51 protein-coding genes (1 of these 51 cut by a window edge) are annotated in these 57,091 nt (G+C 40.1%); 22 read left to right on the top strand and 29 right to left on the bottom strand.

Annotation, left to right across the window (positions count from 1 at the left end; translation table 11 throughout):
* Positions 1 to 296 precede the first annotated feature (296 nt).
* From MMU07_RS01255 to MMU07_RS01245, 3 genes are all read left to right on the top strand, one after another.
* On the top strand, positions 297 to 554 hold the full coding sequence (locus MMU07_RS01255; protein WP_241124007.1) for a hypothetical protein: 258 nt from the start codon (positions 297 to 299) through the stop codon (positions 552 to 554).
* 82 nt (positions 555 to 636) lie between these two features.
* Entirely contained in the window at positions 637 to 1,791 is a 1,155-nt protein-coding gene (locus tag MMU07_RS01250) for a 6-bladed beta-propeller (RefSeq protein ID WP_241124006.1), read from the top strand.
* Positions 1,781 to 2,302 (top strand): hypothetical protein, encoded by a 522-nt coding sequence (locus MMU07_RS01245; protein WP_241124005.1) that lies wholly within the window; start codon positions 1,781 to 1,783, stop codon positions 2,300 to 2,302. The genes MMU07_RS01250 and MMU07_RS01245 overlap by 11 nt, the downstream gene beginning before the upstream one ends.
* 268 nt (positions 2,303 to 2,570) lie before the next feature.
* Here the strand turns inward: MMU07_RS01245 and MMU07_RS01240 are convergent, their stop codons facing one another.
* The 3 genes from MMU07_RS01240 to MMU07_RS01230 form a co-directional block, all read right to left on the bottom strand.
* Entirely contained in the window at positions 2,571 to 3,653 is a 1,083-nt protein-coding gene (locus MMU07_RS01240) for a M42 family metallopeptidase (RefSeq protein WP_241124004.1), read from the bottom strand.
* Positions 3,654 to 3,723: 70 nt separating this feature from the next.
* Positions 3,724 to 4,080 carry a four helix bundle protein gene (locus tag MMU07_RS01235; RefSeq protein ID WP_241124003.1) on the bottom strand — a complete coding sequence of 119 codons (357 nt, stop codon included), beginning with the start codon at positions 4,078 to 4,080 and terminating at the stop codon, positions 3,724 to 3,726.
* 69 nt (positions 4,081 to 4,149) lie between these two features.
* A complete protein-coding gene (locus tag MMU07_RS01230; protein WP_241124002.1) occupies positions 4,150 to 5,733 on the bottom strand; it encodes an acyl-CoA carboxylase subunit beta in 1,584 nt (527 codons plus the stop codon).
* 165 nt (positions 5,734 to 5,898) lie between these two features.
* Here MMU07_RS01230 and MMU07_RS01225 point away from each other — a divergent pair, with 165 nt between their 5' ends.
* From MMU07_RS01225 to MMU07_RS01200, 6 genes are all read left to right on the top strand, one after another.
* Positions 5,899 to 6,858: a Ppx/GppA phosphatase family protein gene (locus MMU07_RS01225; RefSeq protein ID WP_241124001.1), complete on the top strand. Its 960-nt coding sequence runs from the start codon at positions 5,899 to 5,901 to the stop codon at positions 6,856 to 6,858.
* A gap of 27 nt (positions 6,859 to 6,885) precedes the next feature.
* Complete coding sequence (locus tag MMU07_RS01220) at positions 6,886 to 7,956, top strand: Ldh family oxidoreductase (RefSeq protein WP_241124000.1); 1,071 nt, start codon at positions 6,886 to 6,888, stop codon at positions 7,954 to 7,956.
* A gap of 86 nt (positions 7,957 to 8,042) precedes the next feature.
* The gene (locus tag MMU07_RS01215; RefSeq protein WP_241123999.1) at positions 8,043 to 8,240 is read left to right on the top strand and encodes a hypothetical protein; all 198 of its coding nucleotides are present in this window, start codon (positions 8,043 to 8,045) and stop codon (positions 8,238 to 8,240) included.
* Position 8,241: 1 nt separating this feature from the next.
* On the top strand, positions 8,242 to 8,691 hold the full coding sequence (locus tag MMU07_RS01210; protein ID WP_241123998.1) for a nucleotidyltransferase family protein: 450 nt from the start codon (positions 8,242 to 8,244) through the stop codon (positions 8,689 to 8,691).
* A gap of 116 nt (positions 8,692 to 8,807) precedes the next feature.
* Complete coding sequence (locus MMU07_RS01205) at positions 8,808 to 10,178, top strand: Gfo/Idh/MocA family protein (protein ID WP_241123997.1); 1,371 nt, start codon at positions 8,808 to 8,810, stop codon at positions 10,176 to 10,178.
* Positions 10,179 to 10,287: 109 nt separating this feature from the next.
* Positions 10,288 to 10,995, top strand: a complete 708-nt coding sequence (locus tag MMU07_RS01200) for a DUF4397 domain-containing protein (protein WP_241123996.1) — start codon at positions 10,288 to 10,290, stop codon at positions 10,993 to 10,995.
* A 49-nt stretch (positions 10,996 to 11,044) separates the two neighbouring features.
* On the opposite strand, the gene cysM is transcribed toward MMU07_RS01200, so the two are convergent.
* From cysM to MMU07_RS01180, 4 genes are read right to left on the bottom strand one after another with little or no spacing between them, the layout of a single operon-like run.
* On the bottom strand, positions 11,045 to 11,923 hold the full coding sequence (gene cysM, locus MMU07_RS01195; protein WP_241123995.1) for a cysteine synthase CysM: 879 nt from the start codon (positions 11,921 to 11,923) through the stop codon (positions 11,045 to 11,047).
* Positions 11,920 to 12,753 carry a serine O-acetyltransferase EpsC gene (gene epsC / locus MMU07_RS01190; protein ID WP_241123994.1) on the bottom strand — a complete coding sequence of 278 codons (834 nt, stop codon included), beginning with the start codon at positions 12,751 to 12,753 and terminating at the stop codon, positions 11,920 to 11,922. Before epsC ends, cysM begins: the two co-directional genes overlap by 4 nt.
* Before the next feature lie 18 nt (positions 12,754 to 12,771).
* The gene (locus tag MMU07_RS01185) at positions 12,772 to 13,326 is read right to left on the bottom strand and encodes a hypothetical protein (RefSeq protein ID WP_241123993.1); all 555 of its coding nucleotides are present in this window, start codon (positions 13,324 to 13,326) and stop codon (positions 12,772 to 12,774) included.
* Positions 13,307 to 13,594, bottom strand: a complete 288-nt coding sequence (locus MMU07_RS01180; protein ID WP_241123992.1) for an FtsB family cell division protein — start codon at positions 13,592 to 13,594, stop codon at positions 13,307 to 13,309. Before MMU07_RS01180 ends, MMU07_RS01185 begins: the two co-directional genes overlap by 20 nt.
* 189 nt (positions 13,595 to 13,783) lie before the next feature.
* On the opposite strand from MMU07_RS01180, the gene MMU07_RS01175 reads away from it, so the two are divergent.
* Entirely contained in the window at positions 13,784 to 16,570 is a 2,787-nt protein-coding gene (locus tag MMU07_RS01175; protein WP_241123991.1) for a WD40/YVTN/BNR-like repeat-containing protein, read from the top strand.
* Between the two features lie 36 nt (positions 16,571 to 16,606).
* On the opposite strand, the gene MMU07_RS01170 is transcribed toward MMU07_RS01175, so the two are convergent.
* The 17 genes from MMU07_RS01170 to MMU07_RS01090 all read right to left on the bottom strand — a co-directional run bounded on the left by MMU07_RS01170 (position 16,607) and on the right by MMU07_RS01090 (position 34,773).
* A complete protein-coding gene (locus MMU07_RS01170; protein WP_241123990.1) occupies positions 16,607 to 17,197 on the bottom strand; it encodes an outer membrane beta-barrel protein in 591 nt (196 codons plus the stop codon).
* A 270-nt stretch (positions 17,198 to 17,467) separates the two neighbouring features.
* Complete coding sequence (locus MMU07_RS01165; RefSeq protein WP_241123989.1) at positions 17,468 to 17,839, bottom strand: response regulator; 372 nt, start codon at positions 17,837 to 17,839, stop codon at positions 17,468 to 17,470.
* 146 nt (positions 17,840 to 17,985) lie between these two features.
* On the bottom strand, positions 17,986 to 19,374 hold the full coding sequence (locus tag MMU07_RS01160) for a sodium-dependent transporter (RefSeq protein ID WP_241123988.1): 1,389 nt from the start codon (positions 19,372 to 19,374) through the stop codon (positions 17,986 to 17,988).
* A gap of 40 nt (positions 19,375 to 19,414) precedes the next feature.
* Complete coding sequence (locus MMU07_RS01155; protein WP_241123987.1) at positions 19,415 to 20,353, bottom strand: SDR family oxidoreductase; 939 nt, start codon at positions 20,351 to 20,353, stop codon at positions 19,415 to 19,417.
* Complete coding sequence (locus MMU07_RS01150; protein ID WP_241123986.1) at positions 20,343 to 21,176, bottom strand: peptidylprolyl isomerase; 834 nt, start codon at positions 21,174 to 21,176, stop codon at positions 20,343 to 20,345. The genes MMU07_RS01155 and MMU07_RS01150 overlap by 11 nt, the downstream gene beginning before the upstream one ends.
* Complete coding sequence (hemC, locus tag MMU07_RS01145; RefSeq protein WP_241123985.1) at positions 21,173 to 22,111, bottom strand: hydroxymethylbilane synthase; 939 nt, start codon at positions 22,109 to 22,111, stop codon at positions 21,173 to 21,175. The genes MMU07_RS01150 and hemC overlap by 4 nt, the downstream gene beginning before the upstream one ends.
* Positions 22,083 to 23,015 (bottom strand): 30S ribosomal protein S6--L-glutamate ligase, encoded by a 933-nt coding sequence (gene rimK, locus MMU07_RS01140; RefSeq protein ID WP_241123984.1) that lies wholly within the window; start codon positions 23,013 to 23,015, stop codon positions 22,083 to 22,085. Before rimK ends, hemC begins: the two co-directional genes overlap by 29 nt.
* Positions 23,012 to 23,443, bottom strand: a complete 432-nt coding sequence (locus tag MMU07_RS01135) for an ATP-dependent zinc protease family protein (RefSeq protein ID WP_241123983.1) — start codon at positions 23,441 to 23,443, stop codon at positions 23,012 to 23,014. The genes rimK and MMU07_RS01135 overlap by 4 nt, the downstream gene beginning before the upstream one ends.
* 2 nt (positions 23,444 to 23,445) lie before the next feature.
* The gene (locus tag MMU07_RS01130; RefSeq protein WP_241123982.1) at positions 23,446 to 24,594 is read right to left on the bottom strand and encodes a DNA polymerase III subunit; all 1,149 of its coding nucleotides are present in this window, start codon (positions 24,592 to 24,594) and stop codon (positions 23,446 to 23,448) included.
* Positions 24,595 to 24,601: 7 nt separating this feature from the next.
* Positions 24,602 to 25,801, bottom strand: a complete 1,200-nt coding sequence (locus MMU07_RS01125) for a GlmU family protein (protein ID WP_241123981.1) — start codon at positions 25,799 to 25,801, stop codon at positions 24,602 to 24,604.
* Between the two features lie 71 nt (positions 25,802 to 25,872).
* Complete coding sequence (locus MMU07_RS01120; RefSeq protein WP_113924979.1) at positions 25,873 to 26,118, bottom strand: type B 50S ribosomal protein L31; 246 nt, start codon at positions 26,116 to 26,118, stop codon at positions 25,873 to 25,875.
* 909 nt (positions 26,119 to 27,027) lie between these two features.
* Positions 27,028 to 27,756: a hypothetical protein gene (locus tag MMU07_RS01115; protein WP_241123980.1), complete on the bottom strand. Its 729-nt coding sequence runs from the start codon at positions 27,754 to 27,756 to the stop codon at positions 27,028 to 27,030.
* A gap of 4 nt (positions 27,757 to 27,760) precedes the next feature.
* Entirely contained in the window at positions 27,761 to 28,501 is a 741-nt protein-coding gene (locus tag MMU07_RS01110; protein ID WP_241123979.1) for a hypothetical protein, read from the bottom strand.
* Positions 28,502 to 28,878: 377 nt separating this feature from the next.
* A complete protein-coding gene (locus MMU07_RS01105) occupies positions 28,879 to 31,053 on the bottom strand; it encodes a peptidase domain-containing ABC transporter (protein ID WP_241123978.1) in 2,175 nt (724 codons plus the stop codon).
* Between the two features lie 85 nt (positions 31,054 to 31,138).
* Positions 31,139 to 31,789: a hypothetical protein gene (locus MMU07_RS01100; protein WP_241123977.1), complete on the bottom strand. Its 651-nt coding sequence runs from the start codon at positions 31,787 to 31,789 to the stop codon at positions 31,139 to 31,141.
* Positions 31,782 to 33,086 carry a carboxypeptidase-like regulatory domain-containing protein gene (locus tag MMU07_RS01095; RefSeq protein ID WP_241123976.1) on the bottom strand — a complete coding sequence of 435 codons (1,305 nt, stop codon included), beginning with the start codon at positions 33,084 to 33,086 and terminating at the stop codon, positions 31,782 to 31,784. Before MMU07_RS01095 ends, MMU07_RS01100 begins: the two co-directional genes overlap by 8 nt.
* A gap of 508 nt (positions 33,087 to 33,594) precedes the next feature.
* Positions 33,595 to 34,773 carry an ATP-binding protein gene (locus tag MMU07_RS01090; protein WP_241123975.1) on the bottom strand — a complete coding sequence of 393 codons (1,179 nt, stop codon included), beginning with the start codon at positions 34,771 to 34,773 and terminating at the stop codon, positions 33,595 to 33,597.
* Positions 34,774 to 35,176: 403 nt separating this feature from the next.
* Between MMU07_RS01090 and MMU07_RS01085 the strand changes: the two genes are divergently transcribed.
* The 4 genes from MMU07_RS01085 to MMU07_RS01070 all read left to right on the top strand — a co-directional run bounded on the left by MMU07_RS01085 (position 35,177) and on the right by MMU07_RS01070 (position 41,031).
* Positions 35,177 to 36,868 carry a hypothetical protein gene (locus MMU07_RS01085; protein WP_241123974.1) on the top strand — a complete coding sequence of 564 codons (1,692 nt, stop codon included), beginning with the start codon at positions 35,177 to 35,179 and terminating at the stop codon, positions 36,866 to 36,868.
* Positions 36,869 to 37,183: 315 nt separating this feature from the next.
* Positions 37,184 to 39,016, top strand: a complete 1,833-nt coding sequence (locus MMU07_RS01080) for an ABC transporter ATP-binding protein (protein WP_241123973.1) — start codon at positions 37,184 to 37,186, stop codon at positions 39,014 to 39,016.
* Positions 39,017 to 39,049: 33 nt separating this feature from the next.
* A complete protein-coding gene (locus MMU07_RS01075; protein ID WP_241123972.1) occupies positions 39,050 to 39,415 on the top strand; it encodes a hypothetical protein in 366 nt (121 codons plus the stop codon).
* A 77-nt stretch (positions 39,416 to 39,492) separates the two neighbouring features.
* On the top strand, positions 39,493 to 41,031 hold the full coding sequence (locus MMU07_RS01070; RefSeq protein WP_241123971.1) for a YifB family Mg chelatase-like AAA ATPase: 1,539 nt from the start codon (positions 39,493 to 39,495) through the stop codon (positions 41,029 to 41,031).
* Between the two features lie 172 nt (positions 41,032 to 41,203).
* Here MMU07_RS01070 and MMU07_RS01065 read toward each other — a convergent pair whose 3' ends face one another.
* Together MMU07_RS01065 and MMU07_RS01060 are read right to left on the bottom strand one after the other, a co-directional pair.
* Positions 41,204 to 42,307 (bottom strand): trans-sulfuration enzyme family protein, encoded by a 1,104-nt coding sequence (locus MMU07_RS01065; RefSeq protein WP_241123970.1) that lies wholly within the window; start codon positions 42,305 to 42,307, stop codon positions 41,204 to 41,206.
* A gap of 88 nt (positions 42,308 to 42,395) precedes the next feature.
* Complete coding sequence (locus MMU07_RS01060; protein ID WP_241123969.1) at positions 42,396 to 42,875, bottom strand: DUF4293 domain-containing protein; 480 nt, start codon at positions 42,873 to 42,875, stop codon at positions 42,396 to 42,398.
* A 106-nt stretch (positions 42,876 to 42,981) separates the two neighbouring features.
* On the opposite strand from MMU07_RS01060, the gene truA reads away from it, so the two are divergent.
* The 6 genes from truA to hemE all read left to right on the top strand — a co-directional run bounded on the left by truA (position 42,982) and on the right by hemE (position 48,882).
* The gene (gene truA, locus MMU07_RS01055) at positions 42,982 to 43,734 is read left to right on the top strand and encodes a tRNA pseudouridine(38-40) synthase TruA (protein ID WP_241123968.1); all 753 of its coding nucleotides are present in this window, start codon (positions 42,982 to 42,984) and stop codon (positions 43,732 to 43,734) included.
* 13 nt (positions 43,735 to 43,747) lie between these two features.
* Positions 43,748 to 45,523, top strand: a complete 1,776-nt coding sequence (locus MMU07_RS01050; RefSeq protein WP_241123967.1) for an ABC transporter ATP-binding protein — start codon at positions 43,748 to 43,750, stop codon at positions 45,521 to 45,523.
* 234 nt (positions 45,524 to 45,757) lie between these two features.
* A complete protein-coding gene (locus MMU07_RS01045; protein ID WP_241123966.1) occupies positions 45,758 to 46,339 on the top strand; it encodes a hypothetical protein in 582 nt (193 codons plus the stop codon).
* 155 nt (positions 46,340 to 46,494) lie between these two features.
* The gene (locus MMU07_RS01040; RefSeq protein ID WP_241123965.1) at positions 46,495 to 47,016 is read left to right on the top strand and encodes a hypothetical protein; all 522 of its coding nucleotides are present in this window, start codon (positions 46,495 to 46,497) and stop codon (positions 47,014 to 47,016) included.
* A gap of 92 nt (positions 47,017 to 47,108) precedes the next feature.
* Positions 47,109 to 47,642 carry a hypothetical protein gene (locus MMU07_RS01035; protein ID WP_241123964.1) on the top strand — a complete coding sequence of 178 codons (534 nt, stop codon included), beginning with the start codon at positions 47,109 to 47,111 and terminating at the stop codon, positions 47,640 to 47,642.
* 214 nt (positions 47,643 to 47,856) lie between these two features.
* Entirely contained in the window at positions 47,857 to 48,882 is a 1,026-nt protein-coding gene (gene hemE, locus MMU07_RS01030) for a uroporphyrinogen decarboxylase (RefSeq protein WP_241123963.1), read from the top strand.
* A 723-nt stretch (positions 48,883 to 49,605) separates the two neighbouring features.
* Here the strand turns inward: hemE and budA are convergent.
* The 3 genes from budA to MMU07_RS01015 form a co-directional block, all read right to left on the bottom strand.
* Entirely contained in the window at positions 49,606 to 50,331 is a 726-nt protein-coding gene (budA, locus tag MMU07_RS01025) for an acetolactate decarboxylase (RefSeq protein ID WP_241123962.1), read from the bottom strand.
* A gap of 583 nt (positions 50,332 to 50,914) precedes the next feature.
* Positions 50,915 to 51,715, bottom strand: coding sequence for an MOSC domain-containing protein (locus tag MMU07_RS01020; protein WP_241124015.1), 801 nt, complete (start codon positions 51,713 to 51,715; stop codon positions 50,915 to 50,917).
* Positions 51,716 to 51,833: 118 nt separating this feature from the next.
* Entirely contained in the window at positions 51,834 to 52,070 is a 237-nt protein-coding gene (locus tag MMU07_RS01015; RefSeq protein WP_241123961.1) for a hypothetical protein, read from the bottom strand.
* A gap of 665 nt (positions 52,071 to 52,735) precedes the next feature.
* On the opposite strand from MMU07_RS01015, the gene MMU07_RS01010 reads away from it, so the two are divergent.
* Positions 52,736 to 55,756: a SusC/RagA family TonB-linked outer membrane protein gene (locus tag MMU07_RS01010; RefSeq protein ID WP_241123960.1), complete on the top strand. Its 3,021-nt coding sequence runs from the start codon at positions 52,736 to 52,738 to the stop codon at positions 55,754 to 55,756.
* An 18-nt stretch (positions 55,757 to 55,774) separates the two neighbouring features.
* A protein-coding gene (locus tag MMU07_RS01005; RefSeq protein WP_241123959.1) for a RagB/SusD family nutrient uptake outer membrane protein crosses the window boundary here: on the top strand, positions 55,775 to 57,091 show its 5' portion. The gene runs 201 nt beyond the window's last position; 1,317 of the gene's 1,518 nt are visible here — the first part of the coding sequence; its start codon is at positions 55,775 to 55,777; its stop codon lies off the right edge, out of view.

The following is a 57,091-nucleotide window of genomic DNA, read 5'->3' as shown; positions in this document are numbered from 1 at the left end:
ACACAGGCTAAACCCAAAAGCAGTTACCAATTAAAAAACTTGAATTCCGGTTAATTAAATAGAACCTGAGTAGTTACAAATTAATAGAAAAAAAAATTTATATTTTATTTGTCTATTAATTTTATAAATATAATTTTGAATTCAAAAAAAAAAACACTTTTTTAGAATTATAATTTGTTTAATTTATTTTTACAGGTATTAATTTTTAGTATTTATGTTTTTTGATATACCTATGATTTTGTTTTTTATCTTTTTTACTTTAATGTTATGTATGTTTAATTCTAAAAAAAATTTTTATGAAAAAAAGATTAATGAAATTGACAGGATTATTAGGTTTGTTCTATCTTGGTTTGTTCGCCATGGAACTATCTAGCAAAAGTAGTGAGAAAGAATTTTTCTTTAGTAACGCATTTACCAGAGGTTTCTCTCAACAGTCACTTCCCGATGTGTTTGGACCACTAATGGGAAATTCTTCAGGAACAAGGTATTGCTGTGCTAATCAGAATGCTACTGCATGTTTTGCAGCAACTTGCGGCGGAGGACCACAAATGTAATTTATTCAAAAAGTGAAATGGGGAGTTTGATTATTTCAATCAAATTCTCCCCATTATTTTTTATCAAATTAAACTTTATACAATGAAACGATTTATAGCACCATATTTATACCTATGCTTGATTTTGGGTTGTTCCAATCCTCCAGATCAAAAAGTTGAATTCGATCTAAAGACAATTTACCAAGAAACTCCGGGTGAAGAGTCCATTTTAAATCTTTCCGAAAAATATAATCTTCGCGAAATCATTAAACTTGAATCCTCTGATACTTCTTTGGTGGATTATATAAATAAGATAGTTATAGATCGTAAAAGGGATATACTTTTTATTAAAGGGGGAAATACAGTTTTTAAATTTGATATGAGTGGAAATTTTATAGAGAAGTTATCAAAGGGAAAGGGTGGGCCTGATGAATTTGTGAATTTAACAGACATTATTTTATTACCTGATCAAGAAAGGATCTGGATTTATGATTCTAATAAATCTAGGATATTTCAGTTTACTTATGATTTCAATCTAGAAATTTCTTATCCAATCAACTATCAACTACTTGGGATAGAGCGTTTAAAAGAAGGAATTATAGGAACTTCAGGTTATATGGAAATCTTAGATAATTTTTCACTGTATTATTTCTCTGGAGAAAATTTTGCTACCGGATATAAATTTTCAAGTAAAAAATTAGAGTTTAATCCAGAGAAAGCCAGATATCTACACGTACTAAGACATGACTTTTTCTCAAAATCACCAGAAGGTTATAATTTTGTGAATTCATTTAATGATACAATATATAATGTTAATGAAAAATTTTATGTAACCCCGAAATTTCACATCGATTTTGGAGATAAAAAGATTTTGGAAGATGACCTTGTAGGTAAGGGATATTCATCAATAGTAGAAGTTTTCCAACATATAAATTCAACTGAAAAATCATTTAATATTGGGAATATAGTTGAAATGGAAAACAATCTTTTATATAGGTTTTTTAATCAAGGGCGTTCTTTTGTCTCAGTTTATGATAAGTCAAAGAAGGAGTTAAAGTCAGGAAGGAAAATCTCATTTGAATATCAGAATCAAAAAGTAACCTTAGATTTAGATGAAGAAATTTCATTTGGTTCCTTAGACAATAGTTATGCTTATATGATTATCCCAGCTGAATCAAGCGTTTTAGGAGAGTACCAGACCCTTTTTCAGGTGAAAGACGGTGATAACCCCATAATTTTTCTTTTTGATGAAAAATAGAACTGTATTCCTTTTGGCATTATTAACCGGATGTACTTCTTCTTTAAGAGATGTGGATATTAATGTTGATTCAGAGGTTAAAACTTTGCGTGAACTAGTGAATCAGGATTTGAATAAGAATCGTTTTTATGAAGTGTTGGAACTCCCAGAATCAATAATTATGAAAGATGGATTGATTTTGGTTCTACCTTCCAGTTCCTGTTTCAATTGTTTTGAAGAATTGAATGAATATCTTAAGGAATATTTTTCATCAAGACCTAAAAAAGGAATGTTAGTAATTAGAAACCAAAAAATCAAAGAGAGGGAAATAAGATTTTCCATACAGAGTATTCTTTCTTTTGATCGGGTTGAAATCCTTGAAACTGATCAAGCCCCCTTTTTGAACCAGCATGAATTTTTCCCAAAGCTGGGATTTTTCAGAGATGGGAAAATTTGTTGTTTGGAAGTATTTGACCAAGGGAATAGGGAAAAACTCGATGAATATTTTCAATTCTTAAATTTCACAGATTGATTTCTTCGAATTTCTAGTTTTTTTTCTTTCCTATTACATATCTCAACATATTTTAAATTTGTCATAAAACATTCCTAATACAAGCAACTTATGTTTTATGTTCAAGTCGATTAAGATAAAAGTATTCTAATTCCTAAGGATTCAACAGTGAATGTAGAATAAATGATTAGAGATAGTTTAAAAATTATGTTTTATAAATTGTTTAAAATAACCCATACTTAATCAAAATCAAATAGTAATTTTTTTTCCATTCACTTAAACATAACCACTATTTTATATATCTAAAATCATAGCCCGGATCTAATTCAGCCAAGAATTGATACATCAGAAGAATGACATTTTCGATGTCTTCTTTGCTAGCTGTCTCCACGGTCGTGTGCATGTATTTCAAAGGAAGGGAAATCAAGGCAGAAGGGACGCCTTCATTGGAATAAGCAAAAGCATCTGTATCTGTTCCGGTACTTCTCGAAGCTGCTGCCCTTTGGAAGGGAATGCTGTTTTTCTTGGCAGATTCGATGACCAAATCCAATAATTTTTTGTGGACTGCAGCTCCATAAGTCAAGACAGGTCCTTTTCCGGCTACCTGCTCGCCACTTGTTATCTTGGAATACATCGGTGCAGTGGTATCGTGGCACACATCGGTGATGATCGCTACATTCGGCTTGATGCGGGCAGCAATCATTTCTGCGCCTCGGAGACCGATTTCTTCCTGCACGGCATTCACTATATATAAGCCGAAAGGAAGCTTGAGTCCTGACTCCTTGATTTTCCTTGCGACCTGCGCAATCATATATCCCCCGATCCTGTTGTCCAAAGCCCTGCCTGAATAAAATTTTCCATTCAATTCCTGAAGCTCATCTTTGAAGGTAATCACGCAACCGACATGGATGCCCAATGCCTCCACTTCTTCTTTGTTTCTTGCCCCGACATCGATAAAAATATTATCCAAAGTCGGCCCTTCTTCTTTTCCTTCTTTCCTGACATGGATCGCCGGCCAACCAAAAACTCCTGGAATGACGGCATTGTCCGTATGGATATTTACCCGCATGGATGGAGCAATCATGTGGTCAGACCCGCCGTTTCTACGGACATAGATATAGCCGTCGGCATTGATATAATTGACAAACCAACTGATCTCGTCGGCATGGGCTTCTATGACGACCTTGTATTCAGCTTCGGGATTGATCACCCCGACGACTGTTCCATAGCTGTCAGTAAAGTAGCTGTCCACATAAGGTTTGATGTAATCCAACCAAATCTGTTGGCCAGAAGCCTCAAATCCCGTGGGAGAGGCGTTATTGAGGTATTTGTAGAGGAAGGTTCGAGAAGCTTCTGTGTTAAAATTTTGCATATTTTTTTGTTTGTCCATAGACCATAGTCCATAGCTTTGGCTCAATTGTTTTTCAATGCATGATGATAATTCAATCTTTTAGTTTGGCTTTGAGTCCTTGCAGCATTTTCACCAATTCATCTGTAAAATTATATAAATAGATGAATTCTTCATTTTCTAAATAGTCCCTGCGTTTTGCTATAAATAAAGCACAAGCCACTTCTACGACAGAACGTATTGAATACCCTAAGAACCTTGAAAACTCAGCATGACTTTGACTTGTACTTCCTTCAGCAATATTCAACACTATTGAATCTGCGGCTCGACGGATCTGAGAAATTAGATTAAATCTTTCATCTACCGGGAATTTTTTTGATCTCCTAAAAATCTCATCATTCAACTCCATTGCTCTTTGCCATACTTTCAGATTCTCAAATTTATAAGGCATACGTTCAAGTTATTTTTAAAAAACAATTGATTTGGTAAATTCTATTGACTATTGACTATCGACCATTGACTACAAGGGTATATTCCCATGCTTCTTCCTTGGCAGCTTATCCACTTTGTTTTCGAGCATTTTGAAACCCCTGATCAGTTTTTCTCTTGTTTCGGAAGGGGTAATCACCTCATCGATAAAACCTCTGTGAGCAGCACGGTATGGATTGGCGAATTTGGAAGTATAGTCATCAATTTTCTCTTGAAGCTTGGCTGCCGGATCTTCTGCTTCAGCGATTTCTCTTTTGAAAATAATCTCCGCCGCACCTTTAGCGCCCATCACAGCAATCTCAGCAGTAGGCCAGGCAAAATTCAGATCAGCTCCGATATGTTTGGAATTCATCACATCATAAGCACCTCCATAGGCTTTTCGGGTGATGACGGTAATCCTTGGAACTGTCGCTTCCGAAAACGCATAAAGCAACTTGGCCCCATTGGTAATGATTCCGTTCCATTCTTGATCTGTTCCAGGTAAAAATCCCGGCACATCCACCAAAACCAATAGCGGTACATTGAAAGAGTCACATGTCCTCACAAATCTTGCTGCCTTCATTGATGCGTGGTTATCCAAAACTCCGGCGAGTGATTGGGGTTGATTTCCGACAATCCCGATACTTCTTCCTGCAAGTCTTGCAAATCCCACGACAATATTGTCTGCGTAATTTTTGTGCACTTCCAAAAACGAGCCTTCATCACAGATCCCATCCACTACATCGCGGATATCGTAAGGATGGTTAGGATTATCGGGAATGATGGTATCCAAAACTTTCCTGGACTCATCTTCTTTTAATTCATACCCATAAACAGGAGCGGTATCCTCACAATTTTGAGGCATATAGCTGAGCAATTTTTTGATATGGTTGATACATTCCAATTCATTGGCACAGGCAAAATGAGTTACCCCACTTTTGGTAGAATGTGTGCTAGCCCCGCCCAATTCTTCTGCAGTGACATTTTCGGCAGTGACGGTTTTTACGACATTGGGTCCCGTCACAAACATGTAGGAGGTGTTTTCGACCATCAGGATAAAATCCGTGATTGCAGGAGAATACACCGCTCCACCTGCACAAGGTCCCATGATAGCTGAAATCTGGGGCACTACACCCGAGGCCAAAGTATTTCTATAAAAAATATCCGCATATCCACCCAATGAGACAACGCCTTCTTGGATCCTTGCGCCTCCCGAATCATTCAAGCCAATCACGGGAGCACCGTTTTTCATGGCCATGTCCATGATTTTGCAAATTTTCTCTGCATGAGTTTCGGAAAGTGAACCTCCAAAAATCGTAAAATCCTGAGAATACACATAGACCAAACGGCCATTGATTTCTCCATATCCTGTAACTACGCCATCCCCTAAGTAATGCTCTTTGTCAAGACCAAAGTCTTTGGCACGGTGCATTACAAATTTGTCAATTTCCTGAAAACTGCCTTCATCAAGTAAAAAATGTAACCTTTCTCTTGCAGTAAGTTTGCCTTTATTATGTTGGGCAGCAATTCTTGCTTCTCCTCCACCGAGCAAAGCTTCCTCATTTTTCTTATTCAGTAATTCAAATTTGTCCTTATTGGAGGGAAGGGAATATACACCTTTGATTTTGCTGTCCATGTCTCTAAAGTTATTTGGTTTGGTCAAATATAATGCGGGACAATCTAGGGAGGAAATTTAAATTGAGGAACCTCAAGTAAATTCAAATTCAAGATCATAATAAATTCTTGTAAAGGGTTTTAGAATAAACTTTTTATATTCGCGCAATCAAAAAATCAAGGTGGTATGATTCCGACCAAAGCTGCAATCATCGACATGGGTACCAATACGTTTCACCTTCTTTTGGTGGAATTGTATGCAGACAGGTTCGAGACTATATACAAAGAGAAAATTCCTGTCAAGATCGGTCAAGGTGGCATCAGCCGAAATACCATCCATCCGGATGCTGAAAAAAGGGCTTTTCATACTTTGCACCATTTCAGAAACCTTATAGACGGTGAAGGGATTACAAATATTTTTGCATTTGCCACGAGTGGCGTCCGAAATGCCGACAATGGGAAAGAATTTGTGTCCAAAATCAAAGAACAATTCCAGATTGATGTTCTTGTCATCGATGGGGAACAGGAAGCCCAAATGATCTATGAAGGCATCAGATTTAGCTGTTCACTTACAGATGAAACCTGTCTGATGATGGATATTGGAGGTGGTTCAGTAGAATTTATCATCGGTAATTCCCAAGAAGCATTTTGGAGAAAAAGTTTTGAAATTGGTGGACAAAGAATGCTCGACTTGTTTCATTACCATGATCCGATTTTGCCTGGTGAGGTGGAGAACCTGACTGTTTATCTTGAGGAAAAACTAGGAGACCTTGTCAACGCCATCAAAAAATATAATCCAACAGGAATTGTTGGTTCTTCTGGGACATTTGATACGCTGACAGACATTTATTTTGCTTCGCTGCATGAGACCAAGTTGAAGACCCAACAGGTATTTCAATTGCCAAGAGAGGAATTTGAATTGATTGCTCAAAAGCTTTTGACGCTCAGTAGAGAGGAAAGGCTTTTGATCCCCGGCATGATCGAAATGAGGGTGGATATGATCGTCGTGGCCGCTTGCCTGATCGAATATATCTTGAAGCTTGTCCCTGTTTCTACTTTGATTTGTTCCAATTTTGCACTGAAAGAAGGAGCTATAGCGGAATTGATGGGAAAACATTCCCAAGCCAACACCCTTATCAGCAGGTAATCCAATCCTTAAATCCGGATCCCAACCATGATATTTTCATACGCTGACTTATTCAACTTTACCAAATCCATACTTTTAAAAATCGGCTGTCCTGAAAAAGATGCAGCGCTTGCTGCTGATGTTTTATTATCAGCAGACCTCAGAGGTGTGGATTCCCATGGGGTAGCAAGACTTTCCGGGTATGTGAGGCTGTGGGAAAAAGGAAGAATCAACGCAACCCCAAATATCAAAATAGTCCACGAAACCCCGAGTACGGCTGTGGTGGATGGTGACGGTGGTTTGGGTTTGGTTGTCGCACCTTTTGCGATGCAGGTGGCGATAGACAAAGCAAAAATCGCAGGTACGGGATGGGTTTCGGTAAAGCATTCCAACCATTACGGCATTGCGGGATATCATGCTATGATGGCACTCGACCATGATATGATCGGGATCTCGCTGACCAATGCCAGTCCTTTGGTAAGTCCAACTTTTTCCAAAGAGAGATTGCTTGGAACCAATCCGATTGCCGTGGCTATTCCGGCTAAAAACCAACCTCCTTTTGTCGCCGATATGGCCACCACAACTGCAGCAAATGGGAAATTGGAAATCCTGCAGAGAAAAGAAATGGATGCACCACTCGGTTGGGTGCAGGACAAAGACGGCAATCAGACGACTGATTCCAATGGAGTGAAAAAGGGAGGTGCTTTGCTTCCTCTCGGAGGAGACCGAGAGCATGGTTCGCACAAAGGATATGCATTGGGGGCGATAATAGATATATTTTCCGCAGTACTTTCGGGAGCAAATTACGGCCCTTGGGTCCCACCATTTGTGGCATTCCTTGAGCCGGACCCTAATCCTGTCGGTGAGGGTTTGGGCCATTTTTTTGGTGCTATGCGCGTGGATGCTTTCCGTCCTGCGGATGACTTCAAATCCCACATGGACAATTGGATCGTCAGGTTCCGTCAGGCAAAACCTACAGAAGGAAATGAAAAAGTTTTGATTCCCGGTGATCCTGAACGCGAACTTGAAGCCGAAAGAAGGGTCAGTGGAATCCCTTTGCTTACGCCTGTGGAAGAGGATCTGAGGAGTTTGGGAGAAAGATTTGGAGTAAAATTATAAACAGAAGTCTACCCAAAACTTACTCCATCTTCAATTATTTTTTGAATAAATTCTCAATCCAAGTTCATTTTGGTAAATTGACCTTCATGGAATTTAAATTAGACAGAACAGCATTCAAAGCATCGAAGGCAGATGAACAAGTGAACTACGGCGAGGAATACCGCGGAAAAAGTCCCTGGGAATTGCTGGAGATTGCATTTTATCTTAATAGCTTGGCATATGGTTTTTCTCTAGATAATCCACCTAAGATGGATAAGACTGCATTTAGTGTAAGGAAAAGATAATATGGAAAACATATTCCCTTCTGATTTCAAAGACTTTATCCGTTGTTTTAATAACCACCAGGTTGATTATATTTTGGTTGGTGGCTTTTCTGTAATCTTACATGGATATCCTAGAAACACGGGTGATATGGATATTTGGGTAAAAAGAAGTTTTGAAAACTTCAAGAAAATCGAACAAGCATTTTTGGATTTTGGGATGCCATTATTTGATATGACCTCAGAAAACTTTTTACATAATAAAAATTGGGATGTTTTCACTTTTGGAAGATCTCCTGTGGCAATAGATTTGATGGTAGAGGTGAAAGGTCTCAACTTTGAAAAGGCTTTTGAATCTTCCATTATTTTTTCTGATACAGACTTTTATGTCCGAACTATCTCAAAAGAGGACCTTATCAAAGCCAAAAAGTCGGTAATGAGACCAAAAGATATGGACGATTTACAGAATTTATAAAAACCATTGAAATGGATTGAATTGTTGACCATCCATCAAATCCCATTTGTTTGGTTTTTACCTTTTTGTAAATTGTATTTCTTTCAAATCATTTACCTATATCCCAAAAACAACCTATGAACACATCCACCTACAACAGAAGACAATTCCTAAAAACCGGCGGTTTTGCCACCTTGGCACTGGCAAGCATGGGCATGATGGGAATGAACCCCATCCAAAATGAAACTCCTCTCAAAGTGGCTTTGATCGGGTCGGGATGGTATGGGAAAAGCGACCTTTTCAGATTGATACAGGTTGCCAATGTGGAAGTGGTGGCGCTCTGTGATGTGGACAAAAACATGCTGAAGGAGGCGGGCGATCTGGTATCCAAAAGACAGAAATCAGGCAAAATACCAAAGTTGTATACTGACTACCGGGAATTGCTGAAAGAAAACAAACTTGATATCACAGTGATTGGTTCTCCCGACCATTGGCATGCCTTACAGGCCATTGCAGCCATCAAATCGGGTTCGCATGTTTACCTCCAAAAACCCATCTCTGTCGATGTCATCGAAGGGGAAGCTGTGGTAGCTGCGGCAAGGAAATATAACAAAATGGTGCAGGTGGGCACCCAGCGAAGAAGCACTCCACACCTTTGGGATGCCAAAAAACAGGTTTTGGATGGTGGCATGTTGGGTAAGATTTCGCATGTAGAGATCTGTTGCTACTATCACATGAGGGCTAATGGGAACCCTCCTTTGGAGCCGATACCCGAATTTTTGGATTATGACATGTGGACAGGCCCTGCCCCACTCCGTCCATATGATGGAATTCCCCATACAAGATGGTGGAGAACATTTATGGAATATGGCAATGGAATCCCTGGAGATATGTGTGTCCACATGTTGGATACAGTGCGTTGGCTTTTGGGTCTTGGATGGCCAAGTAAAATAACTGCGACCGGTGGAATCTATGTCCAAAAAGAAGGGAAATCGAATATTGCAGATACACAAACTGCTATCTATGAATTTGATGGGCTGAATGTCGTGTGGCAGCACCGGACCTGGGGCAATCCTGTGGATCCTGAATATCCTTGGGCTTTCAAGATTTTTGGTGAGAACGGGACTTTGGCAGGAAGTACGATGAAAGCTGAATTTATCCCCTTTGGAAAAGGAGATAAATTACTTTTCGACGTATTGTATGAAAAAGAACAATATCCTGAAGACTTAACTGAAAATAGGATCGAGCTCAATGCCGCACCGGCAACAAGGAGGCAGATGCAAAATCTTTTGAATTCGATGAAAACAGGAGAGCTTCCTGTTGCGGATATTGAGGAGGGACACATCTCCACAGCAAGCTGTATTTTGGCAAATATGTCAATGGAACTCGGAAGACCACTTGTCTATGATCCAAAAAAGAGAATCATCGTGGATGACCCCGAAGCGACCAAAAAACTCAGAAGACCCTACAGAGGCCCTTGGGTGCACCCCGAACCTGACAATGTTTAAACTTGATCCCCGGAAAATTTTCGGGGATTTTTTTGTGCCCTTGTAGCGTTGGCTGTCATTAATCCGTATTGACAATATGCAAACTATACCAACTATAAAGGCTACAAGTATGAAAAACAAAATCTCTGGTTTCCTGAAATTGTTTTCAATTTTCCTTTCCGCAACATTTCTCACAACAGGCTGTGTTGATAATCTCGAGAATACCCCTCAGCCTCCTGCTGCATTTGTCGCCATTTATCATGGTTCGCCAGATGGGCCTGATCTGGACATTTATGCTGAATCAAGGAAAATCAATAACCAAGCCCTGCTATTTGGTCAGACATTTCCTTATAGTGGTTTTTTTGCTGGAGAAAGAAGACTACGTTTCAACCCCTTTAATGCCCAAAATACCCTGTTGGAGAAAAATATTTCCTTAGATCAAGATAAAATCTACACTGTTTTTCTGGTGAACAAAGCAACAGATTTGGATGCCATCCAGGTTGAGGATATCTGGGAAGAACCGGATGGGTTAAAGTCCCAAGTCAGGCTTGTGCATTTGTCTCCTGATGCCGGTGATCTTGAAGTCAGCATTGCAAGCCAGACTCTTTTCGGAGCAAATACCCCTTACCTTTCAGTTTCTGATTTTCTTGAATTGGAAAAAGGAAAAGTAAAAGTAGTCGTCAAATCAAAAACCACAGGAGAAGTGCTCGTAACAGTCAATGAAATTGAATTGCTTGGAAACAGGGTCTATTCCTTGGTGATCAGAGGATTTGCAAATCCTGTTAACGGCAACAATCTGATCAGCGTACAGCTACTGACCAACTACATTAAATTCTAGAAATTTGTTTTTTTGTGGAAAACCCGGCGGCTGTGCTTCCGGGATTTTTTTATCCAAAAAGATCAGAACTCAAGTACCGGTCTCCCCTGTCACAGGTAATACAGACGATGACACCTGAGTCCAATTCGGATGAAAGTTGGATCGCAGCGTGTAAAGCTCCTCCACTGCTCATTCCGGCCAAAATCCCCTCTTCTTTTGCCATTCTTCTGGTCATCATGGTAGCTGCATCCTGGCTGACATCAATAACCCGATCTACACGGCTTGCATCAAAAATCTTTGGCAAAAACTCCGGAGTCCATCTTCTGATCCCCGGAATCTGGGAACCGTCAGTAGGTTGAGTACCTACAATCTGAATCGATGGATTTTTTTCTTTGAGGTATTTCGATACCCCCATAATAGTACCTGTCGTTCCCATGGCTGATACAAAATGGGTGACATTTCCTTCGGTATCTCTCCATATCTCCGGACCGGTACTATGATAATGAGCCATATAATTGTCTGGATTGGAAAATTGGTCCAACATAAAATAACCTTCCTCCGCAGCCATTTTATCTGCTAATTCCCTCGAATATTCTATGGTCCTTTCTGCAGGTGTCAAGATTACTTTTGCGCCGTAGGCTTCCATTGAAAGTATCCTTTCTCTAGTAGAATTATCCGGCATAATCAGTGTCATTTTAAGGCCGAGAATATTGGCCACCATAGCCAAAGCAATGCCTGTGTTGCCTGAAGTGGCTTCCACAAGTCTGTCTCCCGGCTTGATATCTCCCCTTTTCAGCGCACTTTTGATCATGTTGTAAGCAGCGCGGTCCTTGACACTTCCCCCGGGGTTTTGTCCCTCCAGTTTACAAAAAATCTTCACTTTTGGATTGGTAGGGATTTTGACTGCCTCTACCAAAGGTGTATTTCCAATCAGGTCAGTTAATTTCATCCTTCATTTTTTATGATATAGGTATCAGTCTGATCCAAGTCAGGATTGTACATTTTTGCCTGGTAGTAAATCTTGCTGTTTGGAGGCACACTTTTGGTAATCCAAACATTTCCCCCAATCGTAGAATTTCTTCCGATTACAGTATTTCCTCCCAAAATAGTAGCTCCAGCATAGATCACGACTTCATCTTCGATGGTGGGATGTCTCTTTTTATCTGCATCTTCTTTGTCCACACTCAAGGCACCTAAAGTGACCCCCTGATAGATTTTGACACAATTCCCGATGACGGTAGTCTCTCCAATTACAATTCCAGTCCCATGATCAATACAAAATCGCTCACCAATTTTGGCGCCGGGATGGATATCCACACCTGTTTTACTGTGAGAATACTCTGTGATCATCCTCGGAATCAACGTCACACCGTAAGAGTGCAACAGATGGGCAATCCTGTAGGCCGCCACCGCATAGAATCCCGGATAGCATCTGATAATCTCCGTGACGGACTTTGCCGCCGGGTCTCCGTCATACAAAGCCTGAACATCTTGAAGCAAAAGGTCATATACACGTTCCAAATTTTCAAAGAATCCATTGGCAATTTCAATTCCATCACCTTTGTACAAATGCTTATTCCTTAACAATACCTGGGAAAGCTTATGTTTTAGTTCTTCGATTTTTTCGGCCACCTGCTCTTCTTCTTTCAAAATTTCAGAAGCAAAATCAGGAAAAAGCAAACCCAAAACACTTTCAAAAAAAGTATGGATCAGTTTTGGGGAAGGACATTGCGGGCAATCTTGATGTGATTTGCTAAGTTTTTTGATTAAGGAATTCATCTTGTTTTAATTTGATGATTAAAGAAAAAATCCAACCCTCAGGACATATGGCTGGTTATACGGAGATCTTAATGGGTCATGTAAGAAATTATATAGAAGTGTGAAATTTGCTCCACCTCTATTTCCAAAAGGGCTAAAATACCCTCCTCCAAGAAAAAAACCGGGAACCCAATCTCTTTCGAATCTATCAAATCGGGGATTATAAAGATCAAGATTCAAACTCTCGTATTCTGCGTGGATAAAGAAACTCTGGAAAATGTTATTTCTTAAAAAAACACGGCCTCCATAAATGGTATTGTCTCCTTCAGGAAACCTTGTGTCATTGAAATATTGAAAAGTGCCTCCGAGTCCTCCCGAAAGGGTATTGGTAAGCATCACTCCTGCCAACGGCGAAATATCTACAAAAGTGATTGTTCCAAAAGCAACTCCGAGATTTCCCCCAAAATAAACCCTGTCTTTAAACGGTGCCTTTTCGCCTTGCTGAATTTCTCTTTGAGCATGAAGGTTTCCTATTCCAAAGAAGAGAAAAAACAAAAACACAACAAAAATTGGCTTATTCTTCGACCACCACATATAGATCCTCACTTTCCCTTTTCATCAGATATCTTTCTCTGGCAAACTTTTCCAAAAGCTCATAGTTACTCATCAATTCCTCTCTGTCAGCAAGGATTTTAGCTTTCCTATCCTGATAGAATTCCTTTTGCTTTTCCAGCTCTTTAATTTTTGACCTAAGCTTAAATTGGGTAAGGATGTCATTTGAATCAATAAACACCATCCAGACTATAAAAAATAGGGTAAATAAGAAGTAGAAATTTTTGGTGTATTTGAGGTACTTTTTCATCGTATTCTCCTTGATAAAAACAAATATATACATTGGAGGCTAATAATTCCACAATTGCCCAATATTTGAGCGCTCCTGTTTTCCCAAATATAGCTACTTCCGACTATCCAGAAACCTTATCACTTTATACCTTATTGTATCAAAATAAATTCCCGAATATTTATATTGTTGGACAAACAAAACAATCCTATGAAAAGAAATTTTATAAAGGTCTTTAGCGGGCTTTTGCCTGTTCTATTTGGACTCCATTTTTCAGCTGTTCAGGCACAGGAAGTAAAACCCACCACGGCCAAAGAAATGAAAGAAGCCGTTTCTGTGCATCAGGAAATGCTTTCTAATTCACCTTTTAGAAATTATCCTGCCCGAAATATCGGACCTACAAACATGAGTGGAAGGATAGTCGACATTGAGGTGACCAATGATTTCAAAACCTATTTTGTAGCCGCCGCCTCCGGGGGAGTATGGAAGACCCAAGACAACGGGCAATCTTTTAAGCCTATATTTGACCATCAGGGTGCGCTAGGAATCGGGGATATGGCTATCTCTCCTTCAGACAATGACATCCTTTGGGTTGGAACCGGCGAAAACAACTCAAGCAGGTCTACCTATGCAGGATCAGGAATCTACAAATCCACAGACGGCGGAGCAACTTGGGAATTTATGGGATTACCACATTCGCAGCATATCGGACAGATCCAAATCCATCCGACTAACCCTGACATTGTATGGGTAGCTTCCATGGGTTCTCTGTATTCTAAAAATGAAGAAAGAGGACTTTACAAAACCAAAGACGGTGGCAAAACCTGGAAAAAAACACTTTTTATCAATGATAACACTGGAGTTATCGACCTAAAATTCCATCCATCCAACCCCGATATTATGGTAGCAGCTTCTTGGGAAAGGTTCCGACAGGCGCATGATTTTATTGGAAACGGTGAAGGTTCGGCCATTTGGCGATCAGAAGATGGGGGAGATACATGGAAAAAATCTGTAACAGGTTTTCCTCAAGATGAATTTGTGGGAAGAATTGGTTTTGACTTTAGCCTTAGCAATCCCTCTGTAGTCTATGCCCTTCATGATTATCAAAAAACGCAGGAAAGGCCGGCAAGGCAAGCACCGGCACAAAATACGGAAGATTTAAAATTTGAAAGCTTCAAAACAATGTCTGCTGCAAATTTGGAAAGCATTGACAATGAAAAATTGAACAAATTCCTAAGAAGCAACCGATTTGCTTCCAAATACGATGCGAAGACTGTTAAAAGTTTGATTAAATCAGGAAAGATCACTCCTTTACAGATTGCCAATTATAATGGATCAGGACAAGATGCAAACGCATCTCTATTCAATTCAGCTGTAATCGGAGCTGAAGTTTACCGTTCAGATGATGCGGGAAAAACATGGAAAAAGGTGAGTGAATCCAACCTGGACAGGTTGTACAACTCGTACGGATATTATTTTGGAGAAATCAGGGTGAGCACCCAAGATGAAAATGAAATGTTTATTTTGGGTGTACCGCTTTTGGTTTCAAGAGATGGAGGGAAAAATTTTGCAAGAACTGACACCGTAGGAGATGTACATTCAGACCATCAGTCCATGTGGATCAATCCTAAAGATTCCAAGCATATTCTTTTGGGAACAGACGGCGGAATCTACAGCTCCTTTGGCGGCGGAGAAAGATGGAACCACCTCAATGACCAATTGACGATCAGCCAATTCTATTCGATCATGGTGGATGAAAAGACCCCATACAATGTCTATGGTGGAATGCAAGACAATGGCGTATGGTACGGTGCCTCCACCAACAAACCTGAAGTACCCTGGACTTCCCAGATGGGCGGCGATGGAATGGTAGTCGCAGTGGACACGAGATCCAATGATGTGGTCTACACAGGATTCCAGTTCGGAAATTACTTCAGGATCAATACCAAAACAGAAGAAAGAAAATTGGTTACACCAGGACATGACATTGGAAGGGATCCAAACCGATGGAACTGGAGAACACCCGCGACTCTGAGTAGCCACAATCAGGATATTTTCTATATGGGTTCGCAGTATGTTTACAGAAGCCTGGACAGAGGTGATACATGGGAAACAATTTCCCCGGATTTGACCAAAAATCAGAAAAGCGGAAATGTGCCTTTCGCCACACTTTCGGTAATTGAGGAATCTCCCCTCAAATTTGGAACGCTCTATGCCGGCTCGGATGATGGAAATATATGGGTTACAAAAGACCATGGTGACAATTGGATAGATATCAGTAAAGGTCTTCCACAAAACAGGTGGGTCAGCAGTATAAGCCCTTCACAATTTGCCGAAGGAACGGTTTATGTCACTTTGAATGGCTACCGCTATGATGAATTTTCCCCATTTGTGTACAAAAGCACAGATTATGGAAAGACATGGATTTCTGTCTCTGCCAATCTGCCGAAGGAAGCTGTCAATGTGATCAAGGAAGATCATACCAATCCAAATATCCTTTACTTGGGAACTGACCACGGATTATATATATCTCTAAATGGAGGGAAAAGTTATGAGCTGTTTGAGGGAAATATTCCTAATGTAGCCATCTACGACATGGTAATCCAAAAAAGAGAAAATGACCTTGTCATTGGATCCCATGGCAGAAGTGTGTTCATTGTGGATTTGAATCCGCTACAAAAGCTTGCCGAAAATCCTGCGGCCGAAACCAGACTGCTAAGTGCTTCGGAAATTCGAATCAACCAAAGAAGGTCGCCTTGGGCTGAGGTTCCCACTACAAAGCCTAATCAGTCTATTCTCTATTTTGTAAATCAGGCAGGAGAAACCAGCTTTGAAGTAAAAAATGAAAATGGAGAAAATCTAAAAACCTGGAGCATAAACTCCTCCAAAGGAATCAACTTTACAAATTGGGAATACGGAAATATCGGCAAGGGGAAATACACCATTCTCATCAAGAAAAATTCAGGGACAGATGAGTTGGTTTTTGAAATCAAATAAGAACAATGAGGTCCGGAATTCCGGACCTCTATTTTTTTAGAACAGCCTAAAACCTGCCGACAAAATGATTTGATTTTGGCGTTGGTCAGTCTGAAATGACAAAGAACTTTTTGACATATTGCTCAGGGAACTTTCGTATTTGAGGTCAAAAATCAAATTACCAAGATCCAAACCCAACCCTGCTTGATAACCAAAAGTCGAGGTTTTATAATCCACATTCACCGGTACATTCAGCGCATCTTCAATTTTATAATCAACCAAAATAGAAGCAATCGGTCCTGCCTGTACCCTGAAAAAATTCAAAAATTTAAACCCAAACATGACCGGAATATCCATCCTGTTGAAATTGGCATTAAAATCAGTCTGAACTCCATTGTTGTCGGTTTTGATCACAGAACCGCCAGTACTGGTAAAAAGAATCTCAGGTTGCATGAAAATTGAGCTTCCTCCCATCCTGACAAATAGCCCCAGATGATATCCAAAATCATTGTCGCCAGATTGAAAATCCTCTCCATTTACATGGATGTTTGCAGTAGAAATACCCGCTTTTGGGCCTATGGAAAAATCCTGGCTATTTGCTTCGATTCCAAGCATCATTATCAAAATAAGAAATATGATTTTTTTCATTTTTTCTAAGGGTTTATGTCTTCCCACAATTTAACGAGTAAAAAAGAGGAAATTGCAAAAAAAATGAATTTTTATTCTGTCCGTGAAAGCCATTAAAAAAAACTAGAGAACGAGAGGGTTTTGGAATAGATAAATGAAATATTGTTTTAAAGAAAAAACAAAAGCGGGATTAATAGAATTACTTAACTCATCATAACATTTGTAATTGCCCAAATAATCATCATTAAAAGGGTCGACCAAAGAAATGATAATAATGGTGCCGAGAAAAAATCAGGAAGCCCTATCCAAAACAAATTGATTGGCAATATTGTAAAGCTCAGTGTAGTCCATAGGTTTTGGCAACAACCTGTCAAAAGGAATAATAGCAATGCTTCTAAAGTAGTCTATATCTCCGGCAGTAAACCCAATAATGGGTATCTGTCCACTTTTATCCCGTTGCTTAATTTCGGCTAAAAGTTCGATTCCATCCATTTCGGGCATCATAATATCTGTAATTACGATATTGATTTCATCATCCCCCACAAAGATATCAAGAGCCTCTTGTCCGTTTTGGGCAGTCACGACAGTATTATTCCTTCTTTCAAATAACTTTTGAAGGATAAGTCTGTTTATAGCATCATCGTCGACTACTAAAACTTTCATATTTTTGATCAAGTGATCGGGTGATTATTAGGGAATGTTCGCAATACCCTAAGTTAGAATAATTTTTAAACAAAAAGCAAATCTGACTATATAAAACAAAAAAAGGGCCAAGAACGGCCCTTTTGTTTTTTTATTGAATCATGAAATCAACCACCTTCTTGCGGGGTTCCAAATACACCCAACAAATCCAACAATACCAATGCAATCACAACTGGGCAAACCCACTTGATAAAGAATACCCAGGTTTTTCTGGATGCACCCTTAAATCCAGGAGCTCCTTGAGCAATTTCATCTGCAAAATCCCCGATTTTCTTAGCCCAACCTGTGTACAAACTAAGCATCAAACAGATCACTACCACAGCTACAGTACCAAAAGTAAAATCCATAATGTCAAAAAACCCGATTTTGGTATTGCCCAAAAAGGATATAGACATACTGTTGAATATACTTCCTTCGATAGAAGACAATGCTGATGGTATGGAAAGCGCCATTGCCGCTATTCCAACAATCCAAGCTGCTTTTTTCCTGCTCCACTTTCTGTCATCAATCAAATACGAAACCGGTACTTCCAACATAGAAATCGTCGAAGTCAGGGCTGCAACCATTAATAATAGGAAAAATAATCCACCAATGATATTCCCACCTGGCATGGCATCAAAAACCTTTGGCAAAACATCAAATACCAATGCCGGTCCGGCAGCAGGATCTTTTCCAGGAAGTAATGCAAACAATGCAGGGAAGACCATCAAACCACCCATCAAGGCCACCGCAGTATCCATACCAGCTATCCAACCTGAAGAAGCGACTATGTTACCGTTTTTAGGAAGATAAGAACCAAAAGTAATCATCAAACCCCATCCTACAGACATAGAAAAGAAAGCCTGTCCCAAGGCCTGAAGTACTACTTTGGAATTAATCTTAGAAAAATCGGGATTCAGGTAATATTCAATACCCGCACCGGCTCCTTCAAGGGTAACACTTCTACCGGCTATAAATACGACTATGATCAACAACAAAGGCATTAAAAATTTTGCAGCCTTTTCAATACCTCCTGATATACCGCCCAATACGATCCCAATTGTCATTAATATAAATGCAAATGTCAAAGGAATGATATACATTGGAGTCTGCTGAAACTCTTCAAAATCAACAGGAATATTAATTACCTCAGTGAAAATATAACCTAGCGTCCAGCCGGCGATTACTGAATAATAACTCAATACAAAAAAACAAACCAAAACGCATAGAATACCTGCAAGCTGCCAAAACTTATTCCCACCTGTACCTCTTATGGCACCGATAGGGTTTTTGCCTGACATTCTACCTAAAGAAACCTCATTTAGTAAAAGTGGAAGTCCGATCAGTAATACACAAAGGACATAAACAAAAACAAAGGCTCCGCCACCATTTTGTCCTGTGAGGTAAGGAAACCTCCAAATATTACCCAAACCTACCGCTGAACCGGCAGCAGCCATAATAAAGCCAAAACTTGAGCCGAATTGACCCCTACCCGGAGCATCTGTTTTAATCGCCATAGTCTATCAATTACTTGTGATTTGATGAATTTTTTATTTTTTAAGAATCGGCTAATTTAAGTTGTTTTGCCAAAATACCAATTCCAGCCAAAAAAGATTTGGGGGAATACCCAAGTTCCTTCTTTGCCTTGTCAATTATAAAACCTGTTCGAGGAGGACGCTTGGCCGGCTGCGTAAAAAGTGTTGAATCTGACTCCAAAATCAAGTTTTTGTCCAGTCCGAAATATTCTGCAGTTTGAATAGCCATGTCATAAGGTGTCAAAAAATCTGCTCCGGAAATATTAAAAACCCCCGTTGCTCCTTTTTTCATGATTAAAATACATCCTTCGGCAAGGTCTTCTGCCAAGGTAGGCGTCCTCCATTGGTCATTGACGACTTTGATGGTTTTTCCTTCTTCCAAGGATTTTTTTACCCAGAGAATGATATTGGATCTGCTCATGTCCTGCGCGATCCCATACACCAAAACCGTCCTGACGATAGCCCAGCGGACTTTAGAAGCAAACAGGAGATTTTCCGCCTCCATTTTGGTCACCCCGTAATAATTGACAGGGTTTGGTAGGGCTTCTTCGGAATAAGGCCCTGCTTCCCCATCAAAAACAAAGTCTGTAGAAAGATGGATTAGGTGGGTATCATATTTCTCACAGGCCTCAATCAGGTACCTGACCGCCTCTATATTTAGAATTTCGCATCCTTCCCTGTCTTTTTCACAGTCATCGACTTGGGTCATCGCTGCTGTATGGATCACGCTGTCAGGTTTTGTCACTGAAAAAACAGCCATCACCTGATCTCTGTCCGTGATATCCAGCTCCATCCAAGAGTAACTTCCTTCCCAGCTTTCCGGCAATCTTGATGCACCTTTTCCTGTACCGATAAGCTCCACCTTCTCATCATTTCTCAAAAACCCAATCAGCTTCTGGCCAAGCAAGCCATTGGCTCCTGTGACCAATACTGTTTTTTTCAATCCTGATTCAATAGACATATCCGAACTCTTTGGTGATTTTAGATTTTGAAATCAACTCAACAGTGACAGTCATATGGATGGGTTCGATTGGTTTGCTCTTATCTCCTGTCGGGACATTGGCAATTTTTTCCATTACATCTAATCCTAGAATCACTTCTCCAAAGACCGTGTATTCCCCATCCAAATGGAGGGTTCCGCCGACAGTGGTGTAAGCTTGCACCTGGTCGGAAGTCATTGATTTTTCTAAATTCAAATTATAAAAAGCTTCCAGATTAGCTTTTTCTGAAAGCATACGTTGATTGAGGCTGTCAAACTGTTGAGTTTGATACATTCTTGCATATTCTTCTTTCAACGCCAAATTGCTACCCAATTGGATAAATTTGAAATAAGTTTCTGACAAAAGCTTCATATCCGTCACCAATTCATCTTTATTGTAGGTCTTTCCCTGAACTATATAAAACTGGGAACCGCTTGATTTCCGCTCAGGATTGACGTTATCACCCATCCTAGCTGCGGCTATCATTCCTTTCTTATGGATCAATCCGGGAACAATCTCCGCTTCCACGGTTGGCCAGGTATCGGCCGGAAGCTTTTCTTTGGTGAAAACATCCCCACCCTGAATCATAAAACCCTTGATGATCCTGTGGAATTCGGTCGAATCAAACCTCCCGGCCTGTGCCAAGTCAATAAAATTCTGCTTGTGTTTTGGAGTTTGATCAAACAAAACCGCATACATGTCTCCATGCTTTGTCTGGATTTTGATGACATAATCCTTTTCGACAGAACAGGAAAAAAGTACCAATACCAATATTAAAGCCGGAATAAAACTTAACCTTTTCATTTTTTTAGATCTGATTTGATTTCTTTTAAAATATGATCTCCTCCACTTTCCAATACCATTTTGGCCAGTTCCTGACCCAATTCCTCAGCTTGAGATGCCTTGCCCGACACATTGTGAACAATCCTTTTGGTGCCATCAAGGGACACAATTCCACCTTTAAGATGAAGTGTACCTGCTTGATTTTCTGCCAAAGCAAAAACAGGAATGCTGCAGCCTCCCTCCAAAACCCGGAGATATGCCCTTTCCGCAAGCAAGCGATATCCGGTCGCTTCATGGTGACAAGCTCCAACAATTTTGGATTTAAGTATTGGATCAAGATTCATAGAGGATTCTATGGCAACCGAACCCTGACCTACAGCCGGAGTAAATTCATCCAATGAAAGTTCATATCGGATCATCTCGTCGTAACCCATTCTGTGAGCACCTGCATAGGCAAGCAGAAGGGCATCGCAGAGTCCTGCTTCCATTTTGGCGATTCTCGTCTGTAGATTACCCCTGACTTCGACCGTTTTGATATGGGGATAAAAATGCTTCAGTGTGGCTACTCGCCTTGTAGAGGATGTTCCCAAAAGAAGCGGTTTGTCAGGGTCGGCATAGTCGATATCTGTCTGATGGCTCAGGATGATGTCATTTTCTTTTTCCCTTTCGGTAAATGCGATGATTTCAAATCCATCAGGCAGCTTGGATTGCATGTCTTTGGCACTATGGACCGCAATGTCTATCAAACCGCCGGAAAGTTGCTCTTCCAATTCCTCGGTAAATACCCCTTTACTGCCAATTTTGGCGATCGAGACATCCAAAATCTTGTCGCCTTTGGTATCGATAATCACGATCTCAGTGGCCATTCCTTTTGCATGGAGGAGGTCGGCGATGTGATATGCCTGCCAAAGGGCCAACTTACTTCCCCTAGTGCCTATCCTGATCGGTTTGCTCATTCTTGCTTTTCTTTTTGTTTATTTTCTTCTCGACTGCTTCTTCTATAAACTTGACAATTTCCCCCGCGATGTTGACTCCTGTCGCCTGTTCAATTCCCTCTAACCCCGGTGAACTGTTGACCTCTAATATCAAAGGGCCTCTTTCAGACTGCAGCATGTCCACTCCTGCAATATCCAATCCTAAAGCTTTGGCTGCACTCAGGGCGGCAGCTTTTTCTTCTTTTGATAATTTGATCACCGTTGCAATTCCTCCCCTGTGGAGGTTGGACCTGAATTCACCTTCTGCTCCTTGTCTTTTCATAGCGCCGACGACCTTGCCATTGACGACAAATGCCCGTATATCGGCTCCTTTTGCTTCTTTGATAAATTCCTGGACAATAATCCTTGCCTTAAGTCCATGAAATGCCTCAATGACAGACTGTCCTGCTTTTTTGGTTTCGGCGAGGACAACCCCCAATCCTTGGGTACCTTCCAAAAGTTTGATGATCAGCGGTGCACCACCGACCCTTTCGATGAGGGCTTTTTCTCCTCCTTTGGAAAAGTTGGTAAAAGCCGTCTTGGGCATCCCCAGACCTGCTTTGGACAGGATCTGAAGACTCCTGAGCTTGTCCCTGCTCCTTACAATCGCCTGGGAATCCACCGCAGAAAACACGCCCATCAACTCAAATTGACGGACCACAGCAGTGCCGTAAAAAGTAACGGATGCCCCGATCCTTGGAATGATGGCATCTACACCTTCGAGTTTTTCGCCTTTGTAGATGATATAAGGCCCCTCCTGCTCAATGATCAGATCGCAAAGGGAATGGTCTACGACCAAAGCCTCATGCCCCGCATCCCGTATGGCTTCAATCAACCTTTTGGTTGAAAAAAGGTGTTGATTTCTGGAAAGTATCGCAATCTTCATTTTTGTGATTTCTTTGACAGGTTAATAGAATCTACGTCCACTAAAAATTTTCCTCTTAACAACTTCCTTCCGATGAGTATCGGGATTCTCATTTTTGACCTGTCTGTAAGGGTAAATTCGGCCTCAAATTCCTCCCCAAACATAACGACTTTTGTATTCACTTTGTACCTGACTTCTGCCTGACCAAAAGAATTCTTTACCACCTTTTCGGTAAAATCTTCAGTCCGAATTACTTTACTTTTATATTTTTTGTGGTTTGGGGAAAGTACCTTGAAATACAGTACCGGAATAGAATTTTCGATTTTCTCTTCCGCAAATTCACAATGGATCGAAGATGTATAGGCGCCTGTGTCGATTTTGGCCGTGACATTTTTAAGCCCCCATTTTGGCAGATGAATTTTCTCCCTTCTTCCGATAGTTTTTTTCATAGTCAGGCAGTTTGAGCAGGTCTCATAATCCTGGCAATCTGGAATGACAGGTCGGCAAAAAGTATCTTGACATTGGCGTTTCTTTCTATATGGTAATGAGTCTCGTTCAAAGCATGATAGATTGCCATAAGCTTTTCTTCATCAAGGACATGAACGCCGAGATTATGGATAAATTCACGGTCAGATTCAATACTGCGCATCAATTCCGCCAATTGGGACTTGTCCAACATCACTTCTCTGATCACATTGATCCCGCTAAGCAGGAGGGATTTTTGGGCTTCTTTGTCTTTGGAGCTAAATTTTTCGACAAATTCCAACATCTCGTTGACATTGACAGAATAACAGGAACGGAACCAATCCCTGACCAATCGGGTAAATTCATCGCCCACCTGATCCACCATCCTGTAAGCCTCCCGCATATTCCCATCTGCCAATGGCGATATCTGCATGGCTGTTTCCCTTGAAATCTTGTGCTCCTGTATCAGATGCAGCATCACTTCTTCATCAGTAAATGCCCTGATCATGACCTTTTGGGTACGGGACAGAATCGTGGTCAATAATTGCTCAGGATGGGAAGTCACTAGGAAAAAAAGCGTTTTTGCAGGCGGTTCCTCCAATATTTTCAAAAGGGAATTGGCGGATTGAGAATTAAGATATTCCGGAGACCAAATCAGCATGATCTTATAGCCACCTTCAAATGACTTGAGCGAAAGTGTTTTGATTATCTGTTTGGCAGCTGCTTTGGAAATGTTGAGCTGCTTTTTCTCAAAGTTATTCTTGTAAATCCAGTCAGAAACATTCCCAAAAGGAGTCTCTATTGCAAAACTTCTGAATGAGGATGGGAAGTCGCTCTTTTTTCCTTTATTCTCCTCATCCTCGTCTTCTTTACTTTCTCCCACCAATGGAAACACGAAGTTCATATCCGGATGGACAAGCCTTGACATTTTTTGGCAGGAAGGGCAAGTTCCGCAGGAATCAATTTCACCAGGTTGTTGGCAAAGCGTATAAGTCGCAAGTGCCAATGCCATCTTGAGGTTGGCAGAGCCCTCCGGTCCATGAAATAAAAGTGCATGGGCAAGGTGGTTGTTTTTGACCGCTTGGACGATCTTCTCCTTTACTTCTTCCAAACCTGGAATAGATGAAAACAGCATATTTTTGTCAGACTTCTTTGTCCCAAATACGGTAATGTCTTGTCAATTCGAAAACCTTTTGAATAATTTCTTTTTCGGTTTGGCTGTAATCCATTCCTCTTCTTTTCATCACAGCGATGGCCGTTTCTTCAAATTTTCTCACCTGAAAAGTGCTGAACCCTGAAGCACCGCCCCAAGAAAAGGAGGGAATAAAATTTCTCGGAAAGCCATCACCAAAAACATTGGCCCCAACGCCGACAACCGTTCCGGTGTTAAACATCGTATTGATGCCTGCCTTGGCATGGTCTCCCATCATCAGACCGCAAAACTGCAAGCCTGTATTGGTAAATCCGCCTTTGGTATAATCCCATATTTTGACTTCTGCGTAGTTATTTTTAAGGTTGGAAGTGTTGGTATCGGCACCGAGGTTACACCATTCGCCGATCACGGCATTGCCGAGAAATCCCTCATGTCCTTTGTTGCTGTAGCCAAAAAGAACCGCATTGGATATCTCTCCCCCAACTTTAGAAAAAGGACCCACTGTCGTATCTCCTCGCATTTTGGCCCCCATATTCACTGTGGATCCTTCGCAAAGTGCAAAGGGACCTCGGATCAGCGAACCTTCCTGCACCTCGGCGTTTTTCCCGATGTAGATCGGCCCTCCCTCTGCGTTGAGAACGGCGGCTTTGATTTTTGCTCCTGATTCTATAAAAACCTGTGACGCATTATATACTATGGTATGTGGATCTTCCAAAGGTTCCGACCGTCTGCCGGAAGTGATTAGCTCGTAATCTTTCCTGATCTCAGCAGCATTGACCTGAAAAATATGCCATGATTTTTGGATGGCTGTAACCGATCCTTCATAATGGATCTTGGTCAAAGATTTTGCCTGATCTGGATGAAAAGAACCCGGATTTTCTGAAAATGCCGCAACCAAAAGGTTATTGGACCAAAGTGACTCGGTGCTTTTCAGTTGGTGGATGGCTGACCAAAGCATCTGGTCTGGGCATACGGCGCCGTTGACCATCAAAGCAGCACCTTCTTTTTTGGGAAACTTTACAGAAAGGTAATCCTGCGTCAAAAACCCCGGTAGGTAGCCTGAGTATTTTTCCCATTTCTCCGAAATCTTCAAAATCCCCACACGGATATCCCCGATAGGCCTGGTAAAAGTAAATGGCAACAAAGAACCCCGGATGGCAGGGTCATCGAATAGAATCAGATTGTCCATGGTACAAAAATAAAAAAGTCTCCCGGAAAACCGATTCCGGGAGACCTTTACCTGCGAGCAGGCTGGTAAAATTATTTCTTGGCGTATCTCTTGTTGAACTTGTCAACACGACCTGCTGTATCCAACATCATCTTCTTACCTGTGTAAAAAGGGTGTGAGTTAGAGCTTACTTCGACTTTATATACCGGATAAGTGTTACCATCTTCCCATACGATTGTCTCAGAAGTCTGGATGGTGGATTTGGTAATGAACTTATATTCGCTTGAAGTATCGTAAAATACGACATCTCTGTAATTAGGATGAATGTCTTTTTTCATTGTATTGCTATTTATCTTTTTATCGCTTTTCCGAAATGAGGCACAAAGTTATTTCTTTTTTGAAATGTATCCAAATCTTGTTTGGTAATAATTTGACTGGTGAAGAAATTAAGTATCCCGCAAAGCCGCAAGGGCGCAAAGGGTTTGGGGATTTTGGTTGTAATCGTTGTAGTTGTTGTAATGGTTGGGTTGTCAGGTTGTCAAGTTGTCAGGTTGTCAAGTTTTCGGATTCTGTCACCCTGAGGTACGAAGGGTCTCTTGTCTCTCGGTATTTGGGTTTGAATTTTGGGTTTGTTGAAGAAAAAAACATCACGCAAAGACGCAGGGACGCAAAGAAGGTGAAAAAGGTTTTTGGAGATTTTGGTTGTAATCGTTGTAGTTGTTGTAATGGTTGGGTTGTCAGGTTTTCAAGTTGTCAAGTTGTCAAGTTTTTGGATTCCGTCACCCTGAGGTACGAAGGGTATCTTGTCTCTCGGTACTTGGGTTTGAATTTTGGGTTTGTTGGAGAAAAAAACATCACGCAAAGGCGCAAGGGCGCAAAGGGTTTGGGGATTTTGGTTGTAATCGTTGTAGTTGTTGTAATGGTTGGGTTGTCAGGTTTTCAAGTTGTCAGGTTGTCAAGTTTTCGGATTCTGTCACCCTGAGGTACGAAGGGTCTCTTGTCTCTCGGTATTTGGGTTTGAATTTTGGGTTTGTTGAAGAAAAAAACATCACGCAAAGGAAAAATCCAAAACCCATTAATAGAAGTTGAGAATATTTTAATTTTGGCGGTTAAAATTTACGCAGATCTAACATTTGTCAAAGACTTTAACTTATCACCTTCCTGCCTACCGGACAGGCAGGGACGTAGGAAAGGTCTTTCTTTTTTTAAACCGAGTCTTTAAATCCATTAATCCTAAAGGAACCAAGTTACTTCACTTTAATATGAATTTGTTTGATTTTTGTCGGAGTAATCATTGTTAATGTGTCATTTTTTACGAAATATTCATATTCTGTAGGAGCTCCATTTACTTCAAGAATCAAATATTGACCCTTGGTTTTCCAATTCACTGCTGGAATGTCTAGGTAGGAAAAATTTGAATTGCCATTTTGCTTTTCAATATCTCTAAACATTTGTGCATCAGGTACCATCCTACCGTCCCCATAGTAAGTATTGATGTAACCTCTCCCTGCTGACCCATCGGTGGTGTTATTGCTTCCATCGGGATTATAGGTCTTGATATGCTTCCATTTTCCTATTACAGCAGGGTCATATTTATTTTGGCCTACTTCAAAAAAACTCTCCAGAGGATTTTTTTTAGGGAGGTTTATTCGGTCAAATTTTGTTTCATATTTTTCCCCATCCATTTCAAAGCCCATAAGCAAATAGCTACCCATATCTTTATAAGATATCAGTAACTCACTCCCATCGTTCAGAGGAAGTTGGAATTGAAAAGTATTTCCAACTTTTATAATATCAACTGAAAAATATTCCTTTTCAGAACTGAACAGTTCAAGATATTGCTCACCATCAATTTCTTTAATCAATAAAAGGTTTTTATCGGCCAGCAATTTGCCTTCGTATGCACCTACGGTATTTTGCCCGCAACAGAAATATCCTTGCAAGCAGATAAGGACAGTTAGAATAAATTTCATCATGGTTTCATTTATTTTTTTTCATTAGGTAAATGAATCCCTGCTTAGAATCTAAAATCAATGTATCATTCTTGATTTCATACTGGTAAGAAATATCTACATTTTCGACAGAGAGAGTAAAAATTTCTCCTTCCGTCCGCCAAGTTGATTTTGGGGCATGTTTATAAATATCTTTATTATCAATATTCCTCCCCATTTTATTACTTTGAAAAGTCCTCGGGTCCATTACAACACTTCCATCAGATAAAAAACTAGTTCGATATCCCTTAAACTCGAATTTTGGATCAATTTTACCAGAACTGTCTAGTAAATCTAAATTGGTCCAAACACCAAAAATTCTTTGATCTAAATCTCCTTTAAAGTTTTTACTATTTAAATCAGGGTTACCATTTTTACTTGATTTTATTAGACTAAACTTGGTTTGATATTTTACTCCATCATATTCAAATGAGAGTATCAATTCATCACCATCTTTATTACAAATTACAGGTATTTTACTACCATCCTGCATTGGTAGTTGAAAAATCAGTTCTTTGTTCAACAAGACACCTTCCAACAGAAAAAAACTATTTTGGTTTTCAGTTAAGGTTACCAAATAGGATCCATCCTTTTTTTCTATTTGTAAAAGGTTATTTTCACTTAACAATTTTCCAGAATAATTCCCAACATAGGATTGGGCTATAATTGCTTGAAGATTCAAGCCAAAAAAGAAAATTGAAACAATAAGGTTAACTGTGAAAGTTTTCATTTTTTTTAGGAATCAAATTTTAGAATTAATTAGAATCAAGAATCGATAGAATCAAAATTAAATATAGAGGCTATTTGATTGAATCTAAAAACTAATTTTTATTCTTTCAAACCTATAACCTCTTGGATACCATATGTTTGATAACTTTCAAACTATACTAATCGACATTTTTCAAAAGATTATATTGAGTAAGGTATTTTACCCCCCTCGGTTTCAAACTATTATAGTATAAAATAGTTTATTGTCGATATTTAATTTTTTCTTAGGTTTTTCCAAAAATTTTTGATTTCTAGGAAAGAACTCCAAGGTTTTGAAAATCCTGAATATTTGTTATTGAAAAATTCCCGCTTCATAGAAATCCAGTTTAAAGTTCCAATTTAAGAAGTAACCAAAGACAGTACATCTTTGCATGATCTTGATAGTAGATTATCTTCCGTCATCAGTTCACTTGGCAAGCCTGATGCTGATATGATTCCACTTTCAAGTATATAGACATAGTCTGATATCAATGCAGGCTTTATCCTGTGTGTTACCAGTAAAATCGGCATGTTTTGTTTTAACCTTTGGAGTAAGTCAAGTATCAAATTTTCGTTGTTTCTATCCATAGCACCTGTAAATTCATCCAATAATAAGGCTTTTGGACGATGGTACATTGCCCTTGCCAATGCTATGATCTGCTTCTGTCCACCAGATAGGTTCAACCCTTCTTCCCCCACAATGGTCCTGTATCCTTGTGGCATTTTCGAGAAAAATTCTCGCAATCCTAAAGAATCACAAAAATCATTTACCTTTTCTTCGGAGTTAGCTTCCTCATCAAGACAAATATTTTCCAATATCGATCCATTAAAAATCTTAGTTTCCTGTTCGACATAGCCAACCGACCTTCTCCAATCTGAAAAGGAAATATCACCTAATTCTTGGTTTTGATTGACTATGATCTTCCCATTTTCAGGATGATAAAACTTCATCAGTATCTGTAGCAAAGTGCTCTTACCACCTCCGCTTTCTCCTAATAAGGCAATCAGTTTACCTTTTTCAAGATGAATATTCAATTCTTTTAATATTGGTTTTCTTCCCGGAAACCTGAAACTTACATTTTCCAATGAAATTGAATGTATTGTTTCCGGCAACTTGGATTTGGCAATAACAGATTCCTGTTCAGCAGAGGCAAATTCATACATTCTGTCAAAAGCAATCCTAGCTTCCTGTAACGGGATGTTTGCCATCGCAAGTTTGCCGACGGCAGGAATTATCATTCCGGTAAATCCAAGGATAGCCACCATTTCCCCAACTTGCAATTGACTGTTCAAGACAAAATACGAGGAATAAGCCATTACAGAAATGGAAAATAAAACCCCAACCAATCCTGAGAAAAAACCAAACTTTGATCCAACAATTCCCAGATTATAAACCTGCTCTTGAAAAAATCCATAAACCTTTTGGTTCAAGATATCAAAGCGATCTTCTTTGTTCAGCGTTTTGATGCTTCCGATTCCTTGAAGAGTATCTATGTAATGGCTTTCTGTCAGCGCATAAGATTTCATAACGGATTGCTGACCTGTATGAATTGGCCTATGGAATCGGTATGCCATCAAAAAATAAAAAGGCAATATCAATGCAACCATAGTTCCGACCTGACTTGAATAAGCAAATACCCCTAGCATTGCTACCACTACGAGCAATGAGTCCACGACAATTTCACTGACCAAATAAGATACAGCTTGCTGAATCCTACGGGTATCATTCATCCGCGCTACCAAATCTCCAGTCTTACGTGTGTCAAAGAAACTTTTTGGTAGGCGAAGTAAATTGCCAAAAAACCCGGAAATCATCCTGATGTTAAATCCTTTGCTTTGCCTGACTATCAAAAGGCCTCTCACATAGGCTAAAACTCCTCTCCCGAGCAAAAGCAAACTGACTAAAACAATTCCTACCACAAGTTTTTCTACCTGTCTTTCAGGTAGGATTTCGTCGATCAATTTTTGAGAAAAGATGGAAGTTACGATTCCCAATACTGAAATGGCAGTACCAAGTACAATTGAAGCTCCTAATAGGGGTATATCGTCCTTAACCAACTTATAAAACCAATTAAACCAAAGAAATTTTGAATTCCCTATTTCTTCAAATTTTAAACCTGGTTTTAATTGCAAAAGCGCCTTGCTCTTCCATATCAATTCCAAATCTTCTTCTTTACAAAAGTAAACTCCTTTTGAGGGATCTGAAATTAAAAATGAATCAGTACTTGTTGGATAAAAAATAATGAAGTGATTCAAATGGCTATTAATGGTAACATGGAGTATTGCAGGATCAGAAAGCTCTTTTAAGTTATCCACTCCTTCAGCCTCAAAACCTTCAGCATCAAAACCTAAAATCTTTGCAGAATTGTATAGACCAAAAATCGTTGTCCCCTCCTCATTTGTTCCACTAATTTCAATTAATTCTTCATGCCTGATTTCTCCTCCAAAAAACCTGACAAGTGAAGATAAGCAAGCAATTCCGCAATCGAATTGATATTGTTGCCTTATAAATGCCTTTTCAATTTTCCTTTTCAATCTAAAAGTGCTTATCTGGTGCGATCTCATATTAGGATTTATGTAATGAATTAAAATAAAAGAGTCAAAAAGCTGGACTACCCACCTACATATTTATCAAATACACAATCCCCAAAAAAGCCAAATAAGCCAATCCGTAACTTGAAAAAACTAAAAATACAGACTTGCCGATTTTCTCTTTATTTACAAATGAAAATAAGATTGAAATTGCAAAGACAAAAAACAATTGAAAAAGGTGGAGTCTTCTTAAAACAAACATTTGATTTTTTTGAAGAAAATAATCGCTTGTAACATTCATCAAACTCCAAGGATAAAAAAAATCAATTTCATCGCGATGAATTGGGGGTGAAATAACTAAAAAATAGATTGTATTTGAAATATCCCCAATCAAAATTACAACATAGCTTAAAGTGGCTAATTTCAGAATATGTATAAACGTGGTTTTCAAATCCGCTAATTGGGATCCCATAAAAACGAAAAATGAGACCAGAATCACCTTAATAAAAAGCCAGAACGGCGATAAAAAGTAGAATAAAAGATCAAAATTTCTATTTCTCCGCATAACACTTTCAAAAGTTCCATATTTTGTATTCATCCCTGAACCGGAAAAATAAATATCCTCAGACCATACAAATTGATTGTAGATAAAGAGGTTGATTAAATGAACTAACCATATTGTCAAAAATATTTTCCACCAAGGAGATTTGATTATATAGTTTACAATATTTTCAATCATTTCGTTTTGAATTGGATTTAAATTGTTCTTTTATGCTTCTATTCTTTGTTAGATCCTTGACTATTTTTTCATACTCTTGGCTGCTAATCAAAACATTATATTGCTCCCAGAATTCAGAGTTGTATTTAAAGTCGCCATTATACATTCTTCCCGAGTCATTCAGCTTTTCTTTATTTTTTATCCGATCAAATTCTTTTCTTTTTTCTAAAACTTCATTCACGATAATATCGGATTGAAAAAATTGATAACCTGTAAAAGTACTTGGGTCAATAGAGTCAAAATTCTCAGGACCCCTAAACCGGATCCTTGATAAATAATAGGTGCCATTTACCTTTCTGTATTCTGCTAAATAATTGCTAATAAAGGCATTGAAAATAGCGGGAGTTACTTCCTTTTGAAAAACCGGCAGCCTGCTAAAAAATTCCACTTTTACAATGGCAAAATCCTCTTTATTAATGTAAAATTTACCGCCGAATTGCCCTTTATCAATTTCTGCGGGCAAGTATATCCCGATTTCATATACCTCTTTCCCTTCAAATAAACTTAAGTTTTCCAGCTTAAATTCATGGAATTCAAGAAATTCCTGATCAGTATCAAAATACAATAGCATCTTCTCTTGTTGGTATCTTCGAACAAAATCACAAAGATGTAAAGACATTAACAGGTCATTTCTACTACTTGAAAATTTCTCTATTATTTTTGTTATCCATCCCTTTTCAACAAAATCATCAGATTTCCTGATTTCATAAACTTTAGCTTTTCGTTTTTCTCGGGGACTTGAATAAGAAAAGTCCTGAATTCCTACAGCTGCCTCCAACATACGGACATACGTTGTGTCTTTTTTTACAGTTTCTCTGTAGAAGGCATCTAAAAAATGTTGTTTTCTTGGATAGTTTGATTTAATTGAATTTAATGCCTTGTTCATTATAATTATTGAGGAATCCTCCTTTACAACAACCTCATCAAGAAAATATGAGTCTCTGAACAATGTAAAAACCTCTCCAACTCCTACTTCAGAAAGCTCTTTGATTGAAGACTTATACCCTATTAAAGAAAAAACTAATAAGCTGTCTTTAAAAGAATTTGGCAGATGAAAGACAAACTCGCCATTTTCATTAGTAAATGTTCCTAAATTCGAATTTTTGGCATAAACAGAAACAAATTCTAATGGTATTGAAGTTTCTGAATCTTTTATTACCCCACTTACCGTGAATTTTTGAGAAAATACATTTCCAGGAATCAAAGAATGAATAAAAAGACATACTCCAAAATAAATATTTAAACCTTTGATTTTCATGATCCTATTTTCAAACAAAATAATAGAAAAAAAACCGGCAAAAAGTATAAACCATTTGCCGAATATTAAAAATTAAGGTGTTGGCGGTGGGAAGCCATGAGATGTGCATTGCACATAATAAACATGCCACCCGTAAGAGATATCCCCCTGGTATCCTCCTCCAATTAACAGCGCCCCCAAATTGGCGCAGTAGGTAGCTCTATCTTGGCCCCCGCTCAAATTTTCCATTTTTTCAATGCTTAATTTTTTCATAATTTTTGTTGTTTTTAAGGTTAACAATGATTTAAAGATGAATGAATCTAAAAACTAATTTTCATTCTTCCAAATCCATAACCTCTTGGATACCAACATTTGAAAAGTATCAAACTACATTAATCGACATTTTTCAGAAGATTATATCGAGTAAGGTATTTTACCCCCCCCCCCCGGTTTCAAACTATTATAGTATAAAATAGTTTATTGTCGATATTTAATTTTTTCTTAAGTTTTTTAAAGAATATTTTCGCTACTAAATCACTTTAAGCAAAAAATCAAGAATGTTTAGGTGATGTATCCCTTCCCAATCTCCCTCATCAAATGGATCGTTCCAAGTGATTACATATTTGGGATAGTTGTCCTGGATCTGTGCGAGGTTTCCTACTTCCCTTAACCTCGTATTTTCATCGACCATGGTCAGCGTCACCTGCACATAGAGTTTCGTCCCATCTTTTTCGGCCACAAAATCTATCTCCTTTTCTCCAAGTTTTCCAACATAAACCTCGTAGCCTTTTCGCTTCAAATGAAGAAAAATAAGGTTTTCAAGCAATTTGTGTAAATCTCGGGCAGGATTATATCCCCTGATGGCATTTCTTAGTCCCAAATCTTCGAAATAGTACTTCTCTCCCACTTCGAAAATTTTCAAACCTCCAATATCAGACCTTGGCACTTTGTACACCACAAAAGCATTGGTAAGTGCATGGAGGTAACTTATCACCACAGGTACGGACAGGTTGATTTTTTGGGATTTCAAAAACTTGTGGATGCTATTGGCTGAAAGCAAGCTGCCGATATTGTCTGCAAGAAATGAAACCAGGTTTTCCAGCAAAAAAACATTTCTGATCCCTTCTCTTGCTACCACATCCTTAAGTAGAATGGTAGAATACACGTTTTTCAAATATTCGAAAGGTGCATTTCCATTCAAACCTAAATGATGTAAAAAAGGCATTCCTCCGAATTTCACATATAATTCTAGGCTTTCAAAAGTTGCTTCCAAATGATGAAATCTTACAAACTCTCCGAAATCAAGACCAAAAATCTCCACCGATACATATCGCCCTGAGAGGAAAGTAGCTAGTTCCCCCGAAAGGATTACGGCATTGCTTCCGGTAAGGTATATGTCGCAGATATCCTTGGCGAGGAGGTGGCGAACAGCTTTTTCAAAATCCTTGATTTCTTGCACCTCATCAACCATCAGGAAATTTGGACAATCCTGTTTGATATTTTCCAACACAAAAGCCAATAAATCCTCGTGGCTTCCTATTTGACGAAATTCATCCCATTCCTTATTGACATAAATCACATTTCCGTCAGGATACAGGCTCTTAATTTCATCGGTCAGTTGTCGGAGGACATAACTCTTCCCTACCCTCCTTTGTCCCAATAGCACTTTCACCAAGGGCTTTCCTACAAAAGGAAGGATTTTTTCCATGTATTGATACCGTTTGATATAGTCCATATTAATGTAATCTATACTTTATAAAAAGATCGAATTTCAACTTTTTATTAAATATACTTTATAAAAAAATAAAATGAAAATTTCAATTTCTCTCTACCGGCAGTTTGGCTGAATTTTACTTTAGCCATATTCACCTTATGTAAGTGAATTTATGGAGCATTTAAAAACTGCCAAAAACGTTTATTATTGAATAACCTCCCCGCCCATGCAGGCTTGGGCCATCTGCATTTGCCGTGCCTCGACTTGCTATCTGCAGCTTTGCGGATTTACTATTTATTTTATATTCCTCCAAAAGCCCCACAAATTTCAAAACTTGCGAGCCTCCTTCCATTTTCCACTGTTTTTTTTAGCTTTACAGCAGTATAGCTTCACCCCTATGAAAAAACTGTTTCTTTTGACTTTTTGTCTTGTCCTTATTTTTGGCCTTGATGGTTTTGCCCAAGGTGCCTATGTTCCTTTCAACAGGGATTATTACCATATGCTGGAGCGGTACGAAATCAGGCTTGGCCGAAACAATGACAGTTTCCACACCGGATACAAACCGCTGAGGCGGGACCATCTCTCTGCTTATCTTGATTCCCTGTCGGCTTCGGACATAAATTTCAACAAGTCTGATGAATTCAACCTCAATTACCTCAGCAATGACAATTGGGAATTTGTCACACAGGAAACAGAAAACTCCAGAAAGCCCTTTCTAAAAGCATTGTACAAAAAGCCCGCTGATTTCTTTTATTATAGAGATTCGGTGGTGGACATCCATATCAATCCGGTCATTTACCTCTCTGCGGGATTTGAACAGGGTGAAGAGGAGATGCGGTTCCGCAATTCACGCGGGGTAGAACTCCGAGGCAGCATTGACAGAAAGGTCGCTTTCTACACTTACTTCACCTCGACACAGACCATCTTCCCAAGTTGGGTAAAGGACTACGCCGAACACAATGGTGCGGTGCCAGGCGAGGGTTTTTGGAAAAGGTACAACGAACAGGGATATGATTACTTTTCGGCAAGAGGCCATATTGCTTTCAATTTTACCAAACATATAGAAGCACAGTTTGGGCATGACAGGAATTTTGTCGGGGAAGGGTATCGCTCGATGGTGCTGTCGGATTTTTCCAATCCTGCCATATTTTTCAAGTTGAATACCAAAATCTGGCGTTTTCAGTTTACAAACCTTTGGTCACAAAAAACCGCCGATATCATCTTTGACGGTCAGGGCAGACCGACAGATGGGCGGTATCCGCAAAAATGGTTTTCGATCCACCGCCTCGGAATGAACATCGGGAAGAATTTTAATGTCGGAATTTTTGAGTCTGTGATGAAAAACCAGTTTGACTGGAACTACCTCAACCCGATAATCTTCTACCGGTGGGTAGAACAGCAACTCGGCACACCCGACAAGGTGATGCTGGGAACGGATTTCAAATGGAATTTCACCCCCGGCATGCAGCTTTATGGACAATTGGCGCTGGATGAGTTTGTTTTCAATGAGTTTTTTGAAATCACAGGGGAAAATTCCTCCCGCAACAAACACGGCATCCAAGCCGGCTATAAGTATATCGATGCCTTCAAAGTCTCCAATTTGGACATTCAGTTGGAATATAACCAAGCAAGGCCTTACACCTATCAGGAAAAGTTCGACTACCAATCCTATTCCAATTACCGTACGCCGCTGACCCACCCACTCGGCGCCAATTTCAAAGAAGCCATCGGTATCATCCGTTATCAGCCTGAGTTCCTTCCAAGGTTGTTTGCCACCTTTACTGGCATGTACCAATACTTCGGAGAAGATCCTGCTGAGGATATCAATTTCGGCAGAAATGTGCTGAAAAACAGAAGAGAAACCAATACTGGATTAGGCCTTTTTGGTCATGTCATCGGACAGGGTGTGGAGACTACCGTCACGATGGCCAACCTGAACCTGAGCTATATGGTCAAGCAAAATGTCTTTTTGGACATAAGCCATAGCTACAGAAAGCGAACCGCCGAAGACCTTTCCAGCCCGGAAACCACCAATTTTACCCAGTTTTCGATCAGGGTGAATATGGTGAGGAATGATTTTAATTTTTAGGATTGGTAATTAGATAATGGTTATTGGGTAATTGGTTATTGGGATGAATCGGATAATTTATGTCGCAATGATGTGAATAGGTTGAATTTATTTTAGAATTCTTGCCTTGGACTTGAATAGCCGATACATCCCTGCCCGACGGCAGGCGGGGGTCTTCCGACTTCGTCCGCTATCGGGATCTGTCCCGACTGAATAAAAATATAGGGTTACCGGCGAAAAAGCGTAAATCCATAAATCGGCTTTTCAGGAATTCAACAGAAAACCAAAACCTATTTTTATTCCTTAACTTGCGGCCTGAATCCGTAAAAGCATTTCATGAATACTTACCTCAGGATATTGTCTTATGCCCGGCCTTACCGCAGGTACTTTCCGATATATATCCTCTACACGATTTTAGCCATTGTTTTTGGCTTGCTGAATTTCACGCTGCTGAAGCCGCTTTTTGATGTGATCTTCGAGCAGGCACCGCAGGCTGACATGAGCAAATACCTCAGCAAGCCTGATTTTGCATTCACGGTTGACTATTTCCTCACCCTGTTCAATTACTATTTCCATCAGATCTCTGAGACTTATGGCAAGTTTGGGACTTTGGTCTATGTATGTATCATCATCGTCATTTCGGTTTTTCTCTCCAACCTGTTCACTTATCTCTCTGGCGTGGTTTTGGCAAAAGTCCGAGCAGAAGTCATCAAGAAAATGAGGATGTCGATTTTTGAGCAGGTGTCAAGGATGCACATCGGGTACTTTTCCAATGAGCGAAAAGGCGACCTGATGTCCAAAATGACCAATGACATCCAAGAGGTGGAAAACAGCGTGGTGCAATCGCTCCGCGTCGTCTTTAAAGAACCGGTAACCATTATCCTATATTTTGCCGTGCTGTTTTTTATGTCTTTCAAATTGACCCTTTTCACCATCATGGTCATCCCGATATCTGGTGCGATCATCGGCGGGATTACAAGGAGATTGAAAAAAACAGCCATCGAAAGTCAGGAATCCCTCGGCAGAGTCGTAAATATCCTGGATGAGACCATCGGAGGCATGCGGGTAATCAAGGCCTTTGGTGCCCAAAGATACGTGAGAAGTAAGTTTGACAGCGAGACGGACTTTTACTCTGATGTGAATATCTCCATGGCCAAGAAAAACGAGTTGGCCTCTCCCATCTCACAGTTTATGGGGGTTTCGGTTGTGGCGGGGATTTTGGTATATGGAGGAAGCCTGGTCCTGAACAACAATTCTGACCTCAGCGCATCGGATTTTATCACCTACATCATCATCTTTACCCAAGTACTCAATCCTGCAAAAGAAATCTCCCGTGCGGCAAGCAGTATACAGAGGGGTTTGGCTTCTGCGGATCGTATATTCAAAGTAGTCGATACGCCAAGCGAAATCCAAAACGCTGAAAATCCTGTCATCATCGATACCTTTAAAGATGCAGTACAATTCCATAATGTTTCTTTCAGCTATGAAAAGGAAAAGGTGTTGGACAATATTTCTTTCACCCTCCAAAAAGGGAAAACCATCGCTTTGGTAGGCCCCTCGGGCGGCGGAAAATCAACGATTGCAGATTTGGTTCCAAGATTCTATGACCCGACGGAGGGGAAAGTTACTTTGGATGGGGTAGATTTGAAAACCATAGAAATCAATTCCCTGATCAAACAGATGGGGATTGTGACGCAGGAATCGATATTGTTCAACGATTCGGTTTTTAACAATATCGCCTTTGGGCTTGAGGGAATATCGGAGGAGAAAGTCATCGAAGCGGCGAAGATTGCCAATGCCCATGAGTTTATCGTTGATTTGGAAAACGGTTACCAAACTTCCATAGGCGAGCGGGGATCGAAGCTCTCAGGCGGTCAGAGGCAAAGGCTCAGCATTGCGCGGGCGGTATTGAAAAACCCTCCGATCCTGATATTGGATGAGGCGACTTCGGCTTTGGATTCCCAATCAGAAAAATTAGTACAGGAAGCCCTAACCAATCTTATGGTCAACCGTACAACATTGGTAATTGCCCACAGACTCAGTACCATTCAGCATGCCGACGAAATCCTTGTAATCAAAAAAGGTCAGATCGTCCAACGTGGAACACACCAACAACTCATTTTGGAAGAAGGATTATACCGGAAACTTTCTACAATGCAGTCCTTTTAGTAATTTAGACGACAATTAAATGATAGCATTCATATGAAACAAATAGATAAAATCTCGCACTTGGTGACCACACTTTTTTTCGGAATAGTCTTGGTCTTTTTTCTTTTATTTGACAATGTAAAAGGAATATTGAAAGTGGATGAACTGACGCCGGCTTTGGTAGTCAATTTTCTTCTTATCGGCTTGTTGTTATTCCTGATTTCTTGGGGTACTAGTACCATAGCCAAAAACAACTTGGAAGCCGAACTTTCCAAAAAAGAAACAGAGAAAAACGAACTGAAGGCCAAGCTTTACGATTTGGAACAAGGTGTCAAACTCAAGAACATCGAAAAAAAGCTGGACACTATTGAAGAAGAAAGAGAAGCTTCAGCAATCCGCAAAAGACAAAATTTCAAATAACTAAAGGATATTTGGAGTAAATAGTTAATTTAGGAAACCCAATGGGTTTCCTTTTTTTATTGTGAAAATTCTAAAATATGGTTGCAAAAACTTTCGGCTGTGCTGTATCAGGTGTTGATGCAAAGGTCATCACTATAGAAGTAAATGTGGGTCAGGGAACAAGCTTTTTTATGGTAGGACTTCCCGATTCGGCTGTCAAAGAAAGTCAGCAAAGGGTAGAGTCTGCGCTCAAGTATTTCGGCTACCGTATGCCTAGGCAGAAAGTCGTCGTCAACCTTGCTCCCGCTGATATCCGCAAGGAAGGTTCTTCTTATGACCTTCCCATTGCCTTGGGGATTATGAAAGCTTCCGAACAGGTAGCATTTCCCGAATTAGAAAATTACATCATCATGGGTGAATTATCACTTGATGGCAATCTTCGCCCGATCAAAGGTGCATTGCCAATTGCTATAGAAGCCAGGAAGCAGGGATTCAAGGGGTTTATACTTCCTGTAGAGAATGCCTCCGAAGCCTCCATTGTAAATAAAATCGACATCATTGGAGTGAATACCTTGGAGGAAGCTATCAAGTTTTTAGAAGGAGAATTACATATCGAGCCCTTGGTAACCGATACCAGAGATATCTTTTACCATTCTTTGGAGCAATATGAATTTGATTTTGCTGATGTGCAGGGACAGGAAAATATCAAAAGGGCAATGGAAATCGCAGCAGCAGGAGGACACAATGTCATCATGATTGGCCCTCCAGGTGCAGGCAAAACCATGCTTGCCAAAAGACTTCCTTCTATTCTTCCTCCACTCTCACTTCAGGAGGCTTTAGAAACAACCAAAATACACTCTGTCGCAGGCAAGCTGGGCAAAAATGCGTCACTGATCGCTAACAGGCCTTTTAGGTCACCACACCATACGATCAGTGATGTGGCTTTAGTAGGCGGTGGTGGCAATCCCCAACCGGGAGAAATATCCCTTTCGCATAATGGTGTTTTGTTTTTGGATGAATTGCCGGAATTCAAGCGGACCGTACTCGAAGTGATGCGGCAGCCATTGGAAGAAAGGAAAGTGACAATCTCGCGGGCAAAGGTTTCTGTAGAGTTTCCTGCCAATTTCATGCTGATTGCCAGCATGAACCCATGCCCTTGTGGCTATTATAACCACCCCGAAAAAGAATGCGTCTGCGGCCCGGGAATCGTGCAGCGATACCTGAATAAAATCAGCGGCCCGCTTCTGGATAGGATTGACCTCCATGTGGAAGTGACTCCCGTAAGATTTGAAGAGATGACTTCCACCAGAAAAACTGAAAACAGCAAATCCATCAGAGAGCGGGTCATCATCGGAAGAGAAGTGCAGATAGAGCGGTTTAAAAACAATCCGGAAGTCTACTGCAATGCCATGATGCCCTCCCATATGGTCAAAGAAATCTGTCAGATCAATGATGCAGGAAAAGTGCTACTCAAAACCGCCATGGAAAGACTTGGCCTATCAGCAAGGGCTTATGACAGGATTCTGAAAGTATCGCGGACCATCGCTGACCTGTGTCAAAGCGAAACCATCAAAGTAGAGCATCTTGCAGAGGCGATACAATACAGAAGTCTGGACAGAGAAGGTTGGGCAGGTTAATCTTTGGCAAAATTAAGTTTTGGTAAAATTTCAATGAATAAGAAAATAATGCACTAAAAATTTTAAGAATCAAAAAAAAATTATTTTATTTACTAAGCATACGAAACTGTTGTATTGGTCGCCCTTTTTTAGCTTACCGTTTCAAAAATATAAAGGCTGTCCTGAACAGCCTTTATTCTTGTAAGGCCTGACTCAAATCTTCCAATAAATCATCCAAATGTTCCAAGCCCACTGACATCCTAATCAGGTTTGCAGGTGTTTTACTGTCTGGACCTTCGACCGCAGCCCTTCTTTCGACCAAGCTTTCGACTCCTCCAAGACTGGTGGCATTGGTAAAATATTTAAGTTTTGAAATGACCTTATCTGCCTCGGAAGCACCTCCTTTGACAAGGAAGGAAAGCATGCCCCCAAAACCCGACATTTGGGAAGCAGCGATCTGATGATTTTTGTGGGATCTCAATCCGGGATAGCAGACCTCTTCGACCAAGGGATGCTGGAATAAATATTCTGCGATAATGCCGGCATGTTCGGAGTGGCCTTTCATCCTGTAAGCCAAAGTTTTGATGCTTCGCGTAAGAAGATATGTATCAAAAGGAGAAGGTACCGCACCCCCAACATGTTGGATCATTTTGATTCTTTGCCAAAAAACATCTGCATTTTTGCACATCAAGGCTCCCCCCAAGATATCACTGTGTCCGCCAATATATTTGGTGGTACTGTGCATGACGATATCTGCTCCGAGTAGAATCGGATTCTGAAAAACAGGAGTTGCAAAAGTATTGTCGCATGCCACTTTCGCTCCGATTTCTTTTCCTATTGCCACAATTGCACGAATATCTGTGATTTTCAACAAAGGATTGGAAGGTGTTTCGATCCAGATAAGTCTGGTGTTGGATTTTGCAGATGCCCTGACAAGATCCAAGTCAGCCAAGTCCACAAAACTCACTTCCACGATCCCTTTCAAAATCTCCACCAATTGTCTATGTATCCCGTGGTACATGTCGTCCGGGGCAATGATATGGCTTCCGGGTTCCAATGCCTGAAAGACTGCCAACGCTGCCGCATTACCAGAAGAAAAAGCAGCAGCATCTTCCCCATGTTCCAGTTTGGCCAGGACATTTTCCAAAGCCATCCTGTTAGGATTATTGGCCCTAGAGTAGATCAGGGAACCCTCGTGGTGCACAAAAGTAGTGGAAGTGGTGATGGGCTGCACAGCAGGTCTGTGTGAATCGGTAATGACATTTCCTGCGTGTATGGCGATTGTTTCGAGTCTCATGGCTGTTTTTTTTCAAACTTACTATTTATAAAAACAAAAGCCAGCGAAATCAACCGCCGGCTTTTGTATGATTATGTATGTGGTAATTTTACCTGATCCTATCCACTGACCTGACGAGCATTTCGTCCTTTCGGATAAACCTATTTGCAAGCAGGTTACAAATCATCCCGGCAAAGATCGCCCAAAACCCGGTCACAAAAGCCCCATTGACTTCAGGATTGATAAGGGCATTTGCCGTATGTGTGGTCCATACTATCAGTCCGACATTGACCACCATCACAAATGAATTGACCATATTCAAAAACATTTGCTTGGTTCTGTTTTTGTATTGCATCAAGCTGAAAATCGCAATTCCTGCGGCTACAATGGCAAGGATGGCTATGAATATTTTGGAAGAAGTATCCAAAGTTTCATTGGAAGCCACATCAAGAGTAGTCAGATCCCAGGCAGTGAGGATCATCAATTGGGTCTGGCTTGGGTTGACCTGCTGCCAGATGGGAAAAGAAACCACCAATATCATGGCCACTGCCACAAGAAACAGAAAAACGGTTTGGATGCGTTGTATCATTTTGCTTTTTAAATTTTGACAAAGAAACAGGGTAATTTTTTGATTCGCAAGGTTTGTATAAAAGGTGGTTTTTATTTGCCTTCGAATAATATCTTTGCACTATAAAATGGAAATCCAAAGGTATTTTATAGAATTCGCTTACCGCGGGACGCATTATCATGGCTGGCAATTCCAGAAAAATGCCCATTCTGTGCAAGCAGAAATGGAAAAAGCACTTTCTGTAATTTTAAAGCAACCTTCATTTTTGACAGGAAGTGGCAGGACAGATACAGGTGTACATGCTTCTCAGCAATTTGCTCATTTTGATATTGATTTAAACCTTGACGAAGCGGATTTTGTCAAACGCATCAATGGCGTACTTCCCAAAGACATTGCAGTATATTCTTTACTTAAAGTGAGAAATGATGCCCATGCGAGGTTTGATGCAAGGTGGAGAAGTTACCTCTACAGGATTATTTTGCGAAAAGAGCCTTTTGAAGAAGAAAGGGCATGGTTGATGCATTATATTCCGGACGTAGATAAAATGAATGAAGCTGCCAAACTGATGTTGAATCATGAAGATTTTCAATGCTTCTCAAAGGTGCACACTGACGTCAATCATTTCAACTGTAAAATAAAAGAGGCGTATTGGGAACAAAATGACCATCAATTGCTCTTTCATATAACTGCCAACAGGTTTTTGCGTGGAATGGTAAGAACAATTGTAGGGACTTTGGTCCAAGTGGGGTTGGGAAGACTTGACTGTAATCAGTTTCAGGAAATTTTAGACAGCAAAAACCGCAGTCAGGCAAAGTCCGCTTCTCCTGCGCAAGGCCTTTACCTTTGTAAGATTGTTTATCCCCAAGAAATATTTATTTAAATACTGAATTATTTTGAGCCTGGAAAAAGAAAATATCAAGAGTGGTGACATCATAGATGCGCAGGTATTAAAGAAACTGTATCAGTTTGTCAAACCATACCAAGCCCGCTTTTACTTTTTGGTATTCCTTACTATTGCCATGGCTTTACTGGCTCCAACTCGTCCTTATTTCATTCAGATTGCCATTGATGACTATGTGGCAGTAGGTGACAGTAATGGGTTACTGAATATTATTTACTTACTCATTGTCCTGCTATTGCTTCAGTCTATGGTGCAGTTTGCGCACACCTATCTCTCCGGATGGATCGGGCAGGTGATTATAAAGGACATCAGGATCAAACTTTATCGGCATCTTCTCAAGATGAGGTTGAAGTTTTTTGACAACACTCCTATTGGAAGATTGGTCACAAGAAATGTGTCCGATGTGGAAACCCTCGCCGATGTATTCAGCGAAGGCTTGGCAGCCATCATTGGAGATTTGCTTCAATTGGTAACCATATTGGGAGTGATGTTTTATGTAGATTGGAAACTGACATTGGTCAGCCTGAGCACCTTACCCCTCCTCATCATCTCTACTTATATCTTCAAAGAAAAAATCAAAGTAGCCTTCAATGACGTCCGAAATGCGGTTTCCAACCTCAATTCATTTTTGCAGGAACACATCACCGGGATGAACATTGTGCAGATTTTTAACCGTGAAAAAAGAGAATACGAAAAGTTCAAAGATATCAACAAAGAACACAGGATAGCCCATGTCAAATCGGTATTGTATTATTCAATCTACTATCCTGTAGCTGAAATTATTCAGGCAATAGGCACGGGAATTGTGGTATGGTATGGTGCAACAGGTGTTTTTGATATGGAAATACAGATCGGTATCCTGATTTCCTTTATCATGTACCTGCAGCTTTTCTTTAGGCCCATCAGGATGATTGCTGATAGATTCAATACCCTGCAGATGGGTGTAGTCAGTTCTTCGAGGATCTTAAAACTCCTGGAAAATGACGATCAAATCCCAAATGAGGGAAAGCATAAACCCGAAAAAATTGAGGGGAACATCAAATTGGAAAATGTATGGTTTGCCTATAATGACGAGGAGTGGGTGCTGAAAAATATCAATTTCGAAGTCAAACACGGGCAAACTGTCGCCATGGTCGGTGCCACAGGAGCAGGAAAATCCTCTATCATCAACCTGATCAACAGATTTTATGACATCAACAAAGGCCAAATAACCCTTGACGGCACTGACATCAAGGAATATGAGCTAGGCACTTTGCGCAAACATATTGGCGTGGTATTGCAGGATGTTTTCTTGTTTTCGGACACCATACTGAACAACATCACACTTGGCAATCCAGAGATCACACGGGAAGAAGTTATGAAAGCTGCCAAATTGGTAGGAGCCAAAAAGTTTATCGAAAGGCTGCCGGGAGGCTTGGATTATAATGTCATGGAACGGGGCGCCACTCTTTCTGTAGGACAAAGGCAGCTGATATCCTTCGTCAGGGCAATAGTCTACAATCCGGAAATCATTATTTTGGATGAAGCTACTTCTTCTGTCGATACTGAAACTGAGGAAATGATCCAAAAAGCCATTGCTAAAATGATGAAAGGAAGAACTTCCATAGTCATTGCGCACAGGCTTTCTACCATCCAAAAAGCCGACAAAATCATGGTCCTCCACCAAGGCGAAATCAAAGAAACCGGAACTCATGAGTCGCTGTTGGAATTGGGAGGGTATTACTCCAAACTCCATCAAATGCAACTCAAGTCGATGGTGATTGGGTAGAGGGAGGAAGTTGGGAAGTTGGAAGGTAGGAAGTCAGGAAGCCAGGAAGTGACATAAGTAAGAAAAAAAGAGGGAGGAAAATGTGGAGTGGAATGGGTCGGATCACAGATACTCCTTGGAAAGGCTTAGAATTGGTGTGTCTCGGTTCTCGCTTCTATTCTCTCGCTTCTTGATCCTTTATCGTGTCTCACGTCTCATATCTAAAAAGAAAAACTAAACCAAAAATAAAACACATTGAAAAAGTTACTTGTCTTGGCATTTGCCATATTGCCGTTTTTTGCTTTTGCCCAAGAACCGGGCATAGGATTGAGGTTTGGAGAACCCTTCTCTATTACCTACAAGACGTTTATTGATGATAAAATTTCCCTTGAAGGAATGATAGGAAGAGGCGGACCAAACAGCGGTCAATATTACAGAAGAGATTTTGACACCAATAGACCCAGTTCCAATGCTTTTTATGTTGGACACAGTACTTCAAATTCCTGGTCTCTGAATTTTAGAGGGGCTTACCATGAGGATTTTACTGATGATTTCAACATTGGATCCGGCTACTTATTGGGTTACGTCGGGGCAGGGGTTCAGCTTCGTTCTGTATTGGTAGACTATGCCTTTACAGACTCCTCAGTTTCGCAGGCGACCTTGCGAGAAACACGGAGAAACATGGATTTTGGCCCTGAGGTGTTTGGTGGAGCAGAGTATTATTTTGATGAAGTCCCGATTAGTGTGTTTGGGGAAGTGGGTTTCTTCATGGAATTGCTAGACCGCTTTGGCCACTTCAGGCTTCAGGGAGCTATTGGAGTGAGGTATTTATTTTGACCTGATACCATGACTAGGGAAAGGCTTTTTGAAATTAACCAAATACCACAGTCGACAGGTCACACCTGTCCGCCTTGGCGGAGCCACATCAAAAAAAACACACTCCAGGTTTTATTTATTTACCGTAAAGAAATCATTGATAACCAATACTTATCATGAAAAAAAAGATTGCTCTCTTCTCATTCATTTTTTTGGTGGTGACGGGATTATTTGTTTTCTATACCATGGGAGGCTTCAATGAAGTCCAATTAGAAGTCTTAGAAAGGAAAGACATCAGCTTATCAGGAAGGCATTTTATAGGAATCCCGCAGGATAAGAAGCTTGCAAAAGCCTTTCAGGAAATTGAAAATATCAAAAATGCTCATCCTGAGGCAGCTTTGCATACCATCTATTATGCAGAGCCTTCAGGCAAATTAGATACTATGGAAGTCTTTGTTGGTTTGGAATCAAAATTGATGGACAAAAGTGTCAAATATGATCAGGTCATATTTACAGGGGAAAATGTTATTATTGCCACCATAAAGTCCCATCGATTTGTGATGCCAGGTCCATCAAAAATCAAAAACATAATCATCGACCATGCAAAGGAAAACCATCTGCCCATACCAGATGTGTTTATTGATCAGATTATAGGTCTCGATGAAGTAAAAGTCATCGGAATCAAATCCGCAAAATAAAACCTGTTACAATTTTGTATCGTTGACTTGGTTTAGTACCGCTATTTAAGTTTCAATCTTAGTTTTTAATCCACTACCAAAACAGAAATTTTATGAAAAAACTACTTTCATTCTTATTATTGGGAGCTTTGGCCTCAATGCATGCATGTGTAGGTCCGACTGGACCTCCAGGAGTTCCGGGGCCTCAAGGGCAAGATGGTAGGCCAGGTATTAATATTTTAGCCGAGGCTTTCGAAGTAAATATTAGTTTTACAGCTACAAATAACTACCTGGGAGTTTGGGATTTTCAGCCTGCTATTGAAGTGGGTGATGTAGTCTTGATCTATGTCCGGTGGGAAACAGCTAATGGTAATGCCATTTGGAGAGCATTGCCTCAGACTGTCCTTTTTGACGAAGGAACCTTAATTTATAATTACGATTTCAGTAGATTTGATTTCAGTATTTTTCTAGAATCAAATTTTGACCGCGCTTTATTGGGGACAGATTGGACCGCAAACCAAAGATTCCGTGTAGTAATTGTCCCGGCGGATTTGAGTTCTAGGATTGATTACAACGATTATGAAGGTGTGCTCAATATGCTTGGTCTCACTGAGGATGATTTTGTGAAGCTAGAATCAAGAAAATAAAATTCAAAAGCCTCCAACATGGAGGCTTTTTTTTGCCTTTCTCAAATCCCTGTTATTTTCTAGCAAGAAAAATTCGGGAAAGACCGAATCAATTTGTAAAATGAAGATTTGGACCAAAGATTTTTCAAAAAATGAAACCCATTCCCAAACAAAGTACACCGGAAGTTTTTAAGTCCTTAACTCCTAATTCAAATTCGGATTCTATATTTGCATCATGAATTTGAAAAATGATTTATTGATCCGTGCCGCAAAAGGCGAAAAAGTAGAAAGAACACCCGTGTGGCTGATGCGTCAGGCTGGAAGGATTCTCCCGGAATACCGTGCGGTCCGGAATAGTGTGAGTGGATTTATTGAACTGGCACAAACACCTGAATTGGCCGCTGAGGTGACCATACAGCCCGTGGATATCTTGGATGTCGATGCAGCGATTATTTTTTCGGACATTTTGGTCATCCCTGAAGCCATGGGATTGCCTTATGAAATGCAGGAAAAACGAGGCCCCTGGTTCCCTGAAACAGTAAAAAATGTCTCTGATTTGAAAAAATTGAGAATTGCAGACGGCGTAGATGACCTCAGCTATGTGATTGAGGCGATCAAAATCACCAAAAAAGCACTGAACGGCAGGGTTCCATTGATTGGATTTGCAGGAGCGCCATGGACCATTTTTGCCTACATGGTCGAAGGGTCAGGCAGCAAGACTTTCTCGAAGTCTAGGGCCATGCTCTATACCCAACCGGAGTTTTCGCATAAGCTGCTCCAGATGATTACTGACAGCACGATCAATTACCTGAAAGCGCAAATCGCAGCCGGAGCCAATCTGGTACAGTTGTTTGACAGTTGGGCAGGAATCTTACCACCAAACCATTACCTAGAGTTCTCCCTTCCGTATATCTCCCAAATCTGCAATGCCATCCAAAATGTACCGACCACGGTTTTTGCGAAGGGTGCTTTTTTTGCGAGAAAAGAAATGTCTTTGTTGAATTGCAACACAATCGGTTTGGATTGGAATATGGGAATAGCTGAATCAAGAGAATTGATCGGACCCAATAAAACCTTGCAGGGAAATTTGGATCCCGCTGCTTTATATGGCAGCGCCAAGGAAGTCGAGGCCGCTACGAGAGAGATGATGGATCAATTCAAGGGAACAAGGCACATCGCAAATCTTGGTCATGGTGTCTATCCGGACATTGATCCTGAGATGGTAAAAGTGTTTATTCAAACGGTTAAAAGTTATTCCTAATTCTATTTACCGCTATGGACGCAGAGGTTTCGCAAAGGTCGCAAACGAATAAGCACTGAAAGTGCGGAATACCCAAGCGATGGATGCAGCCCATCGTTAAATTTGAGTAAAAGTTGGTCTAAAGCCCTGAAGGGGCGAAAGAAATTCGAAAAACTCCTATTTCAAAAAAGGAACCAACTCATCCCAAACCTTTTACCGCAAAGGACGCAGAGGTTTCGCAAGGGTGTCAAAGGATTTTAAACTTCTCTGTTCTTGGAGAAATGCTTAAATCTCACTTTTCATAGCTCCATCCAAAAACCGGAATCGTCTTGTTTGTCTTTGTCCCCGAGTGATCCGGAAGGCTATATCGGGGTCACTCGGGGCTACCCATATTTGAACACCACGCATACAACGCCACAATTGTTTAGGTTTAACTAGAATACTATTTAACTGATTTTATTTGTTTTCCAAATTTCCTCGGAGAATCTCTATGGTAATTATTTTTATTGTCTGTACGCATTGATGCCTGCAATATGATAATTCGATTTAATTCATGGCAAAACACTAAAATAACCGGTACTTCCTACTTCGTCCCGATAGCTCGGGATTCGTCTGTCCCGCTTGTAGTAAAATATCGAGTTACTGGCAAAGAAGCGAATAACCATTTTATTTTTTTCGCAGTTTTCAGTACAGATGTTGATTTAGGTTAGAACCATGGTAATATGCAGGTCTAGATTTATATATTTATTTTTCAATTTTTTCCAATTCCGCACTACGGTCATTGGTAAAATCTCCTCTAAAAAAATCACTCCGTTCCGGTAAAATCAATTGGTATTGAGACAGAAGGCCTATTTCCATGGTACCTGACTTCATTTCAAAATTTAATATATGACCTCCTCCTGTTCTATCAGTTGTAAGAAAATGCAGATGCAGGCCTGAAACATTTAACCCTTTTACAAAATTAGGTGAATAGAATCCAACAATATCTCCTGTTACATTTTCAAAATCGAATTCCGGTTGCCCTGCTGCAACCTCAGCCAGATCAGGATAGGGTTTGGTCTGTAGAGGCACACTCCTCGTCCGTACAAACCGAAATTCTCCTTGCAATTTGACAGCATAAAACATATTTGGTGTGGGGAAATAATGAGAGAAACCCCCTTTAAGGCTATCGAATGACAATTCTACCAATGAAAGTTGTTTGTCTGACCTGAAGTTTGTGATGACTGCAAAAGGCGTCAAAATATCACCTGATGGTCTTAGAACTTCACCTGATGAAACTACCTGAAATAAGGTGTCATTCAAAATTATCATTTCTCCATCCAGGGCGTGGAATGTACCAATTCCAAAATCCCCCTTTTCCATCATTTTTCCAACCGGATAGACACCATCATAAAGTCCCTGAAGCAAAGCATCAATTACCGAAACCTGAAATAAAATACCTTCCTGATTTAATTCTTTTGGGGTTTCCAAATGGTCATTTTTACAACTCCAAATGGATATCAAAGCGAAACACAATATTGAAAATGAATTTTTCAGGGTTGGTTTTGTGAGTGAGCGGATTGACATGGTAGAAAAGGGTTGAAAATCAAATATAGGTCCTTAGGTGAGTATCCTCAAAAAAAACCAATTAATACCTCGGAATTGTAAATAAACAATGTCAGCTTCAATAATCAAAAATAGGTAAAAGTCTGTAGCGCTGAATATTGTATCCTGATCTCCAATTCCCTCAGCGAAAATCAGTACGTAGGTTTATTATTTTCAGCAAAGGAAAAAGAGGTTTGGTAATGGTCGCAAAGGATTTTTAGCTTCCCTGTTTATGGAGGAAAGCTATTCATTCTATATTCCTAGTTTCTTCCAAAAACCGTAATCGCGGTTCAGGTTTTTTCGCCGAGTGGCGTTACTTAATCGCTATTAATATAATTGATCCCTTCAGGATCATATTTCCCGCCGATGGTAGTGCCTCCAAGCCATTATTCATGCAGCATTTTAAATTCTCATCTTTTTTCCTCTCTGATCCCTGGGGTGATTATTTGTTTGCTGTTGATTTCATTTTCTATTTCAGGAAAGGAACTACCTCATCCCCTACCCTAATCCTTTGTCCTTGGAGTAAAAGCATATTTTGACCAAACATCACCTTGTGGTCAAAAGTCCGATAGGTAGCCAAAGTCTTCAAAGGTTCTTTGCCTTTTTGGGCCGTTTCCTGATTAACGGTCGTCAATACACATCGAGCACAAGGTTTGGTAATTTTAAATTCAGCAGCCCCTACTTTGATTATGTCCCAACCATCATCTTCAAAAGGCAATCCTCCTGCAAAAACTAAATTAGGCCTAAATCTGTCCATGGGCACAGCTATCTCCAATCTGGAATTGAGCTCCTCCAATGAAGCCTGACCGATCAATAAATAAGGCATTGCATCCGCAAAACCTACAGACTCATTATTGACGGCATATTTAGGAGATAGTTTCCTTTCGGTAGTCTCAGGCATGATGACTAGTTCACATTCCAAACCGAGCGTTTCTGAAAACCATCTGCTAACCTCGTGATCCACTATCTGCCCAATCACTAAATCATCCCAAATTCTGACAGTTAAAAAATCCTCCGTTTGGGCTTGAAAAGGAAGGTGAATCCTTTGAATATGGTTATTTTTGTGGTATACCAAGAGACCGGAATCCTTGACTTCCACTTGTAAAAGTGCCATTTCAGGAAAAGTCCTTTGGGTCAGAAATACTCCCTCTTTGTCAACTAACATCCACCTCCTGTCATATTGCAAACCCCGTTCCTCCAAGACTGATTCCTCTAACCTGATACCACCAAGTGACTTAATGGGATAAATATATATGTCCTGTAAATACATCATGACTGAAATTGGGTAAGAAATAGGTTGGTTTTGGGGAAAAACAAAATTTAAATTCCAAATCTATGGCCGTCTTTCAGGTAGGAAAATCAATTGATCACATAAAAAATCAGCTTACCTACCTTAATTCCTTAAACCTATCAGGAATTTGTTGGGGGATAAATTTGGTAACAATATTTCTGATCGGATTTCCCTCGCCTTGACTCCAAGCATAAAATGGATTGAAAAGTTGGTAAGCAATGGTGTTTTTAGAAGATTGATTAGAATAAAAAGCAGCTGTACCGATACAAATCAGGAAGACAAGTACCCATTTTTTACGCTCTTTATCTCTTTTGCCTTTATCAAAAACCTTCATGCCACTAAGATATTGAATGGAATAAATATTTGCATCAAATAAAGAAAAAATAATAACAAAAATACTAACGCTCAAGTCAGCTTGAATATTGGAAAATGAAAATTTGCTTCAATCAGCTCCCAAACCAAACTACTAATGGAATTGCTTAGAGATACAGTTTTTATTTAAAAGTTAACGCAAAAAAACTATCTTATTCCCAATTTTAAAGTTTGGTTTTACTATCTAAAATTCTTTGTGAACATATCGATTTTCTTATTTTTCTGAACCAAAGGAAAGTCAAAAAAAACTTAACCTAAAATCCTGATAATTGCCATTTTACCATCTCTTTATCGAAAATGCAAAAATAAGCTTACTCGATGGTAATATGGTACAGTTTGACATTTAAATACCCAAATGATTAATTTTGATGATCAATTTTCACATTTTTAATAAAATCGAAAAATTTTAAGTATTCGAAAAATTCAAACGTTTTCGGTTGCAAATTATAATAGTAAAAATTCTTTTTGTTAACGATTAATAAAAAATACCATTATTCTGTTAACTGACACATAGCCAAAAGGTCAAGAAGGCATTTGTTAAAAATTGCAAAATATAATTTAAAGATTCAATTTAGAATTGAAATCAACTACACAAACAATTTCGTTTTTTTCAAAACAACAAACCCTATGAGAAATTATTTACAAAAACTAAAAGCTTTTGCTATTGTTTCAGTACTGATGGTGGTCAGTATTGCCTCTGCATTTGCTCAAGGCCGGGAAGCATCAGGAACTGTCCTGGATGCTACCTTAAGAGATCCCCTTCCGGGAGTAACAGTGCTAGTCAAAGGTACAACTAGAGGTACCACTACTGACTTGGACGGTAAATTTAAATTAGATTTACAGCCGGGAGATGCCACATTGGTTTTCTCCTTCGTTGGCTTCACCCCGCAAGAGGTAGCTATTGGGAACCAAAGTGTTTTCAACATCGAATTGGCTGAGGATATCCAAAGCCTACAGGAAGCTGTAGTCATCGGTTACGGTACACAGGACAAGAAGGAAATTACTTCTGCTGTAACAAGCGTCGGAACAGAGCAATTCAACCGTGGTAACTTCCCAAACCCAACTCAATTGCTTCAGGGTAAAGTAGCCGGTCTTTCCGTAACCCGTGCAGGTGGTAACCCTAACTCACAGCCAACTTTGAGATTGAGAGGTATTTCATCATTTGGAGCAAATCAGTCTCCCCTAATTGTATTGGATGGGGTTATTGGTGCTTCCATTGATGCCGTCGACCCTAATGACATCGAGTCATTTGATGTATTGAAAGATGCTTCCGCTGCTGCTATTTATGGGACAAGAGGTTCTGCAGGTGTGATTTTGATCACTACCAAAAAAGGTTCTTCCAAAAAAGGAGGAGCAAATGTAACCATCAATACTTTTGGTGCTGCCGAGGTAGCAACCAATCTTATTCCAATTCTTTCTCCGGAAGAATTTGTGGCTAGAGGTGGAATAGACTATGGTTCAAGGACTGATTGGAGAGACGAAGTGACCCAGACTGCATTGAATGGAACTGTCAATGCATCCGTATCAGGTGGATTTGATAACACCAATTACCTTGCTTCTGTCAACTATCGGAATAATGATGGTATTGTAAAAGGAACAAACAGAGAAACCTTGAACACCCGTTTTAACCTTAACCATGGTCTCTTGCAGAACAGGTTGAGAATGAACATGAGTTTAGCCTATACCCAAACAAGCACCGAAGACGTAAACGGAGAAGCAGTTAGATATGCTACTATTTATAACCCTACTGCTCCGATCTTTGAAAGAGATTTTACTCCCGCTGGCGAAGAAACCGCAGCTGCAAGGGAATTAAGGTTAAGAAATGCAAACAGGGATTTTGGTGGTTATTTCCAAAGACCGTTGTTTGATTATTTCAACCCCGTTGCATTAATCAATCAGCAAAAATTTACAAATGATATCAAGAGTGCCATCTACTCTTACCGATTGGAATATGACTTAAGTGATAAATTCACAATAGCAACCCAGTTTTCTGAAGATAGATTGACTGTGAATTCTACTTCATTCTTCTCTTTTCAGGACTTCAATAATGGATTTGGACGTAGTGGTTCTGCAGGTCAAGACCTCTTTAACAGAACTACAAGTATCTGGAACGGTACCATCAGATTCCAAGATGAGATTTTTGACAAAATGGATTTCACTTTCTTAGGAGGTGCCGAAACACAGATTTTCAATGAAAACGGATTCAATGCTTCTTCTTCCAGATTCCTTTTTGACCAAGGTGCAAATAACCTAGGCGCAGGTGGGTTAAGATTTGGTCCAGGAACAGGAATGGGTTCATTTGCTACCAGAGCGGTCTTGAATTCCCTGTTTGGTAGAGCAAACTTCAACTACAATAACACCTATTTCTTCTCTGCTTCCGTGAGATCTGAGACCTACTCAGGATTCGGTAAAGAAAACCAAACTGGTATCTTCCCTGCCGTTACTGCAGGTGCTGACTTGACGCAGGTTTTGGATATGGGACCTTTCAGCCAGTTTAAGCCTAGGGCTTCATTTGGTATTGTAGGTCAGTTACCTCCTTCCCCAACATTGGCTTTGGGTATTTTTGGAAATGGAAACAGGATTCCATTAAACTTGGCAGAACCTATCAACTCGGTATTTGTCGGCGTGAATCAATTGCAAAATCCTAACCCTCAATTGAAGTGGGAAACCACTCAAGAATTGAACTTTGGTCTGGATTACGCCTTGTTCAATGGAAAAATCACTGGTACCATGGATTATTGGAGAAGAAATATCTCTGACTTGTTGTTCAATACGCAAGTGCCTATAGGTGCTCCTAACGAATTCGATCCTGGAAACTTCTACACCGCCCCCTCCATTTGGGCCAACATTGCGGACTTGTCAAGTGCAGGTTTTGAATTCCTTTTGAATGTCAACAATGTCAAATTGGGAATGGTAACTTGGAATCCTTCTGCAAACTTCACAATCTACAGAAGAACGACTATAGACAGGATTGGTGTAGGTTCCATCAGCCTACCTGAAATCCGTCAGGCAACACCTGGAGCACCAGGACAGAATAACAACGAAATTGTTTGGAACAGGGTAGGTGAAGAAATAGGTAACTTCTACGGTCCAAAATTCTTGGGCTTGACAGAGAACGGAGAATATATCCTAAGCACTGAGAGACCTGAAGAATTTGAAAACTTAGGAAACGGTCTTCCGACTGCTGACTTTGGTTTTTCTAACTCATTCTCTTACAAAAACTGGGATTTGAATTTCTTGTTAAGAGGAAGTGTCGGACACTTGATCTACAACTCCTTCAGAGGTTTCTATGAAAATGCCGATGCTGCTTCTAACACCTGGAACTCCGTTGTTACCAAAAACACGCCAATCAGTCCACTTGTTACTTCAACCCCTACATTCTCTGACCTTTACCTAGAAAGAGGTGACTTTGTAAGATTAGACAACTTGCAGTTGGGCTACAACCTCCCTGTTAAGTCTGCCGCAATCAGCAATTTCAGATTGTATGCAGGTGTTCAAAACCTTTTCACGATCACACAGTTTTCCGGTGTAGATCCTGAAGTAAGATGGACAGACGGTGGAAATGCATTGGCCCCGGGTATCGAAAGAAGAAATACCTACTTCGTTCCCAGAACATGGACTGCAGGCTTAACGTTTACATTAAAATGACATAAACTCAAATTAAATATGTTACGATCAATTAAATCATTATTTGTTGGAGGTCTTGTGGCAATTACCATGGGATCGTGCTGGGAGTTGGAACAAGAGGTTCTGACAGGTATAACTCAAGACGATTTGGCAAACAGCCCTCGTCCGGAGTTGATTGAAGTACTGAAGCAATCTGCCTATGCTGCCGTAGTCGGCAACTGGGGAGGTCACGGAGGTATGTGGAGTATCAACGAAGTCTCCTCTGACCAATTGGCAATTCCTCAAAAAGGAGCTGACTGGGAAGACGGTGGTATTTGGCTTAGAAACCACAGACATACTTGGGCTGTAGGTGACGGCGCTTATAACGGTGCTTGGCAATATTGCTTCAGAATTGTGGGTGAGTCAAATTTATTGTTGCAACAATACCCTGATGTGGAAGCTTTAGGTGCTGAATTAAGGGTTTTAAGAGCCTTGGCTTACCTTTGGTTGATTGACAACTTCGGTAATGTGCCGATCATTGTTGAGACAGACAGAGGTGGAAACCCTGCCCAAAACACAAGAGCCGAGGTTTTCGCTTTTATCGAAAGTAGTATCAAAGACAATGTGGATTTACTTCCAAAAACCAATGTAAAGACCAACTTGAATTATTGGACTGCTCACATGATTTTGGCCAAGCTCTATCTGAATGCAGAAGTGTATTTGAGTGCAACTCCGGGTGTATTGGATCCATCAAAAGGAAAATGGGCAGAAGCTGAAGCTGCTTTGAATGTCATCATCAATTCAGGTCAGTACAGTTTGACACCAAACTTCTTCCAAAATTTCTCAGCTACGAATGCAAATTCAACTGAGAACATGTTTACCCTTCCTTATGATGCTAACAATGCCGGCGGGTTCAATATTCACCAAATGACTTTCCACTATTCAAGTCAAGCTACATTCAACTTGGTAGATCAGCCTTGGAATGGTTATGCCGCTTTGGAGGAGTTTTACAACAGTTTCGAAGCCGGTGACCTAAGGATAGGTTCATTGAGAGAAGGTGTACAAACATCTTCGACAGGAGTTATTCTTACCGATGGTGCCGCAGAGGCAAATGATCCTGATGGTCCGGTGATAAATTTCACTCCTAATATCAATCAATTGGCACCAAATGCCTTTAGACAGGCTGGAACCAGAATCAACAAATTCGAAATTCCTCTAGGTTCTGCTCCTAACTTGAACAATGACTTCCCTATCTTCAGGTATGGCGATGTGATCTTGATGAAAGCAGAATGTGCCTGGAAACTTGGAAGAACTTCAGAGGCCATTGCTTTGGTCAATCAGATCAGGGCGAGATCTTCTGCTCCTGCTTTGACTACT

The sequence above is a fragment of the Cognataquiflexum nitidum genome (assembly GCF_022538055.1).
Taxonomy (GTDB): Bacteria; Bacteroidota; Bacteroidia; order Cytophagales; family Cyclobacteriaceae; genus Cognataquiflexum; species Cognataquiflexum nitidum.
The sequence above is the reverse complement of the archived record's forward strand: the minus strand, read 5'-3'. Positions and strand labels throughout refer to the sequence as shown.

Bases quoted from the DNA above. Each gene is read 5' to 3' on its own strand.
- MMU07_RS01255 (WP_241124007.1), top strand. From the start codon at position 297: ATGAAAAAAAGATTAATGAAATTGACAGGATTATTAGGTTTGTTCTAT.
- MMU07_RS01250 (WP_241124006.1), top strand. From the start codon at position 637: ATGAAACGATTTATAGCACCATATTTATACCTATGCTTGATTTTGGGT.
- MMU07_RS01245 (WP_241124005.1), top strand. From the start codon at position 1,781: ATGAAAAATAGAACTGTATTCCTTTTGGCATTATTAACCGGATGTACT.
- MMU07_RS01240 (WP_241124004.1), bottom strand. From the start codon at position 3,653: ATGCAAAATTTTAACACAGAAGCTTCTCGAACCTTCCTCTACAAATAC.
- MMU07_RS01235 (WP_241124003.1), bottom strand. From the start codon at position 4,080: ATGCCTTATAAATTTGAGAATCTGAAAGTATGGCAAAGAGCAATGGAG.
- MMU07_RS01230 (WP_241124002.1), bottom strand. From the start codon at position 5,733: ATGGACAGCAAAATCAAAGGTGTATATTCCCTTCCCTCCAATAAGGAC.
- MMU07_RS01225 (WP_241124001.1), top strand. From the start codon at position 5,899: ATGATTCCGACCAAAGCTGCAATCATCGACATGGGTACCAATACGTTT.
- MMU07_RS01220 (WP_241124000.1), top strand. From the start codon at position 6,886: ATGATATTTTCATACGCTGACTTATTCAACTTTACCAAATCCATACTT.
- MMU07_RS01215 (WP_241123999.1), top strand. From the start codon at position 8,043: ATGGAATTTAAATTAGACAGAACAGCATTCAAAGCATCGAAGGCAGAT.
- MMU07_RS01210 (WP_241123998.1), top strand. From the start codon at position 8,242: ATGGAAAACATATTCCCTTCTGATTTCAAAGACTTTATCCGTTGTTTT.
- MMU07_RS01205 (WP_241123997.1), top strand. From the start codon at position 8,808: ATGAACACATCCACCTACAACAGAAGACAATTCCTAAAAACCGGCGGT.
- MMU07_RS01200 (WP_241123996.1), top strand. From the start codon at position 10,288: ATGAAAAACAAAATCTCTGGTTTCCTGAAATTGTTTTCAATTTTCCTT.
- cysM (WP_241123995.1), bottom strand. From the start codon at position 11,923: ATGAAATTAACTGACCTGATTGGAAATACACCTTTGGTAGAGGCAGTC.
- epsC (WP_241123994.1), bottom strand. From the start codon at position 12,753: ATGAATTCCTTAATCAAAAAACTTAGCAAATCACATCAAGATTGCCCG.
- MMU07_RS01185 (WP_241123993.1), bottom strand. From the start codon at position 13,326: ATGTGGTGGTCGAAGAATAAGCCAATTTTTGTTGTGTTTTTGTTTTTT.
- MMU07_RS01180 (WP_241123992.1), bottom strand. From the start codon at position 13,594: ATGAAAAAGTACCTCAAATACACCAAAAATTTCTACTTCTTATTTACC.
- MMU07_RS01175 (WP_241123991.1), top strand. From the start codon at position 13,784: ATGAAAAGAAATTTTATAAAGGTCTTTAGCGGGCTTTTGCCTGTTCTA.
- MMU07_RS01170 (WP_241123990.1), bottom strand. From the start codon at position 17,197: ATGAAAAAAATCATATTTCTTATTTTGATAATGATGCTTGGAATCGAA.
- MMU07_RS01165 (WP_241123989.1), bottom strand. From the start codon at position 17,839: ATGAAAGTTTTAGTAGTCGACGATGATGCTATAAACAGACTTATCCTT.
- MMU07_RS01160 (WP_241123988.1), bottom strand. From the start codon at position 19,374: ATGGCGATTAAAACAGATGCTCCGGGTAGGGGTCAATTCGGCTCAAGT.
- MMU07_RS01155 (WP_241123987.1), bottom strand. From the start codon at position 20,353: ATGTCTATTGAATCAGGATTGAAAAAAACAGTATTGGTCACAGGAGCC.
- MMU07_RS01150 (WP_241123986.1), bottom strand. From the start codon at position 21,176: ATGAAAAGGTTAAGTTTTATTCCGGCTTTAATATTGGTATTGGTACTT.
- hemC (WP_241123985.1), bottom strand. From the start codon at position 22,111: ATGAGCAAACCGATCAGGATAGGCACTAGGGGAAGTAAGTTGGCCCTT.
- rimK (WP_241123984.1), bottom strand. From the start codon at position 23,015: ATGAAGATTGCGATACTTTCCAGAAATCAACACCTTTTTTCAACCAAA.
- MMU07_RS01135 (WP_241123983.1), bottom strand. From the start codon at position 23,443: ATGAAAAAAACTATCGGAAGAAGGGAGAAAATTCATCTGCCAAAATGG.
- MMU07_RS01130 (WP_241123982.1), bottom strand. From the start codon at position 24,594: ATGCTGTTTTCATCTATTCCAGGTTTGGAAGAAGTAAAGGAGAAGATC.
- MMU07_RS01125 (WP_241123981.1), bottom strand. From the start codon at position 25,801: ATGGACAATCTGATTCTATTCGATGACCCTGCCATCCGGGGTTCTTTG.
- MMU07_RS01120 (WP_113924979.1), bottom strand. From the start codon at position 26,118: ATGAAAAAAGACATTCATCCTAATTACAGAGATGTCGTATTTTACGAT.
- MMU07_RS01115 (WP_241123980.1), bottom strand. From the start codon at position 27,756: ATGATGAAATTTATTCTAACTGTCCTTATCTGCTTGCAAGGATATTTC.
- MMU07_RS01110 (WP_241123979.1), bottom strand. From the start codon at position 28,501: ATGAAAACTTTCACAGTTAACCTTATTGTTTCAATTTTCTTTTTTGGC.
- MMU07_RS01100 (WP_241123977.1), bottom strand. From the start codon at position 31,789: ATGATTGAAAATATTGTAAACTATATAATCAAATCTCCTTGGTGGAAA.
- MMU07_RS01095 (WP_241123976.1), bottom strand. From the start codon at position 33,086: ATGAAAATCAAAGGTTTAAATATTTATTTTGGAGTATGTCTTTTTATT.
- MMU07_RS01090 (WP_241123975.1), bottom strand. From the start codon at position 34,773: ATGGAAAAAATCCTTCCTTTTGTAGGAAAGCCCTTGGTGAAAGTGCTA.
- MMU07_RS01085 (WP_241123974.1), top strand. From the start codon at position 35,177: ATGAAAAAACTGTTTCTTTTGACTTTTTGTCTTGTCCTTATTTTTGGC.
- MMU07_RS01080 (WP_241123973.1), top strand. From the start codon at position 37,184: ATGAATACTTACCTCAGGATATTGTCTTATGCCCGGCCTTACCGCAGG.
- MMU07_RS01075 (WP_241123972.1), top strand. From the start codon at position 39,050: ATGAAACAAATAGATAAAATCTCGCACTTGGTGACCACACTTTTTTTC.
- MMU07_RS01070 (WP_241123971.1), top strand. From the start codon at position 39,493: ATGGTTGCAAAAACTTTCGGCTGTGCTGTATCAGGTGTTGATGCAAAG.
- MMU07_RS01065 (WP_241123970.1), bottom strand. From the start codon at position 42,307: ATGAGACTCGAAACAATCGCCATACACGCAGGAAATGTCATTACCGAT.
- MMU07_RS01060 (WP_241123969.1), bottom strand. From the start codon at position 42,875: ATGATACAACGCATCCAAACCGTTTTTCTGTTTCTTGTGGCAGTGGCC.
- truA (WP_241123968.1), top strand. From the start codon at position 42,982: ATGGAAATCCAAAGGTATTTTATAGAATTCGCTTACCGCGGGACGCAT.
- MMU07_RS01040 (WP_241123965.1), top strand. From the start codon at position 46,495: ATGAAAAAAAAGATTGCTCTCTTCTCATTCATTTTTTTGGTGGTGACG.
- MMU07_RS01035 (WP_241123964.1), top strand. From the start codon at position 47,109: ATGAAAAAACTACTTTCATTCTTATTATTGGGAGCTTTGGCCTCAATG.
- hemE (WP_241123963.1), top strand. From the start codon at position 47,857: ATGAATTTGAAAAATGATTTATTGATCCGTGCCGCAAAAGGCGAAAAA.
- MMU07_RS01020 (WP_241124015.1), bottom strand. From the start codon at position 51,715: ATGTATTTACAGGACATATATATTTATCCCATTAAGTCACTTGGTGGT.
- MMU07_RS01015 (WP_241123961.1), bottom strand. From the start codon at position 52,070: ATGAAGGTTTTTGATAAAGGCAAAAGAGATAAAGAGCGTAAAAAATGG.
- MMU07_RS01010 (WP_241123960.1), top strand. From the start codon at position 52,736: ATGAGAAATTATTTACAAAAACTAAAAGCTTTTGCTATTGTTTCAGTA.